Below are 55,371 nucleotides of genomic sequence, written 5' to 3'. Positions count from 1 at the left end.
AACACATTAAGCACTCCGCCTGGGGAGTACGGTCGCAGACTGAAACTCAAAGGAATTGACGGGGACCCTGGATAAGCAGTGGAGTATGTGGTTTAATTCGAAGCAACGCGAAGAACCTTACCAGGTCTTGACATCCCTCTGACCGGTCTAGAGATAGACCTTTCCTTCGGGACAGAGGAGACAGGTGGTGCATGGTTGTCGTCAGCTCGTGTCGTGAGATGTTGGGTTAAGTCCCGCAACGAGCGCAACCCTTGGATTTAGTTGCCAGCACTTTGGGTGGGCACTCTAGATCGACTGCCGGTGACAAACCGGAGGAAGGCGGGGATGACGTCGAATCATCATGCCCCTTATGACCTGGGCTACACACGTACTACAATGGCCGGTACAACGGGCTGCGAAGTCGCGAGACGGAGCCAATCCTACCAAAGCCGGTCTCAGTTCGGATTGCAGGCTGCAACTCGCCTGCATGAAGTCGGAATTGCTAGTAATCGCGGATCAGCATGCCGCGGTGAATACGTTCCCGGGTCTTGTACACACCGCCCGTCACACCACGAGAGTTTACAACACCCGAAGCCGGTGGGGTAACCCGCAAGGGAGCCAGCCGTCGAAGGTGGGGTAGATGATTGGGGTGAAGTCGTAACAAGGTAGCCGTATCGGAAGGTGCGGCTGGATCACCTCCTTTCTAAGGAGCCCTTCGGGGCAATACGAAGTCCGTGGTTTTAACGCTCGAGTTCAGTTTTGAAGGAGAAATCCTTCATCGATACCGGTTTGGTGATAATGGCGGAAGGGTTCCACGCGTACCCATCTCGAACACGACCGTTAAGCCTTCCAGCGCCGATGGTACTTGGACCGCAGGGTCCTGGGAGAGTAGGACGTCGCCAAGCCGGTCTTGATTCCTTTATCGGAATGAAGATCAAGCCAGCGAGACTGGCCATAGAATGCGGGCCTTTAGCTCAGCTGGTTAGAGCGCACCCCTGATAAGGGTGAGGTCGGTGGTTCGAGTCCACTAAGGCCCACCACCAAGTTTCAATTGAATACTTCCCATGGGGACTTAGCTCAGCTGGGAGAGCACCTGCCTTGCACGCAGGGGGTCAACGGTTCGATCCCGTTAGTCTCCACCATCTTTACTTCTCCGCACAGCCTGCTTGTCAGATGGGCGGAGGAAGCAGAAAGTTTGCACCTTGAAAACCGGATAGCGAAACGAAATGCGCAAATTAGAAATTCTCATGCAATGCCTTGTGTGGTTTAGCCGACAGGTTAAGCTATTAAGGGCGCACGGAGGATGCCTAGGCGCCAGGAGCCTAAGAAGGACGCGGCGAACAGCGAAATTGCCTCGGGGAGCCGTAAGCGGGCTTTGATCCGGGGATGTCCGAATGGGGAAACCCGGCTGGGGTCATGCCCAGTCACCTATGAGTGAATACATAGCTCATAAGGAGGCACACCCAGGGAACTGAAACATCTAAGTACCTGGAGGAGAAGAAAACAAGAGTGATTCCGTCAGTAGCGGCGAGCGAAAGCGGATTAGCCCAAACCTGAGAGCTTGCTCTCAGGGGTTGTGGGACGTCTCACATGGAGTTACAAAGGGATAGGTTAGGCGAAGAGATCTGGAAAGGTCCGGCATAGAAGGTAAAAGCCCTGTAGCCGAAAGTCTATCCCCTCCGAGACGGATCCCGAGTACCGCGGGACACGAGAAACCCCGTGGGAATCCGGCAGGACCATCTGCCAAGGCTAAATACTCCCTGGCGACCGATAGTGAAGCAGTACCGTGAGGGAAAGGTGAAAAGCACCGCGGGAGCGGAGTGAAAAAGAACCTGAAACCGTGCGCTTACAAGAAGTCAGAGCCCGATCTAGGGGTGATGGCGTGCCTTTTGTAGAATGAACCGGCGAGTTACGTTTACGTGCGAGGTTAAGTCGGAGAGACGGAGCCGCAGCGAAAGCGAGTCTGAATAGGGCGCTTTAGTACGTAGTCGTAGACCCGAAACCGGGTGATCTACCCCTGTGCAGGGTGAAGGTGAGGTAACACTTACTGGAGGCCCGAACTCGTGAGCGTTGAAAAGCTCTGGGATGACGTGGGGGTAGGGGAGAAATTCCAATCGAACTCGGAGATAGCTGGTTCTCCCCGAAATAGCTTTAGGGCTAGCCTCGAGATTTAGCATCATGGAGGTAGAGCACTGATTGGGTGCGGGGCCCGCCAAGGGTTACCAAGTCCAGTCAAACTCCGAATGCCATGGATGTATGCTCGGGAGTCAGACGGCGAGTGCTAAGATCCGTCGTCAAGAGGGAAAGAGCCCAGATCATCAGCTAAGGTCCCCAAGTGTGTGTTAAGTGGGAAAGGATGTGGAGTTGCGAAGACAACCAGGATGTTGGCTTAGAAGCAGCCACCATTTAAAGAGTGCGTAATAGCTCACTGGTCGAGTGACTCTGCGCCGAAAATGTAACGGGGCTAAACACACCACCGAAGCTATGGCATGTACCTTAGGGTACTTGGGTAGGGGAGCGTTGAATGCGGGTTGAAGTCGGACCGAGAGGACCGGTGGACTGCATTCAAGTGAGAATGCCGGTATGAGTAACGAAAAGACAGGTGAGAATCCTGTCCGCCGAAAGCCTAAGGGTTCCTGAGGAAGGTTCGTCCGCTCAGGGTAAGTCGGGACCTAAGGCGAGGCCGAAAGGCGTAGTCGAAGGACAACAGGTTGAAATTCCTGTACCACCGTAATCCGTTATGAGCGATGGGGGGACGCAGGAGGGCAAGAACGCGAGCTGATGGAATAGCTCGTCCAAGCAGTGAGGGGTGTGTGTAGGCAAATCCGCACACTAATACCTTGAGCTGTGATGGGGAGGGAAAATTACAGTACCGAAGGTTCCGTGCTCACGCTGCCGAGAAAAGCCTCTAGCCAGGAGAAGGTGCCCGTACCGCAAACCGACACAGGTAGGCGAGAAGAGAATTCTAAGGCGCGCGGAAGAACTCTCGTTAAGGAACTCGGCAAAATGACCCCGTAACTTCGGGAGAAGGGGTGCCTCGGTAGGGTGAATAGCCCGAGGGGGCCGCAGTGAATAGGCCCAAGCGACTGTTTAGCAAAAACACAGGTCTGTGCGAAGCCGTAAGGCGAAGTATACGGGCTGACGCCTGCCCGGTGCTGGAAGGTTAAGGGGGAGCGGTTAGGGGCAACCCGAAGCTGTGAACCGAAGCCCCAGTAAACGGCGGCCGTAACTATAACGGTCCTAAGGTAGCGAAATTCCTTGTCAGGTAAATTCTGACCCGCACGAATGGCGTAACGACTTGGGCGCTGTCTCAACGAGAGATCCGGTGAAATTTTAGTACCTGTGAAGATGCAGGTTACCCGCGACGTGACGGAAAGACCCCATGGAGCTTTACTGTAGCTTGATATTGAACTTGGGTACGGTCTGTACAGGATAGGTGGGAGCCTTTGAAGCCTGAGCGCAAGCTTAGGTGGAGGCGCCGTTGGGATACCACCCTGATCGTATCTAGGTTCTAACCTGTCACCGTGAATCCGGTGAAGGGACCGTGTCAGGCGGACAGTTTGACTGGGGCGGTCGCCTCCTAAAGCGTAACGGAGGCGCCCCAAGGTTCCCTCAGAATGGTTGGAAATCATTCGAAGAGTGCAAAGGCATAAGGGAGCTTGACTGCGAGACCTACAAGTCGAGCAGGGACGAAAGTCGGGCTTAGTGATCCGGTGGTACCGAATGGAAGGGCCATCGCTCAACGGATAAAAGCTACCCTGGGGATAACAGGCTTATCTCCCCCAAGAGTCCACATCGACGGGGAGGTTTGGCACCTCGATGTCGGCTCATCGCATCCTGGGGCTGAAGTAGGTCCCAAGGGTTGGGCTGTTCGCCCATTAAAGCGGTACGCGAGCTGGGTTCAGAACGTCGTGAGACAGTTCGGTCCCTATCTGTCGCGGGCGTAGGAAATTTGAGAGGGGCTGTCCTTAGTACGAGAGGACCGGGATGGACGCACCGCTGGTGTACCAGTTGTTCCGCCAGGAGCATCGCTGGGTAGCCAAGTGCGGGAGGGATAAGCGCTGAAAGCATCTAAGCGCGAAGCCCGCCTCAAGATGAGATTTCCCAGTATGTAAGACCCCTTGGAGAACACGAGGTTGATAGGCTCGGGGTGTAAGCATGGCAACATGTGTAGCTGACGAGTACTAATCGGTCGAGGGCTTATCCTACGGTTTGCTTATCGAGCAGACCACGGCAAGCCGCACAGGCAAGAGAATTTCTAGCGCATCTTCGTTTCGCATCCGGTTTTCAGGGCGCAAGCTCTGTAAAGCTGCGTACTGGACAAGCTCCGGTCGCAAAGTGGCGTGGCGGCGTAGCTCAGCTGGCTAGAGCGTTCGGTTCATACCCGAAAGGTCGGGGGGTTCGATCCCCTCTGCCGCTACCATACCATTTATCCCATGGAGGCTTAGCTCAGCCGGGAGAGCATCTGCCTTACAAGCAGAGGGTCGGGGGGTTCGATCCCCTCAGCCTCCACCATCGATTTAACCACATGGAGCTGTGGTGTAGAGGCCTAACATGCCTGCCTGTCACGCAGGAGACCGCGGGTTCGAATCCCGTCAGCTCCGCCATTTTAAATGGCAATCTTTACGGCTCGGTAGCTCAGTTGGTAGAGCAGAGGACTGAAAATCCTCGTGTCGGCGGTTCGATTCCGTCCCGAGCCACCATTTATTTCCGGTATATGCAAGCCTTCAGGTGTGCAAGCTACCGGGGATCGGGTTCATAACGTGGAGGCTTAGCGAAGTGGCCAAACGCGGCAGACTGTAAATCTGCTCCCTCTGGGTTCGGTGGTTCGACTCCATCAGCCTCCACCAGTTTTCCCGAGCCATTAGCTCAGTTGGTAGAGCACCTGACTTTTAATCAGGGTGTCGAAGGTTCGAGTCCTTCATGGCTCACCATTTTTTCAATCGAAGCAGACGCGATGACGTCTGTTTTTTTGCATTTCAGCACCACGCTCCGATTTCATCCGAATGAACAAGCCGCCGAATAGGGAACGTTAAGCGCATCCCGATCCATCGGAGGCATCCAGCATGAGATATCCGTACGCGTTCGCTTTCGCCTTTTTGTGCGTTATGATCCTTGTTCCCTTTGTTCGAATGTTGGCTTTGAAGATCGGGTTCGTCGACCGGCCGAACGGACGAAAAATACATAAAGCGCCGATTCCCTTGAGCGGAGGCGTTGCCATCTATGCCGGTGCGGTGCTTACCTGCGCGATATTTGTCCAACATGCGGCTTTATTCAGGGCGATCGCGACAGGAGGAGCGCTCTTGGTGGCGATCGGGCTGGTCGACGACGCCTTCAAGTCGAAAGGAAAAGACTTTCCCGTATGGCCGCGCCTGATTCTCTATACCCTCGTATCGTATATCCCTTGCGCCTTCGGCATCGCGATTCAAGGCGTTTCGTCGCCTTCTTTCTCTTCGATGATTTTGTTTAGCGAGGGCTGGAGTATTTTGTTCACGATGCTCTGGGTGTTCGCGCTAATCAATATGATGAATTTTATCGATGGCGTGGACGGGCTGGCCTCGGGAATATCGGTGATCTCGGCATTGACGCTGTTCGTCGCTTCGCTCGTCGGCCATCAAGAGACGACTGCGCTCGCCGCATTGGCTATAGCAGGTTCTTGTCTCGCCTTTCTGACTTATAATTTTCATCCGGCCCGGATCTTCATGGGAGACGCGGGTGCGACCTTCCTGGGCTATATGCTGGCGGTAATCGCCATGGACGGTACGCTAAAAGGCGCGACATTCCTGTCGCTGCTCGTGCCGCTTCTCGCATTAGGCGTTCCCATTCTCGATACGGCAATTGTGTTCGCGAGGCGTCTGATTAAGGGCAAAGGGCTGCATCATGCTGACAACCTCCACACGCATCACAGCCTGATGAAATGGGGACTGTCCCAGGTTCAGACGGTCTCGTTTTTGTATCTCATCGCAGCCGTGTTCGCCTTGATGTCCGTCGTCGTGCTGCTCCTCCTTCGCTCCGGTTGACCGTCGCGCTTAGCCTCGTCTTGGCCCCGCCGCAAGTCGATGTGGTACAATGTGGCTAACGCCAGGCAAACAAGGGGCTCGCAGGATGAACAATACGAGGCTTCAACAGCTGCAGCAGTTGATGAACGGCTCTGTCGAGATCGATACCATGTCTAAAACGGAGTGGGTAAAAGCGGGAGGCGCCAAGCTGCCCGAGTCCGGGGATCAGTTGGAGCTGGATCAAGGGTTCACGCTCGTAACGAAGGTAGATAATCACCACCTGCAGGTTCTTCGGACGCAAGCGGAGCTGACCTTGCTAGAAAAGGAACTGTTGAGCTGGCTGGCCAAGCAGGGATCGATGTCGAAATCGGGTAGCGTCAGCGCTTCGGAAATGGAGCGTCAAGCCCGCAAGTTGGGCGAATGGCTGCAGCAGTCGATCGACGCCGGCGAGTGGCGCGCAGAAATTCCCGAGCGGTTCGAACTGCACCATCGGTTGTTCGACGGGATGATTCCTTTTTTTGCTGATGAGCGAACAAGCCGAAAATCGCGAGCCTTCTTATGTAGAATTAGAAAAAGTCCTCCGTTCTTATTTATCGGACGAAATGCTGCTCATCCCGCTCAGGGAGAGGGAATGGCTTATTCTGGGCACGGATCGGCTGCTTGCGGAGGTCGAGACCAACGAAGGCGATATGATCGAACGCGGCGAGACGAAGGAAGCGCTCGTCTCCTTGGCGACAGGACTGCATCAGATGATAACCGAGGAATGGGGCGGCGATTGCCATGTCGCGGTCGGAGAGCCGATCATTCCGACGGAAAGTCTAGTTTATGCGGTGGCGACGCTGCGGGAGACGATCAACCTCGGACGCAAGTTTCATATGGGCATGCAGGTGCATATGCCGTGGCTCGTTCACCTGGAGCGCCTGCTCAGCGGCATTCCCGAACCCGTGCGGTCGAGATTCATGGACGAGATGTCGGGCCGCCAGGATCTGTTCACGGACCCGGAGACGGTATCGACGCTCGACGCCTTTTTTGCGATGGACTGCAACGTGAGCGAGACGGCGAAACGCCTGTTCATCCACCGCAATACGCTCCTCTACAGGCTGGATAAGCTCAAGCAGGAAGCAGGCTTGGACGTCCGCTCCTTCAATGATGCCATATTGGTGCGTCTGCTGATGCTATTGTACAAAGTTACGAAAAGGAAATGAATTTTTTGTACGGATTGTGCATAGTCAGTCGTCACGGTCTAAGGTAAGATAAGAACGTACCTTAAACGAAGCGTTAGGGGGAACTTCCAATGGCAGGCGTACGTTTAGAGCATGTATACAAAAAATATCCGGGTTCCGACAAAGCATCGGTAACCGACTTTAATCTCGACATTGCTGACAAAGAATTCCTCGTGCTGGTCGGCCCGTCCGGCTGCGGCAAATCGACGACGCTGCGTATGATCGCAGGCCTCGAAGAAATCTCCGAAGGCAAGCTGTACATCGGCGATCGCGTCGTGAACGACGTTGCACCGAAGGACCGCGATATCGCGATGGTATTCCAGTCCTACGCGCTGTACCCGCACATGAACGTATATCAGAACATGGCATTCGGCCTTAAGCTCCGCAAGTTCCGCAAGGACGAGATCGACCGTCGCGTTCGCGAAGCCGCTCGCACGCTCGAGATCGAGCACCTGCTAGACCGCAAGCCGAAGGCGCTTTCCGGCGGTCAACGCCAACGTGTGGCCCTGGGCCGCGCAATCGTCCGTGAACCGCAAGTGTTCCTGATGGACGAACCGCTGTCGAACCTCGACGCCAAGCTGCGTACGCAGATGCGGGCGAACATCTCCAAGCTGATGAAGCGTCTTGAGACGACTTGCATCTACGTAACCCACGACCAGACGGAAGCCATGACGATGGGCGACCGCATCGTAGTTATGAAGGACGGCTTTATTCAACAAGCCGCTACGCCGGATGAGCTGTACAACCACCCGGTCAACCTGTTCGTAGCCGGCTTCATCGGCGCTCCGGCGATGAACTTCATCACGGGCCAACTGACTGAAGAAGGCGGCGCCGTTCGCTTCAAGGCGACGGGCATCAACGTGGCTATCCCTGCTGGCAAAGCGCAATTGCTGCGCGACAAAGGCTACATCGGCCGCGAGATCATCGTAGGCATTCGCCCTGAAGACCTGCACGAAGAGCCGGTATTCATCGAAGCGTCTCCGAACTCCGTCATCAGCGCGAGCATCGAAGTTTCCGAAAACCTCGGTCACGAAATGTTCCTGTACCTGAACGGCTTGGGCAAGGACAACGTCATCGCCCGCGTCGACGGCCGCTCCCAACTGCAAGAAGGCCAAAACGTTAAGCTGGCGATCGATATGAACAAGATTCATATCTTCGACAAGGACACCGAGCTCAACATCCTCGAAGCTTAATTAGCGGCTATTATAAATCATCATTATAAGAAGCCTGGCTTCCCAACCCGTGAGGGTTAGGCAGCCAGGCTTTTTTTTGTCGTTGATTAAATGCCTGCGCCGTCTGCGAATTGGAATGCTTCGCCGGATTCGAACTGATTGAGCACCTTTAAACGCAGCGCCTGAAAGTCAGGACTTGCCTTTTTCCGAGGATGAGAAAGCTCCACGGGGACAATCGCGCTGATCTCGCCGGGTCTGGGCTTTAAAATGACGACGCGATCGGCAAGGAAAATCGCTTCGTCGATGTCGTGGGTGACGAAGATCATCGTCGTCTTGTTGTTGCGCCAGACTTCGAGCAGCACCTCCTGCATATGCGCTCGCGTAAAGGCATCCAGCGCGCCGAAGGGCTCGTCAAGCAGCAAAATCTGAGGCTGCCTGAGCAGGGCGCGGGCAATGGAAACCCGCTGCGCCATCCCCCCTGACAGCTCGCGCGGATAAGCTTTCTCGAATCCTTTAAGCCGGACCAACTCGATTAATTCGTCGACTTTTCGACGTACGTCTTTATCATTCAGAGACAAATCGGAAGCGATGTTCTTCTCCACGGTCAGCCAAGGAAACAGTCGATGCTCCTGAAAAATAAAGCCTTTATCGATGCCGGGCTTGACGATCGGCGCGCCGTTCAGGCGGACATGTCCCGCATACTGCGTGTCGAGTCCCGCGACAATCCGGAGCAAGGTGCTCTTGCCGCATCCGCTAGGGCCAATAACCGTAATGAACTCCCCTTTATGAACGTCCAGGTCGACATTACTAAGTGCCGTCACGGTGCCCTTGGCGCCTACGAATTCCTTGCTAAGATTGGCGATTTCCAGTGAGACATTCCCCACGATTTGTGCCTCCTCCTGTGAAGAGTGACTATAGCTTATAAAAACGATAAGAATAATAAGTTAACCGTAACATCGGGGTGCTTACCCTGTCAATGAACGCATCGATAGATAATTCCTATTTTACAGCTAGGAATTAAAGTGTTTATAATCTGGTCAACAAAGACAAAACGATTTTCCAGTTGAAGAGGCAAGGAGGGAGCGTTGATGAGCAGTCGAATAGCGGAATCGCGGACGACGGGAGCACCCGGACGGTGGACGCAGGTTGGCCTGGGTCTCCTGCTTCCCGTGACCGTCATCGCGGTCTGGCAAGTGCTGGCCGAGTGGGGTTACCTGTCTGAGCTCATGTTTCCCGCGCCGACGGTCATTGCCGGTTCGTTCGCCGATCTGGCGGCATCGGGCGATTTGTGGACGAACTTCCGCATCAGCGCGGTTCGGGCGATATCGGGATTTCTGCTGGGAGGGGGGACTGGGGCTGGCATTCGGCGTCCTCGTCGGTCTGTTCCGAAAATCGGAGAAGCTGCTGGATCCGACGATTCAGATGATTCGCATGATTCCGAGCCTCGCCGTCGTGCCGCTGTTTATTCTCTGGTTCGGCATCGGGGAAGAGTCGAAGGTGCTGCTGATCGCCAAAGCCGCCTTTTTCCCGCTTTATATCAATTCGTTCATCGGAATTCGGCATGTGGACAACAAGCTGTTCGAAGTCAGCCGCGTCCTGGGGTTCAATCGCTTCAAACAGATCGTGCGCCTGGTGATCCCCGCGGCGATCCCGAATATTTTGCTCGGCGTCAGGCTGTCCCTCGGATTGGCTTGGCTGGGTCTGGTTGTCGCCGAACTGATCGCCTCTACCTCGGGCATCGGCTACATGATATCGGACGCGCGCCAGTTCGCGGACACGCCGGTCGTATTCGTCGGCATCTTCGTATTCGCGGTCGCCGGGCTCGTATCGGACACGGCCGTGAGGCTGTTGGAGCGCAGAATCGTGCAGTGGAAAGACACTTACAGCGGATGAGGGAGGGATGAGAGATGAGCGAAAGAGTCGAAGCGTGGATCGCGCCCGCAGGTAAGGCAAGAGAGAAGAAGCGGGCACGGAGCGCAGCCGTGAAAATACGCGCGGTGCTGGCGGATATCGCAACCGGGTGGCTCGTGCCGGTCGCCGCGATCGCCGTCTGGCAGTTGGCCGGCAGCCTGGGATGGATCTCTTCGGAATTCCTGCCGACGCCGGCTGCGATCGCGACGGCATTCGCGGATTTGGCAGCGAACGGCGGATTGCTCCATCACATGGGAGACAGCGTTCGCCGGGCGGCGATCGGATTCGCGTTCGGCGGCGGACTGGGGCTGGCGCTCGGCCTATTGACGGGGTTGTTCCGGCGGGCCGAGTACCTCCTCGATCCCAGCGCCCAGGTGCTGCGCCTCGTACCGCATTTGGCGATCGCGCCGCTGATTATTTTGTGGTTCGGGTTCGGGGAGATCTCCAAAGTGGTCATCATCGCCGCAGTTTCGTTTTTTCCGCTGTACGTCAACACCTTCCTGGGCATTCGCCAGGTGGACAACAAGCTGTTCGAGGTGTCGCGGACGCTCAGCTTCAGCCGGTTTAAACGCATCACAAGGCTGATTTTCCCGGCGGCGTCGCCGCAAATCCTGCTCGGCTTGCGAACCTCGCTCGCCGTCTCCTGGATCGGGCTGGTGGTGGCGGAGCTGATTGGCTCGACTTCGGGGATCGGCTTTCTGATCAATGAAGCCAAGCAGAACGGCCAGCCGGCAGTCATTTTCGTCGGCATCCTGATCTTCGCGGTCGTGGGCAAGCTGCTGGATTCGGCCGTTAAAGCGATCGAACGCCGGGCGCTGATTTGGCAAGACGGTTACAAGGGCTAAACAACAAAAACCGATCTAAGGAGGAACAAACATGACGAACGCAGCGGCAAGAGCTTCGGTCGAACGGATCACGGACGTACTGGTTATCGGGGGGCGGACCTGCAGGAACGTGGGCGGCGATATCGGCGGCTTCGAAGGGTGCGAAGGTGACGCTGGTCGATAAGGGATACTGCGGTTCCAGCGGCGCCACCGCGCCGTCGGGCACCGGCGTCTGGTACGTCGAGCCCGACCGGGAAAAGCGCGAAGAAGCGAAGGCCAGCCGCTATGCGATGGGCGGGCAACTGGCGGAACATCGCTGGATGGACCGCGTCCTCGACCGCACGTACGAGAATATGAACAAGCTGGGCAATCTCGGCTATCCGTTTCCCGTCGACGAAAACGGCAATCCGTACAAGCGAGGGCTGCAGGGACCGGAGTACATGCGGCTCATGAGGAAGCTCGTGCAGCGGGCGGGCGTCAAAATTCTGGATCACAGTCCGGTGCTGGAACTGTTAGCCGACGAGCACGGCGTAGGAGGCGCGGCGGGCGTGAATACGCAGACCGGCGAGACGTGGGAGATCCGGGCGGGCGCCGTAGTGGTAGCCACCGGCGGATGTGCCTTCCTGAGCCGCGCGCTCGGCTGCAACGTGCTCACGGGCGACGGGTATTTATTCGCAGCCGAGGCGGGAGCGGACTTGTCGGGGATGGAGTTCTCAAACGCCTACGCGATCTGCCCGACATTCTCCTCGGTCACGAAGACCGCGTACTACAGCTACGCCAGTTTCTACTATGAGGACGGGACGGTGGTCGAGGGCGCCGGCTCGAAAAAGGGCCGTTCGGTCATCGCGCGCAATCTGCTGGAGGGCAAGCAAGTATACGCGAGACTCGACCAGGCACCGGAAGACCTGAAGCCGCTGCTGCGCGTCGCCCAGACGAACTTCTTCCTGCCGTTCGACCGCAGGGGCATCGATCCGTTCAAGGACCTGTTCCCGGTCACGCTTCGGCTGGAGGGCACGGTGCGCGGAACAGGCGGCATCCGGATCGTCGACGACACGTGCGCGACGAGCGCGCCCGGCCTCTACGCAGCCGGAGATGCGGCGACGCGCGAGCTGATCTGCGGCGGCTTCACCGGCGGCGGCAGCCATAACGCGGCTTGGGCGATGTCCTCGGGCTCGTTTGCCGGGGAAGGCGCGGCAGCCTATGCGTTGAAGCTCGGCGAGACCGCTGGATCGCGCAATCTGAAAGGCCTATCCTCGCAAACGCTTAGAGAGCGCCAGGAAGCGGGCGCGACCGCGCGTTCGGAAGAATACGCGCGTGCCGTGCAGGACGAGGTGAAGCCGTACGACCGCAATTTGTTCCGCACGGAGAAAGGGCTCGGCGACTCGCTCGTCAGGCTCGACGATCTATGGCAGCGCCAGCGCGAAGCGGGAGTTGGCCGTACCGCCGAAGGCGTCAAGGCACGCGAAGCGGCCGCGATGACGGCGACAGCCCGGTGGATGTACCACTCGGCGCTGGCCCGCACGGAGACGCGCGGCATGCACAAGCGCGAGGATTTCCCGACGGGCGACGCTGGTCAGCATCATCGCCTCATCAGCGGCGGTCTTGATCAAATTTGGGTCAAAAAAGAAGAAGTGGCGAAGGAGCGTGTGTCGGTATGATCGAGATCGTCAGCGAATCCCGCTGCGTATCGTGCAATCAGTGCGTCTCCGTCTGCCCAACGAACGTGTTCGACCGCGGCGAGGACGGCATCCCCGTCATCGCGCGGCAGGACGACTGCCAGACCTGCTTCATGTGCGAGCTGTACTGCCCGGTCGACGCGCTCTATGTATCGCCGGATTCGGAGGGCGTGATGGGCGTCACCGAGGAGGAGCTGGAACGTCAGGGCCTGCTTGGCGGTTATCGGGAGAAAGTGGGCTGGGGCAAGGGACGCATCCCTGTCGCGAAGCATCAATTCATGTACCAGTTGTCCAGGAGAGCGGGATTCTAGGGAGGAGCAATCGGAGATGAAACAGAGACAAAGACGGATCAAGGGGGGCAGCCGGCGCAGATGGTCGCTCTTGCTGCTGGGGACAATCGTGGCGCTGACGCTCGCGCTGCAAGGCTGCGGGAACAAGAACGAAGAAGGAGCCGCTTCTTCGTCGGCTGCGTCGTCGCCGTCGGCAGCCGCTTCTACGGCAGCTGCGTCCACTGCGGCTGCATCGTCGCAGGCCGCTTCGACCGCAAGCGCGGAGCCGGAGCGCCATGTGCCGGAGGTTATCAATTACGGCTACATCGGCCTGAACGACCAGAATCAGACGACGGGCGCGGAAGGCTGGGGATTTTACAAAGGCATCATTCAAGAAGAGTTGAAAAAATACGGGGTCAAGGAAGTGAAGCTCGCGGGCTTCCCCAACGGACCGGACCAGACGGAATCGCTCATCAGCGGGAGGCTTGACTTCGGCAGTCTCGGCGATACGCCGGCGATCATCGCGCGGGCGGGCGGCGCAAAGACGCGTCTCATCACGCAGCCGGGTACCCGTACGATCGGCTATCTCATTGCCAAGAAGGACGGCCCCAAGACGCTGCAAGATCTGAAGGGCAAGACGATCGCCATTCAGAAGGGCTCCTTTATGCACCGCTATATCGTGGGGCTGCTCAAGGATGCGGGCGTCACCGACTATAAGCTCGTGCACATGCTGATCCCCGACGCCCAAGCCGCGCTGGCGGGCGGCAGCGTGGACGCGATGACCAATACGGGCGTTAACGCCCTGACTTCGCTGGCGAACGGGTATCCGCAGCTGGATATCTCGTCGGATCATCCCGAGCTGCTCGGGACGAGCGCGACGGTGGTGTCGGAGGCGTTTCTCGAGAAGTTCCCGGATTTCCCGAAAGTATGGAACGCTGCGCGCGAGAAGGCGCTGGCCGACTTGAAGCAGCATCCGGACGAGTACTACGAATATATCGCGGGCATTCAGAAGACAACGGTCGAGAACGTGAAGAAGCTGAGCCCGATCGAGGATATCAAGGACACGGCGTTCACGGACGACGGGCTTGCGCTGATCGAGGGAACGAAGAACTTCCTGGTCGAGGAGAAGATTGCGAAAAAGGACTTCAACATCGGCGATTGGGTGCTGAAGGCCGAATAAACGTTGATGGGAGGAACGCGAGTGAGCGAGCAGACGATCACGACCGCAGCTTTCCGGCTGCAGCTGGATAACGGCTTGTACATCCGCGGCGAAGTGAAGACGGCTGGCGAGGGCGCAAGCAGACCGGCCGTTCTCGTGAGCCACGGCTTCAGAGGACACAAGGATTGGGCGTTCTGGCCGGAGACGACGGACCGGCTCGCGGCCGAAGGTTTCTATACGGTGAGCTTCGATTACTCCCGCGTCGCTGCGCGGGAAGCGGGTGCGAGCGAGGCGCTGATCGCGGAGGCGAGCACGCTGTCGCGCGAGCTGGAGGAGCTGAAGATCGTGGCAAACGCGCTGCGTGTGGGAGAACTGCCGCTTGCCGAACAGGCCGATGCGTCGAGGCTGGGACTGATCGGGCATAGCCGGGCGGGCGGCGGCGCGATCTTGCACGCGGCGGAGCAGGGCGGCGTTCGGGCGCTGGTCGTCTGGAACGGCGGATCGTCGCCCGCGCGCGCCGGCGGAGAAGGAGGCCGCACGCTTCTCGAAGCGGCGCTGGACGATGATCAAGCGCGGCATGCAGATCGATTTGTCATCGAAAATCGATTGAACGAGGTGCGCGCGGAGGTCCTCATCGTGCAGGGCGGCGCGGACCGCGAGTCGCTGCTCGCGCAGAACCGGATATTCAAACAGAACGCGCCGCATTTTCAGTTCCACGATATCGAGCGGGCGGATCATACGTTTAACGCCGTGCATCCTTATGCAGGCACGACGCCCGAGCTGGAGGAAGCGCTGGCCGTGACCATCGGCTTTTTGCGAAGCCGATTGGAGCCATAACAGAAACGGGCGCACCGGCGATTCGTCGAAGGGTGCGGGAAAGCGGGGGGATGAGCGTGACGATCGAGTCGGCAACGACGCTGACGGCGGATGTGCTGGTGCTTGGCGGAGGACCCGCAGGCGCCTGGGCCGCCTGGAGCGCGGCAGCGGAAGGCGCAAGCGTCGTGCTGGCCGATAAAGGCTATGTCGGCACAAGCGGGGCCACCGCTCCCGGGGGGGACGACGCTTCTGGTCATCCCGCCTGTCGCGGAGCTGCGCGAACAGGCTGTCCAGGCGAGGCTCAAAGCCGGCGGCTACCTTTCCGAAAATGCCTGGATTCACCGCGTGCTCGACGAGGTCGAGATCCGTCTGAGGCTGCTCGAGGATTGGGGCTATCCGTTCCGCAAAGACGAGCGGGGCGAGACGCTGCGCACGCATTTGCACGGGCCGGAATATATGAAGCTGATGCGCCGCGCCGTGCGCAAGGCGGGCGTCCGGATCCTGGATCAGTCGCCCGCGCTGGAGCTGCTCGCGGACGAGCACGGCGTCGGCGGCGCCCGGGGCATCGACCGGTTGACCGGACGAACGTGGGAAGTCCGCGCGCATGCGGTCGTCGTCGCGACCGGCGGCTGCACCTTTTTGAGCAAAGGCTTGGGCTGCAACGTGCTCACCGGAGAAGGGCTGCTGATGTCGGCGGAAGCCGGCGCTGAGCTGTCCGGCATGGAGTTCAGCCGGCAGTATGCGCCCAGCTACGCGGACGGCAGCGTGACCCGCGGCCGCATGCTGGCCTGGTCGACGCTGTACGATGCGGCGGGAAGGCCTATTCACGCGGGGGGATCGCACCTTCGGCAGCTTACACAAACTGCTGCTGGAGGGGCCGGTCTACGCCTCCATCGACCTCGCGGATACGGATGAGAAGCGAAGGTTCCTGCGTCAGGCGCATCCGATCTTCTTCATGCCGCTCGAGCGGGCGGGCATCGATCCGTTCAAGGACAAGTTTCCGCTGACGCTGCGCTACGAAGGCACGATGCGAGGCACGGGCGGTCTGAGGTTGGCGGGAGAGGATTGCCGGACGACGGTGGCGGGTTTGTACGCGGCCGGCGATGCGGCATCGCGCGAACGCGTGATGGGCGCGGTCAGCGGCGGCGGCGCTTATAACGCGTCTTGGGCGATCTGCAGCGGATGCTGGTCGGGACGCGGCGCAGCTCGTCATGCGCTGGGAGCGGGGAAAAGCGGCGGTCCGGATCGCCGGGCGCTGAAGCCTGTCGGCCGGCACGGTCTTGAGGCCGGCCGGGAGACGGACGCGCCGATCGACACGACGGCGCTGGTCGGGGATATTCAGCGGGACGTTCTGCCGCTGAACATCAACTTTTACCGCAGCGAGTCGGGCGTCGCCGGTGCGCTGGGCCGGCTCGACGCGCTGCGTGAGGCGCTTGGCGGCAGCGTGCCCGGCACTGTGCAGGGCCGCGTACGTGCGCGAGAGGCGGCCGGCATGCTGACGGTCGCCCGCTGGATGTACACCGCCGCGCTGGCGCGCAAAGAGACGCGCGGGCTCGCGGCGCTCACCGAATATCCGGCGCTCGATCCGCGGCAGACGCATCGCCTGATCCTCTCCGGCATCGACGGGATCGCCGTCGGGACGGAGCGGGTGCCGCATGCGGAAGAACTCGGGCGGGCGGACGGCCAAGCGAAGGGAGAGGCATCATGATCGAACTCGTCAGCGCGGAGCGCTGCATCGGCTGTAAGCTGTGCGTGAAGGCTTGTCCGACGAACGTTTTCGATATGGACGAAGCCGCGAAGCTTCCCGTCATCGCCCGCCTCGAGGATTGCCAGACCTGCTTCATGTGCGAAGCGTATTGTCCGGCAGACGCGCTGTACGTGGCGCCCCAAGCCGAAGCCCGCGCGGAAGTCGACGAGATTGCATTAGCCGCGGCGGGTATGCTGGGCAGCTGGAGAAGGGAAATCGGTTGGTCCAAAGGGACGGATTCGACGATGGCGGAGCGGGATACGACGCCGTTCTTCGAAACGTTCACCGAGCGGTACCGGCAAGCTTGAGCCATACCGACAAGGATTATGCGAAAATCCCTTTCTTATAGGCAGAGAAAACTGAGCCAGCCTCTCATCGAGAGCGCTGGCTTTTGCATGCCGGGGCTTGCAGGCGGGTGCGCACTATGCCCGGGATTGCCCGCAAAGACGCGGTTTACATTGATTTCCGAGTCTTTTTTCGATACGATGAGAAAGATGAACAGAGCGTTGAAGGGAGCTGTACGATGGCTAAAAAAAGTAAAGGTATCCGAGCTCGTGCAGCAATTTCAACTCGAGGTCGTCGCCGGCTCGGAAGGCATGCGGCGCACGATCGTGACGGACGACTTGAACCGGCCGGGCTTGGAGATGGCCGGTTATTACGATTATTACCCGGCGGAGCGGACGCAGATTTTGGGCAAGACGGAGCTGGCTTTTCTCGAAAAGCTGACTTCTGACGAACGCTTGGAGCGGATGCGGCAGATTTGCGCCGAGGAGACGCCGTGCATTATTATCACGCGCGGACTCGAAGTGCCCGACGAGCTGATTCAAGTGGCGGAGGAACGCCACTTTCCGGTGCTTCGTTCGACGACCGCGACGACGACGCTGCTCAGCCGCATTACCAACTTCCTGGAAAAGAAGCTGGCGCCTACGACGACGATCCACGGCGTGCTCGTGGACGTCTACGGCATGGGGATGCTCATCACCGGCGGCAGCGGCATCGGCAAGAGCGAGACGGCGCTGGAATTGGTCAAACGCGGCCATCGTCTCGTCGCCGACGATGCGGTGGAGATCCGGCAGACGGCGGATAACTATCTGTACGGGAGCGCGCCGGAGCTGATCCAGCACCTGCTGGAGATCCGGGGACTCGGGATACTGAACGTCATGACGCTGTTCGGAGCGGGCGCCGTGCGGAACTCCAAGCAGATCGGGCTTGTCATCAAGCTTGAAAACTGGCAGCAAGACAAGCAATACGACCGGCTTGGACTGGACGAGGAGACGACGCGGATCATCGATACGGACGTGCCGCTCGTGACGGTCCCCGTTCGGCCCGGCCGCAACCTGGCGGTCATCCTGGAAGTGGCGGCCATGAACTTCCGCCTCAAGCGGATGGGCTACAACGCCGCGCTGCAGTTTACCAACAAGCTCACCGAAGCGATCGCCGACGAAGACAACGAATAAACCGCGCTCGCGGCCTCTCGGGCGATCGCGTTAGAGACGGAGGATAATCATGTTGCTGCCCATGCGGCTTGAATCGATTGCGTTTCACCTCGGCCCGATTCCCGTGCACTGGTACGGGCTTATCCTCGGCACGGGAGCCCTCGTCGGGCTTCTGCTCGCCATCTGGGAAGGCAAGCGCTTCGGCTTGTCGGCCGATTTCTTCCTGGACCTGATGCTTTATGGCGTGCCCTCGGCCATTATCGGCGCCAGGTTGTACTATGTTCTGTTCAAATGGAATTACTACAGCAAGCACCCAGGCGAGATCGTGCAGATCTGGAACGGGGGCATCGCCATTTACGGCGCGTTGATCGGCGCCTTCGTCTGCGGATTTTTCTACTTCCGCAGCAAGGGCTATACGTTCATGCGCATCGTCGACATCTGCGTGCCGTCGCTGCTGGCCGGGCAGATGATCGGACGCTGGGGCAACTTCGTCAACCAGGAAGCCTACGGCGGAGAAGTCACGGGTACATATCTGAGCAACGAGCTTCACCTGCCGGCCTTCATCGTCAAGCAGATGTACGTGGTGGACGCGAACGGAGCGGCAGCCTACCATCACCCGACCTTCCTGTACGAATCGTTGTGGAGTCTGGTCGGCCTCATCATCCTGTTCATTTTGCGCCGCCAGAAGTTTCTGCGCGTCGGAGAACTTTTCTTCTCCTACCTGATCTGGTATTCGGTCGGCCGCTTCTTTATCGAGGCGCTGCGCACGGACAGCCTGGCTTTCAAAGGGCCTGACTGGCTCGCTTCGCTGATCAACGGTTTATGGACGCCGATGAAGTGGATATTCGGGGAGCAGGGCTACCTCGATCCGTCTTACGGCAACGTGCGCAGCTCGCAGCTGCTCGCGCTGCTCCTCGTCATCGCGAGCATCGTGGCCATTATCGTGCGCCGGGTGATGAATCCCGACAGGACGCGGTATTTGGACCCGCTCGAGAGTAACAAGGCGGTCGAAGCTGACGTGGCCGACGCGTCCCTCGCCGAAGCGCCTGCGGCTGCCGGCCGGCCGGTCGAGGAGACCGTGCCGGATGCGGATTCGGCCGATACGGAAGAAGAGAGGAAGCCTGCAGATGAGTCACCATCAGACAGAAGGCAAGACAGCGACCCGGATTGATGCGGTGCTGTTCGATCTCGACGGCACGATCGTCGATACGAACGAACTGATCATCCAGTCTTTTCTCTATTGCCTGCAAGGCATTGTTCCGCCCGAATTCGGACGCGAGCAGATTATCCCGATCATGGGGCAGACGCTCCTCTCGCAGCTTCAGCAGTTTTCCGGGCGCGAGCAGGTGGACGATCTGATCGCAGGCTATCGCGAGTACAACTTCAAGCATCACGACGACATGGTGTCGCTGTTCCCGGGCGTGCTCGAGGTCGTGCCGCAGCTGAAGCAGGGCGGGCTCAAGCTGGGCATCGTCACGACGAAAATGCGGCTGACGACGGAGCGGGCGCTTAAACTGCTGGGACTGTACGAATATATGGATACGATCGTGACGCTGGACGACGTCGAGCATGCCAAGCCGCATCCGGAGCCGGTCCAGAAGGCGCTGCACGCGCTTGGCGTCGAGCCGGAGCGGGCGATCATGGTCGGCGACAGCACGGTCGATATCGGTTCGGCGCTGGCCGCCGGCGCGTATGCCGTCGGCGTCTCCTGGTCGCTTAAGGGCGAAGCGCCGCTTCGAGAGGCAGGCGCGCACCGCATCATTCACGATATGCGCGAGCTGCTGCCGCTTAGCGGGTTGGAGGGATAAGCCTTGCGGAAAGTCGAACGGTACCCGGTCGAAGGCCCCAACGCTTTATGGCAGGTGTATCGTACGGTATCCAGGCTGAAGGCGGTCAGGAATTTTGTCTTTATCCAGATCGCGCGATACTGCCCGGAGCTGTCGGTCAAGAACTGGATCTACCGGCGCGTGCTGGGCATGAAGGTGGGCAAGGAGACGTCGTTCGCGTTGATGGTCATGGTAGACGTCTTCTTCCCAGAACGAATTACGATCGGGGACAACAGCATCGTCGGCTACAACTCCACGCTGCTGACGCACGAATACCTCATTAAAGAATACAGGCTCGGCGATATCGTCATCGGCTCGCATGTGATGATCGGCGCCAACGTGACGATTCTGCCCGGCGTGACGATCGGCGACCATGCCGTCGTCGCGGCCGGATCGGTCGTGCACCGGGACGTGCCGGCTCACGTCAAGGTCGGCGGCAATCCGCTGCGCGAGCTCGGGAGAGGCGACGATTCTTCGGCGGAGAGGCAAGGCTGAATGCCTGCGCAAGAGAGGCATTGATGGAAGCAAGCATTGCGTTGGAAAGAGAACCGATGCAGCGCGCGGCGCAGGACAGGTCGGACGAGCCTGGATAGACGAGAACCGGGGTTGGCGAGCAGGATGGCCGTCGGTTCTTTTTTTGCTGTCGCTTGCAGGGGAGCCTACCGAAAGCCGTCCCTGGCTTGACGCTTGCGGGCGTTCGTGATAAAGTGAACATTAATCTTTACTTTGGCAGCATGGTAACATGGTATCGCTTTAACGCGTTGAAGTATTAGCGACTTCGGTCGCCTCATTTTATAGCGAGGTGTTTTCCTTGTCCAAACCCAAAGGCTTCGAGAAGCCGATCGGCGTCAAGGACTATCTGCCCCATGCGGTCGCGAAGCTGCGGCGTATCGAGCATGAGGTGCTGGCGTGCATGAGAGGCTGGGGCTACGAGCAGATCCTGACGCCTACGATCGAATATTACGATACGGTAGGCGTAGCGAGCGCGACCTCGGATCAGAAGCTGTTCAAACTGCTCAATCAGCGGGGAACGACCATCGTGCTCCGCTCCGATGTCACGGCGCCGATCGCGCGCGTCGCTTCTTCGTTGCTCAAGGACCATCCCTTCCCGTTGCGGCTCAGCTACCATGCGAACGTCTTCCGCGCCTTCGAGGAGGAGGCCGGACGCGAAGCGGAGTTTTTCCAGACCGGCGTCGAATTGATCGGCGATCCCTCTCCGGAGGCAGACGCTGAGGTGATCGCGCTCGCTATCGCTTCATTGAAGGCGGCGGGCGTGCCTTCGTTCAAGATCGCGGTCGGTCACGTCGGCTTTTTGAACGGCCTGTTCGGCGATACGCTGCCAGGTCGCGCGGAAGCGCAGGAGAGGCTGAAGGAATGCCTGCTGCAGCGCGATTATGTCGGCTACCGGACGGCGCTTGCGGAGCTGAGGCTTGAAGATTCGGTGCTTCGCGAGCTTGAAGGCTTGCTGCGGCTGCGCGGCGGACAGGAAGTTTGCGAGCGGGCATTGGAACTCCGCGTGAGCGACGGCGCGCGCGATGCAATCCGCCATCTGTGCGAGATGTGGGACGTATTGGGCGCATACGGCGTGCAGGATCATGTCCTGATCGATTTGACGATGATCGGCGACATTTCCTATTATACGGGCATGACGTTCGAGGGTTATGCGTCTCAGCTCGGATTCCCGGTGTGCAGCGGCGGGCGGTACGACAACCTGCTGGCGCAGTTCGGCAGGCCGGCGCCCGCGACGGGCTTCGCGCTCAAGACGACGCGCATGCTCGAGGTCGCCGAAGTCGGCCAGGAAGAACCGGTGCGCGCGTTGATCCGCTATTCGCCTAATCGCAGGCGCGAAGCGCTGGAGAAGGCGGCGGGCTTGCGGGCGGAAGGCCTTGCCGTCGTGACGGAGGGCATCGCGCAAACAGGAGACGGCCGGCGCGCGGCCGGTGGATCGGGAGCGGGCGACGCTCTTGCGTCGGCGCCATCGGGACGTTACGAGTACAAAGGCACCGTTTACGATCAAGTGTTCATGTTCGACGAGAAGGGAGGGGACCCGCAATGACGGACGGCGGCGCGGTATTGAAGGTCGCGATGCCCAAAGGGCGCATCTACAAGCAGGCGAGCAAGCTGTTCCGGCAGGCGGGGCTCCCGATTCCGGAGGATTTCGACGACTCCCGCCGGCTCATCATTCCGGTGCCGGAAGCGAATATGGAGTTTATTATGGCCAAGCCTGTCGATGTGCCGACCTACGTCGAATACGGCGTCGCGGACATCGGCATCGTCGGCAAGGACGTGCTGATGGAGGAGAACAAGGACGTCTACGAACTGCTCGACTTAGGCATCGCCAGATGCCGGATGTCGGTCATCGGGCTGCCGGACTGGGAGCCGGTCATTCATCCCCGGGTGGCGACGAAGTATCCGCGGGTGGCGTCCCAGTATTTCCGCGAGCGCGGCCAGCAGGTGGAGGTCATCAAGCTGAACGGCTCGATCGAGCTGGCGCCGCTCATCGGTCTGGCCGATCGGATCGTGGACATGGTCGAAACGGGCAAGACGCTCGAGGAGAACGGACTGGTCGAGAGGGAGACGCTGTTCCAGGTGACGAGCCGGCTGATCGCGAACCGCGTCAGCTACCGGATGCAGAACGCGGCCATCCAGTCGCTGTGCGACAGGCTGTCCGATACGCTGGCGGCAAAGGCCTAAGCTAAGGTTGTCGGCATGGGCTTCGGCTCGGAGGAAAAGGACAGGAAAAAGAAAAGGCGGGGGGAGAACGCATGTACAAAGGACCTGCGAGCGGCTTCAAGCTGGAGCGGGAGAGCGAATACGGCTCGCCGGAGCAAAACGCGGCGGTGGCCGAGATCGTATCGGCGGTCCGTTCCGAAGGAGATGCCGCGCTGCTGCGGTACACCGAGGCGTTCGATCGCGTGCGGCTGGATGCATCTCAATTGCGCGTGACGGAGGCGGAGATCCAATCCGCTTACGAACGCGTCGAGCCTGAATTTCTGGATGCGCTGCGCCGGGCGGCCGCGAACGTCACGGCGTTTCACGAAAAGCAGAAGCGCCAATCGTGGATCGACGTGCAACCGGACGGCACGATGCTCGGGATGTCGCTGCGCCCGCTCGCTCGCGTAGGCCTGTACGTGCCCGGGGGCAAAGCGGCCTACCCGTCGTCGGTGCTCATGAACGTGCTGCCCGCCAAGGTCGCGGGCGTACCGCAGATTGCCATGGTGACGCCGCCTGCGACCGGCGGGCGCGAAGGCATCGACCCGTACATTCTCGTGGCGGCCGCCGAGGCCGGCGTCACCGAGATGTACCGGGTCGGAGGCGCTCAAGCCGTGGCCGCGCTGGCGTACGGCACGGAGAGCATCCCGGCCGTGGACAAGATCTGCGGCCCTGGCAACATCTACGTGGCGCTGGCGAAGCGCGCCGTGTTCGGTGCCGTCGACATCGATAGTATCGCCGGGCCGAGCGAGATCGTCGTGCTGGCCGACGAGCGCGCGGATGCGCGCTTCGTCGCCGCCGACATGCTGTCGCAGGCGGAGCACGACGAGATGGCGTCGGCCATGCTCGTGACGCCGTCGGAGCGGCTCGCGCGCGAGGTCGAAGCGGAGCTCGCGCGGCAGGTAGCGACGCTCCCGCGCCGCGAGATTGCCGAGCGGTCGCTCGAGCAATACGGCGCGATCCTGACGGTCGCCGACCTCGCGGAGGGCATCGACGTCGTGAACAAGCTGGCGCCGGAGCACCTGGAGATCATGACCGAGGATCCGCTCGAGCTGCTCGGGCGCATCGAGAACGCGGGCGCGATCTTCCTCGGACCGTACAGTTCGGAGCCGGTCGGCGATTATTTCGCGGGACCGAACCACATCTTGCCTACGAACGGCACGGCCAGGTTCTCCTCGCCGCTGAATGTCGACGACTTCGTCAAAAAATCAAGCCTGATCCGGTACAGCCGCGAGGCGCTGCGTCGGGACGCGGCGGGCATCGCGTCGCTGGCGCGGCACGAAGGCTTGGAGGCACATGCGAGAGCGGTAGAAATTCGCTTCAAGGAAGGCGGAGATCAATAAATGGCACAGGACAACAACATCGCGAACATCGCGGCCGGAGCTAGAAGCGCCGAAGTCGCGCGCAAAACGAACGAAACGGACATCAAGCTGGCGTTCGGCGTGGACGGCACGGGCGACGTGAACTTAGAGACCGATGTTCCTTTTCTCAACCATATGCTCGATCTGTTCGCCAAGCACGGCCAGTTCGACCTGAAAGTCGAGGCGCGCGGGGACGTCGACATCGACGATCACCACACGGTGGAAGACATCGGCATCTGCCTCGGGCAGACGCTGCGGGAAGCGCTCGGCGACAAAGCCGGCATCAAGCGCTACGCCAGCGTATTCGTGCCGATGGACGAGGCGCTCGCGCAGGTCATCGTCGACGTGAGCAACCGCCCGCACTTCGAGTATCGCGCGGAATATCCTTCGCAGACGGTGGGCAGCTTCAGCACGGAGCTCGTGCATGAATTTCTGTGGAAGCTCGCGCTGGAGTCGCGTATCACGCTCCACGTCATCGTCCACTACGGCAAAAATACGCATCATATGATCGAGGCGGTGTTCAAGGCGCTGGGACGCGCGCTGGACGAAGCGACGCAGATCGATCCGCGCGTGAAGGGCGTGCCGTCGACGAAGGGAGTGCTGTAAGATGATCGCGATCGTCGACTACGGCATGGGCAACCTGCACAGCGTGAGCAAGGCGGTCGAGCGTCTCGGGCGCGAGGCGCTGGTCACGTCTTCGCGGGAAGAGATCCTCGCGGCGAAAGGCGTCATCCTGCCTGGCGTCGGCGCCTTCGGCGACGCGATGCGCAACCTGCGGGAGACCGGGCTGGACGCGGTCGTCCGCGAGTCGGCGGCCGCAGGACAGCCGCTGCTGGGCATTTGCCTCGGCATGCAACTGCTGTTCGCGGAGAGCGAGGAGCACGGTACGCACGAGGGGCTCGGCCTGCTGCCGGGCCGGGTCGTGAAGTTCCGCGGGGACTACAAGGTGCCGCATATGGGGTGGAACGAGCTGAACTTCGAGCAGCCGTCGCATCCGCTGTTCGAGGGGCTCGCGCCGGGGCACGTGTACTTCGTGCACTCGTTCCACGCGCTGCCGGAGCGGCGGGAGGACCTGCTGGCGACGACGGACTACCATCAGCCGGTGACGGCGATCGTCGGGCGGGACAACGTGAGCGGCATGCAGTTCCACCCGGAGAAAAGCGGCGATCTGGGCGTGGCGCTGCTGCGCAGGTTCGTGGAGATCGCGGAGGGCGCGAAAGCTTAGGGGCGCTGAAGATGCTTGATGCTGCAAAAGAGCTGCTGCAATAAGGCTTTCTGCAAGCGCGATTTGTACGGTTACAGTGATAACGGCAGAGGAAGTACTTGCTGTACGCGAGAAAAGTGTGGCTGCAGCGAATCAAGCGTGCTGTTATCGCTAAAAGCGTGGGTGCAGTGGCTGATCGTACATGAAAAAGGGCTGTAACCGCCAAAAGTGAGGTTGCAGCGCCTGAAGGTACATGGCGAGAGGCTGTAACCGCAAAAATGGTGCTACAGCGGTTCACCGTGCCGAGTCGTGCGCTGTAGCAGCAAATAGTGAGGTTGCAGTGGCTGATCGTGCGAGGTCGAGTGCTCGAACCGCAAATAGTGCGGCTGCAGGCTCTAGGAACGTCAATAAGTTGGAGGTCATCCCCTTGTCCAATTTCATCATCTACCCGGCCATCGACATCCGCGGCGGCAAAGCCGTCCGTCTGGTTCAGGGCGACTATAACCGCGAGACGGTATACAACGACGATCCGGTGTCCGCGGCCAAGGATTGGGAAGCGCAGGGCGGCGAATGGGTGCATCTCGTCGATCTGGACGGCGCCAAAGCCGGCCATCCGGTCAACGACGAGCTGATCGGCCGAATCGCGAGCGCCGTGCAGGTGCCCGTTCAAGTAGGCGGCGGCCTCCGGACCGAGGCGGACGTGGAGCGGCTGCTGTCGCTCGGCGTGTCCCGGGTCATCCTGGGAACGGCGGCGATCGAGGACCGCGCCTTCGTATCGAAGGTGCTGGCGAAGCACGGCGGCAAAGTGGCGATCGGCATCGACGCCCGGGACGGATTCGTGGCGACGCGAGGATGGCTCGAGACGTCGCAGGTGCGCGCGGAGGATCTGGCGAAAGAACTGGCGGCCGAGGGCGCCGAGACGTTCATTTTCACCGACATTTCCCGCGACGGCATGATGGGCGGACCGAACGTCGAAGCGATCGTGCGCCTGGCGCAAGTATCGGGCCGCACCGTCATCGCGTCGGGCGGCGTCAGCAAGCCGGAGGATCTGGCGAACCTGTCGAAGCACGCGGCGGACGGCGTCGGCGGCGCGATCGTCGGCAAAGCGCTCTACACGGGCAGCATCTCGCTGTCCGAGGCGGTCGCGGCTTACAAGTAACAAGAGCGGAAGGCCGCGCCGGACCGGTGACGGTCCGTCCGCATCCCCGGATTGAAGCGCGGCTCTCATCAAGCATCAAGCTGCATAACCGCAGCGTATCGCAAACGCATAGCGTTCGCCGGGCGACACGTCGACGGCGGTTGTTTTGCGGACTGGAGGCAAGCTTATGTTGGCAAAGCGCATCATTCCCTGCCTCGACGTCAAGGACGGGCGGGTCGTCAAAGGCGTGAACTTCGTTAACCTGCGGGACGCGGGGGATCCGGTCGAGCTGGCCGAGATCTACGATCGCGAAGGGGCCGACGAGCTGGTGTTTCTCGATATCTCGGCTTCGGTCGAAGGCCGAGCGACGATGGTCGACGTCGTGCGCAGGACGGCCGGCGAGATCACGATTCCGTTCACGGTAGGCGGCGGCATCTCCGCTGTCGAAGACATGAAGCGGCTGCTCCGCGCCGGCGCGGACAAGATCGGGATCAACACGGCGGCGATCCGCAATCCCGATCTCATCTCGGACGGCTCGCGCGTGTTCGGCGCCCAATGCATCGTCGTCGCCATCGACGCGAAGTACAACGCCGAATGGGGCGAATGGGAGATCTTCACGCACGGCGGACGCAATCCCACGGGCATCCGGGCGGTCGCCTGGGCGCAGGAAGCCGAACGGCGCGGCGCTGGCGAGCTGCTGCTGACGAGCATGGACGCCGACGGCACGAAGGACGGGTTCGACAACGCGCTGACGCGCGCGGTGTCCGACAGCGTCGGCATTCCCGTCATCGCCTCCGGCGGCGCGGGCAACGCCTCGCATTTCGCGGACGCCTTCTCGAAGGGGCACGCGGACGCGGCGCTCGCCGCGAGCATTTTCCACTATAAAGAAGTGACGATCCGCGAGGTCAAGGACGCCCTGCGGAGCCAAGGAGTGAACGTGAGATGAGCGAGACGCTGACGGATTCGATCAAGTGGGACGCGGACGGACTGGTCCCCGCGATCGTGCAGGACGCGGCCAGCAAGGAAGTCCTCATGATGGCCTATATGAACAAGGAATCCCTCGCCCTGACGCTGGGAAAAGGAGAGACGGTGTTCTGGAGCCGATCCCGGCAGGAGCTGTGGCATAAAGGCGCGACGAGCGGCAATACCCAAAAGGTCGTGTCGCTGCGCTACGATTGCGACGGCGACACGCTGCTGATCCAGGTCATCCCGAACGGCCCGGCCTGCCATACCGGCAGCTACAGCTGCTTCTACCGGGATGCGTCCGGGGAACTGCCGCAGGAATCGCTGCCCGCAGCCGATCGCTTCGCGCCGCTCTCCGAGCTGGAGTCGACGATCGCGAAACGGCATGCCGAACGGCCCGAGGGCTCGTATACGACTTACCTTTTCGACAAAGGCCTGGACAAGATTCTGAAGAAGATCGGCGAGGAGACCGCGGAGGTCATCATCGGCGCGAAAAACCACGACAAGGCGGAGACGCGCGCGGAAGCGGCCGATCTGATCTTCCATTTGATGGTGCTGCTGCGCGAGGAACAAATCCCGCTCGACGACGTGCTGCGCGAGCTGGAGTTCCGCCACCGCAAGCCGACCAAAAAAAGAACTGACCGCGCAGCCGCCGGTCTCCGGTCCCGCGAGGGACTTCGGGGGGCGGGCGGCTTGTCGTGCCGCGGCCGACGGCCACGATTCGACGAGCGCGGCTCGAAAAGTGACGAAAATGTGCCAATTAAAGTGAATTACCAGTCGAGATATGACACAGAACCCTTTGGCTATCCTACCGGCGTCATGTATAATAGAGGGGATAAATGCGGCGATGCCGCTAGTGAAAAATCTTGGAGGCGCACAATGTACAGCAGCAAGCTTCGTATTTTTTCCGGATCGTCGAATCCCGTGCTGGCGGAAAAGATCGCCGAGCAGCTCGGGCTGCCGCTAGGCAAGATTACGCTGTCTCGCTTCAAGAGCGGCGAAGTGTACGTGCACTACGAGGAGACCATCCGCAACTGCGACGTGTTCCTCGTGCAATCTTTGTCACATCCGATCAATGACTTCTTCGTAGAGCTGCTGATCATGATCGACGCGGCCAAGCGGGCATCGGCGCGTACGATCAACATTGTGCTCCCTTACTATGGATATGCCCGTCAAGAGCGCAAGGCCGCGCCGCGCGAGCCGATCTCGGCGAAGATGGTCGCGGACGTGCTGACGACGGTCGGCGCGACCCGGATCGTCACGATCGACCTGCACGCGCCGGCGATTCAAGGCTTCTTCAACATCCCGGTCGACCACTTGACAGCGCTGGACCTGATCAGCGATTACCTGCGGGCCAAGAATATCCGCAATCCGGTCATCGTCTCGCCGGATGCCGGACGAGCCTCCACGGCGGAGAAGCTGGCCAACCAGCTCGATTCTCCGTTCGCGATCATGATCAAAAAAGCGCCCCGCGCACAACGAATCGGTCATCACGCACGTTATCGGCGAAGTCGAGGGCTACACCCCGATCATCATCGAGGACATGATCGATACCGGGACGACGATCGTGAACGTCGTCGAGGGTCTCAAGGAGCGCGGTTCGGAGGACGTGTACGTCTGCGCGACGCATCCGCTTTTCTCCGGCAGCGCCCTGCAGAAGCTCGATCACCCGAGCATCCGCGAGGTCGTCGTCACCGACTCGATCCTGCTGCCGAACGACCGTTCCGACCGCTTCAAGGTGCTGTCCGTGGCGCCGATGCTGGCCGAAGCGACCCGGATCATTACCGAAGGCGGCTCGATCAGCACGCTGTTCAAGACGGCGGGCGTATAACCCTAAGCAAAGCATGCTAGGCGCGGCAACCTGCGCGATTTGCGCAGGAGCCGCGTTTTTATTTGCCCGGCGGCGGCCGATGGCCGAGGCAGAGACTGCACGATCTGCGCACGCCGGCGTACAAGCCGCGACACGCCCGGGCGGTCCTTTTTCATTTGATGGATGCCTTTGCTGTGTTATAATCGGTTTAACATGTGCCGGCCCGGCCGAGGACCGGCGGCTCGCCGCGAGCGGCAGCCAACGAATCGCGATGTCAGAAGCAAGACGATGCAAGACGATGCAAGACGAACAGACTATTATACGACCGGGGGGAGGTGCCTTGACGATGAATCCGCGCAAGCGAATGGTCGCCGGCCGCCGCACCAAAGTCATTCCGTTGTCGCTGGACGCGACGTTTTTCTTTGAGCGCGCCGTCCAGTCGCTGGATCGCTATCATTACGACAAGGCGCTGAAGTATTTCCGCCGTGCCGTCGAATACGAGCCGGAGAATCCGGTGAACCACTGCAACATGGCGGGAATCCTGTCCGAGATGGGACGCTACGAGGAGTCCAACGACATCCTGAGGTCGGTGCTGGAGCGCATCGATCCGGGCATGACGGAGTGCCATTATTATCTCGCGAACAACTATGCCAACATGGAGCTCTTCGAAGCGGCCGAGGAATCGCTCGTCACGTATCTGGAAAACGACCCCGACGGCCAGTTCCTCGACGAGGCGGACGAACTGCTCGACCTGCTGGTCTACGAACTGAAGCGTCCGACCAAGCTGTCCACGATCAAGGCCAAGGAGAGTCTCTACGAGCACGACAAAGCCCGGGAGCTGCTGGAAGCGGGACGTTTTTCCGAGGCGGTGCGCCTGCTGGAGGACATCCTGGTCCAGAAGCCGGACTTCCTCGCCGCGCGCAACAACCTGGGGCTCGCCTACTATTATATGGGCTTGTTCGACAAGTCCGTGCAGACGATCGGCGAAGTGCTGAAGGCGGAGCCCGGCAATTTGCACGCGCTCTGCAACCTGGCCATTTTTTATCAGCACGTGAACCGGCGCGAGGATCTCGCGTCGCTGCTCAGCCTGCTGAAGAAGACGATCCCGATTCATCCCGAGCACGTGTTCAAGCTGGGCACGACGATGGGGATCGTCGGCGAACATCGCGAGGCATATATTCACTTCACCCGCCTGCTCCGCAAGGGCGAGCTGTCGGGGGGAGCCGAGCTTGCATCACTTCGCGGCCGTCGCGTCGGCGAACATCGGCCGGTTCGACGAGGCCGAGCGTCATTGGCTGCAGGCGAGGCGTCTCGACGCGTCGCCGGCCGTCGCTGATTTCTATTTGGGCAAATTGGCTAAGGTAAGACAGGGAGAAGCGAGTCCGCCGACCCAGTACCACTACCATATGCCTTTCGACGAGCAGTTCCGCGAGTGGGAAAAGCACCCCGAACGGATCTCCGAGACGCTGAAGAAGGATCCGCTCGTGCGCTCTTCGTTTTTCTGGGCGCTGCGCCACGGCGATCGCCGGACGAAGATGCAGGTCATTCAGGCGCTCGGGCTGGTCGCCGACGAAGAAGTCATCGAGGCGCTGAAGGCATTTCTCGTCGACGCGGAGGAAGAGGACGACCTGAAGCGCGTCGCCGTGCTGGTGCTGCGCTCGATCGGCGTCGAGGATGCGCTCGCGGTCGTCTTCGACGGCAGGTCGCTCATGCTCGACGCGCGTCGCAGGTCCGCCAGGCTGCCGGTCTGGGACAGCGACTGGCAGGGCGTGCTGGAGCAGGCGATGGAGCGGATGGCCGGAAGGTACGACGTCGTTCAGCAGCATGACATGATGACGCTGTGGGTCGACTATCTCTCGCGCGTCTATCCCGACGTGCCCAAGCTTCGCAATTCGGCAGGATGGGCTGCCGCGCTCGAATATTGGACGGCGAAAATGCATCGCAAGAGCATTACATACGCCGAGCTGATGGACGTATACGGCGCCTCGCAGGGGAGCATCAGCCGCTATGCGGGACGGATCGACGAGGCTTGCGGCATTCGCGAAAAGCTGAAGCTGACGAATCGCGCGTTTCAGGATCGTTCTTAGTCAAGAACCGATCCATACTATCTCAGGAATAGGCCGAGGAGGACCAGGACGCATGACTATCTATAAGAGCATCGTAATCGGAACAGGACCGGCGGGCCTCACGGCCGCCATCTATTTGGCGCGCGCGAACATGAACCCGCTGGTCATCGAAGGCCCGGAGCCGGGCGGACAACTGACCACGACGACCGAGGTCGAGAACTTCCCAGGCTTCCCCGAAGGCATCATGGGACCCGACCTGATGGCGAACATGCGCAAGCAAGCGGAGCGCTTCGGCGCGCAGTTCCGCACGGGCTGGATCAATTCGGTCGAGCTCGGCGAGCGGCCGTTCACGCTCAATCTTGAAGGCGGCGAGACGCTGCAGGCCGAGAGCCTCATCATCTCCACCGGCGCTTCGGCCAAGTACCTGGGCATCGCCGGCGAGAAGGACAACGTCGGACGCGGCGTCAGTACCTGCGCGACCTGCGACGGGTTCTTCTTCCGCAACAAGAAGATCATCGTCGTCGGCGGCGGCGACTCCGCGATGGAGGAAGCGAACTTCCTGACGCGCTTCGCCTCGGAGCTGACGCTGGTTCACCGCCGCGAAGAGCTGCGCGCTTCAAAGATCATGCAGGATCGCGCACGCGAGAACCCGAAGATCGATTGGGGGCTCGACAAGACGCCGCTCGAGGTCGTCGCAGGTCCGCTGGGCGTCACCGGCCTGAAGGTCCGCGACAACAAGACGGGCGAAGAAGAAGTGCTGGCCACGGACGGCGTCTTCGTCGCCATCGGCCATACGCCCAACACGAAGTTCCTCGGCGGGCAGGTCGAGACCGACGAAAACGGCTATATCGTGACGAAGCCGGGCTCCTCCGAGACCAACATTCCGGGCGTATTCGCCTGCGGCGACGTGCAGGACACGAAGTACCGCCAGGCGATCACCGCCGCGGGCAGCGGCTGCATGGCCGCGCTCGATTGCGAGAAGTATCTCGAGGGCAGCATGATTCACGATTGGAGCCAGACGCTGGGCTGATCGGCAGACTGGGTCGCGCCGGCCGCGGGGCCGGCGCTTCTCGCTTGATGACTTATCCAATACTTTCAAGAGGTGTCTAACACTATGTCTCAATCGCTATACGTTGGCGTCGACCTGGGCGGCACGACGATCAAGATCGGTCTTTGCAACCACCTCGGCGAGCTTCTGCGCACCTACGAAGGACCGACCGAGACCGAGCTCGGCACCGACCGCATTTTGGACAATATCGCGGCTTACGTCCATTCGCTCGTGCCTCCCGGCACGCCGGAGTGGGAACAGGTTCACGGCATCGGCATCGGGATCGCCGGCTTCCTCGACATTCCGGGCGGCATCATCAAGTTCTCCGCCAACCTGCCTTTCCGGCAAGTGCCGGTCCGGCATATCATGGAGGAGAAGCTCGGCAAGCCGGTCAAGATCAACAACGACGCCAACGTAGCCGCGTTGGGCGAAGTATGGGGCGGCGCCGGCCGCGGCGTGCACAACTGCGTGTGCTATACGCTCGGCACGGGCGTGGGCGGCGGCATCATCGTGAACGGCCGGCTGATCGAGGGCTTCAATGGCATGGCGGGCGAGCTGGGCCATATTTCCATCGTGCCTGACCTTGAAGCGATCCAGTGCGGCTGCGGCCAGATGGGATGCCTCGAGACGGTATCCTCGGCGACAGGCATCATCCGGATGGCGAACGACGCCGTCGCGCGCGGCGACCGCACTTCGCTGTCCCTGGTCGACAAGATCATGGCGAAGGACGTGTTCGACGCCGCCAAGGCGGGGGACGAAGTGTCCCAGCGCATCGTCGCGAGGGCGGCCTTCTATCTGGGCAAGTCCATGGCGGCGCTCGCCGTTATCGTTAACCCGCAGCGGTTTATTATCGGCGGCGGGGTGAGCAAGGCCGGCGAGTATCTGTTCGAGCAAATCCGCGAGACATTCGAGAAGTTTTCGACGGACTCGGCCAAGGAAGGCGTAGATATCGTTCCTGCAGAGCTCGGCAACAATGCGGGCGTCGTCGGCGCGGCCGGACTTTTCTTATACGCTTAATTCGCATGAGAGGCGCCTGCTTGTCCGGTCAACGGCGGTCAGGCGCTTCGCATGTGGCAGGGGGGGGATGCACGTGGACACTACGAACACGACGGTATCAAGACCGACGCTCGTCATCATCACGGGAATGTCGGGCGCGGGCAAGACGATCGCGGTGCAGAGCATGGAGGACCTCGGCTTTTTTTTGCGTCGACAATCTGCCGCCGGTGCTGATCCCGAAGTTTGCCGAACTCATCGATCAATCCCAAGGCCGCATCGGCAAAGTCGCGCTCGTCATCGACCTCCGGGGCCGGGAGTTTTTCACGGCGCTGTCCGAGTCGCTGAACTATATTCGCGAGCATTATACGCTGCACTACGAGATCCTGTTTCTCGACGCGACCGACTCCGCGCTCGTCCAGCGCTACAAGGAGACCCGTCGTCGGCATCCGCTCGCGCCCGAAGGCTTGCCGCTCGAAGGCATTCATGCCGAGCGGAAGCTGCTGGAGGATCTGAAGGGCTGGGCGACGCAGGTCATCGACACGAGCAGCATCAAGCCTGCCCAGCTTAAAGACAAGATCATCTCCCGATTTACCGAGGAGGGGCGCAATTCGCTCGCCGTCAACGTCACGTCGTTCGGCTTCAAGTACGGCGTGCCGATCGACGCCGACCTGATTTTCGACGTCCGCTTTTTGCCGAATCCGCACTACGTGGAAAATCTGCGTCCCAAGACGGGGCAGGACGCCGAAGTTTACGACTACGTCATGAAGTGGCCGGAGACGCAGACGTTCCTGGCGAAGCTGCTTGACATGCTGCAGTACCTCATCCCGCTGTACCACAAAGAAGGCAAGAGCCAGGTGGTCATCGGCATCGGCTGTACCGGAGGCAAGCACCGCTCCGTCGCGCTCGCCGAATATCTCGGCCGCATGCTGAGCGCCGGCGAGACCGAAGCGGTCCGCGTCAGCCACCGCGACGCGGAGAGAGACCGTCATGGCTAAGCCGGGGCAGGGCGCCAGGAAGCCCCGCATCGTCGTCATCGGCGGCGGCACGGGACTGTCCGTCATGCTGCGGGGGCTCAAGCAAAAACCGCTCGATATTACCGCGATCGTCACGGTCGCCGACGACGGGGGCAGCTCGGGAATTCTGCGCTCGGAGCTGCAGATGCCGCCGCCGGGCGATATCCGCAACGTGCTCACCGCGCTGGCGGATACCGAGCCGCTCCTGGCCGATATGCTGTCCTACCGCTTCATGGGCGGCGCGGGATTGGCCGGTCATAGCTTGGGCAATCTGATATTGGCGGCAATGACCGACATCTCCGGCGACTTCGTCGCGGGGGTGAGAGAGCTGAGCCGCGTGCTCGCCGTGCGCGGACGCGTGCTTCCGGCCGCCAACCTGGCGATTCTCCTGAAGGCCGAGATGGAGGACGGCAGCATCGTCGAGGGCGAGTCGCAGATCCCGAAGTCGGGGCTTGCGATCCGGCGGGTGTTCATCGAGCCGGCCGACGTCGAGCCCCTCGAGGAGGCCGTCGAGGCGATCGAGGAGGCGGACGCCATTCTGATCGGTCCGGGCAGCCTGTACACGAGCATTATGCCCAACCTGCTCGTGCCCAAGCTGGCGGAGGCGATCCTGAACTCGGACGCCGTGAAGATTTTCGTATGCAACGTCATGACGCAGCCGGGCGAGACCGACAATTATTCGGTAGGGGACCATCTCGACGCGATCCATGCGCACATCGGGCATCATTTATTCGATTATGTCATCGTGAACAACGGGGAGATTCCCCCGCAGGTGCACAGCATGTACGCGGAGCAAGGCTCGGCGGCCGTCCATCTGGACCTGGACGAGGTGGAGCGGCGCGGTTACAAGGTGATCGCCGACCGCCTGGTGCTGTTCCGAACCTATCTGCGCCATGACGCCGCCAAGCTGAGCGAGCATATCTACCAGCTGGTGGAGGACTGGATGCTGAGGAAGGAGTGAAGGCGACGTGTCGTTCGCCGCTCAGACCAAAAAAAGAATTGACGCTCGTGGAGTCCGAAGGCTGCTGCGATATCGCCGAGCTGTCGGCGCTGATCCGGATGAACGGCGCGGTGTCGCTGACCAACAAGCGGATCGTGCTGGACATCTCGACGGAAAACGCAGCCATTGCCCGGCGTATTTATACCCTGATGAAGCGGCACTATCCCGTTCCGACCGAGCTGCTCGTACGCAAAAAGATGCGGCTCAAGAAAAACAACGTCTATATCGTTCGCGTGCCTGCAGGCGTCGAGCAGCTGCTCGGAGAACTAAAAATCGCGAGCGCCGGATTCCAGTTCAACTCGGATATCGACAAAGATCTCGTGCGGAAGCCATGCTGCAAAAAGGCCTACCTGCGCGGCGCGTTCCTCGCGGGCGGGTCCGTGAACAATCCGGAAGGCTCGTCTTACCATCTGGAGATCGCCTCGATGTACGAAGAGCACTGCAAAGCGCTCGTGGATCTCGCGAACAAGTTTCACCTGAACGCCAGGTTCATCGAACGCAAAAAAGGGCTTCATCCTGTACATCAAGGAAGGCGAGAAGATCATCGAGTTCCTCAGCATCATCGGCGCGCATCAGGCCCTGTTCAAGTTCGAGGACGTTCGCATCATGCGGGACATGCGCAATTCGGTCAACCGGATCGTCAACTGCGAGACCGCGAACCTGAACAAGACGATCGGCGCCGCCGTCCGTCAGATCGACAACATCAAGCTGCTGCAAAAGGAAGTCGGGCTTGAGAACATGCCCGACAAGCTGCGCGAGGTCGCGGAGATCCGGCTTATGCATCCCGACATGAACCTGAAGGAAGTCGGCGACATGCTGAAGGGGCAGGTCAGCAAGTCCGGCGTCAATCACCGGCTTCGCAAGATCGACGAATGGGCTGAAAAAATACGGGGCGGGGCTTTATAAGCCTGTGGCACAACCAAGCGCTCTAATGCTATAATAGATAACAAACCATGTGCGGTGGGTCCCGTGTACCGGGATGAGAACAAAGACAGGGGGATTCGTTCCATGACGAGACAGCCGGTTGTTGTTCGGCTTAAGACGGGGCTTCACGCCAGACCGGCGGCCTTATTCGTGCAAGAAGCCAATAAATTCTCCTCGGACGTATTCGTGGAGAAGGAAGACAAGCGCGTAAACGCGAAGAGCATCATGGGTATCATGAGTCTGGCGATCAGCTCGGGCACCGAAGTATCCATCAGTGCCGAAGGTTCGGACGCAGAGCAAGCTGTAACCGCTTTAGTCCAACTGGTCAGCAAGGAAGAGCTGGAGAACCAATAATAAGCAGATGCGCGAGCTCCCGGACGGGGGCTTTTTGCTTTTTCGGACTATTTTATGGTTGACCTGCAACCTTTTGCCTATAATAGCCGTTGAGTAGACAAACCTGAATATGGAGGCGTCTATAATGGGTAAAAGGACCGTGCAAGTCGCATTGTTGGCCGCTACGATGGTAGCCGCGGGATGGTTCGGAGCGACGAAGCTGGGAGCGGATCAAGCGATGGCGGAGACGACAGGCGCCGTGCAGGCGGCGAGCATTCAGAACGCGGTAACGGTGGGGGCGGAAGGCTCGATCAAGGTGGAGCCGGACGTGGCGTACCTGAGCTTCGGCGTGGACGCGCGGGGAAAGACGGCGCAGGAAGCCCAGCAGGCTTCGGCGGCGAAGTTCGCTGCAGTCGAGAAGGCGCTGTACGAGACGTACAAGATCGATAAGAAGGACGTCCAGACGACGAATTTCGGCGTTCAGCCGGAGTACAACTACACGGAAAAAGAAGGCCAGGTGCTGAAAGGCTACCTCGCGACCCATTCGGTGCGCGTCGCGTACCGCGATCTCGCGGGCATCGGCAAGCTGCTGGACGCAGTCTCCGCGGCAGGCGCGAACCGGGTGGACGGCGTGCAGTTCGGCACGGAGAAGCAGGACCAATACGAGCTTGAAGCGCTGAAAAAGGCGATGACCAATGCCGGCGCGAAAGCCTCGGTGCTCGCGACGTCGGCTAGCCGCACGCTGGGCCCGGTCATCAACATCGTGCAGGGCAGCGCGGCGAACGTGCCGATCGTGACGGCCACGTTCGATCAGGTGAAGGCGGCCGCGTCATCCGCCGCAGGCTTCTCGTCCTCCGTGCAGAGCGGGCAGATCGAGATCTCGGCGAGCGTGACCGTGCAGTACCAGCTGAAATAACAAGCGTCCGCGCGACGCGGACAGAGCCGCTCTCCGGTTGGAGGGCGGCTTTTTTAGCGCTGGCGGGGGAGGGGCGATGAACTGAGGGACCAGGCATAGGAGCAGAAGGGTCGGTACGGGGATGAGGGGGATGGCGGAAAAACCGGCTTGCGGCGGCGTGAACTCGTGCATGTGGCGGGGGGGGGGGGATTGACTCTCCCCTTGGAGGAGGCCGTACGATCGGAATATCCCATAGGAGGTGTCCGCATGAAATACACGGTCAAGGAAATGTCGGCGTTGTCGAAGGTGACGATCAAGACGCTGCACCACTATCACAAGATCGGTCTGCTCGTGCCGGTCGAGGTCAGCGAAGCCGGGTACCGGCTGTACGGCAAGAAGGAGATCGAGCGGCTGCAGGAGATTTTGTTCTATCGGGAGCTGGAGTTCCCGCTGGAGGAAATCAAGCGTTTGCTGGATGGGGCGCCGGACCGTCTGCGTATCTTGGAGAGTCAGCGCGAGCTTATTCGGGAGAGACAGCGGCGCATGGAACGTTTGTCCGTCACGCTGGAGGCTTCGATCGACGCGGAGCGGGAGGGCGCTTCTCAGCCGGCAGCGGAGTTGTTCAGCGGATTCGGTACGGCGGAAGAATGGGAAGCCGCGCTGGCGGAACAGCGCAGGCATCTGAAGGAAACGTACGACGTCGAGCTGCCCGGCGCGAATGCGATCGACCCCGTGCAGATGAATCGCCAGGCGGCAGAGGCTGCGCGATTTATGGAAGAGATGGCGCGGGCGCTTCGCGAGGGTCGAGCGCATGACGACGAAGAAGCGCATGCCCGGATTGAACGTCACCTGGCGGCACGCGCGGCAGAGGGTCATCCTGCCAGCCCGGACGACTTAGCGGGACAGTCCCGCTTTTTCATCGGCGACGTCTTCCACCGGGGCATGCTGGAGTCGATGCAGACCGGTCTATCCTATTATCTCTGCCTCGCCACGGAGTCCTACGCCGAAGTTTGTCGCCGGGCGCCATGAAAAAGCCTCCTCTATCGCCGGAAAATCGACGGTGGAGGAGGCTTTTGCGATGAATGCATTAGGCTTTGAGGCGGTGCTCGAGATTACGCAGCTCGATGGCATCCTCTAACAGCTCGATGAATTCGTTGGACAAATTCATTTTTTTCGCTTCGCGATAAACTTCGAGCAGATGCTCGTCCTTCAGCGGGCGGAGCAGCGAGGCTTTATCCTTAAGCGTGCGTGCGGTCATATGGCTTGAATCATCGTTAAAGGAGTGAGACGGCGGAATCGGGTTTTCAGGCATATGACGCGGCACCAAGTGCAAGGAGTGATAAGATTGGTTCATCGTAAATCTCCTTTCCGGCTTGCTGTCCAATTCCTATTCCATAGCAATATATGGGGGGAAATGGCACGACTAGTGATTATAGAATAACATGCTCATGCGAGTACGAAGAGGGGGGCACTCGAGTTGTTAAATTTCCCTTGACGAAATATGAAATCTGTGTTAATCATTCTTGCTTGGCAGGGACAGATATCGGCCTACTCTTGCTTACCCAATGGAACCGCCGTTACAAGCAAAAAAGAAGCAACGTTACAGGAACGACGAAGCCGGCCGGGCGTGCTGTAGGCGAGAAAGGCGCGGTTACAGAAACAGGATGAGGCTGTATGTGAAGCGTAGGGGCCGTCAGAGCGATCTTTCCCGACGGTTTTTCTTGCAGCGAAAGGTCGTCTGCCATAGCAAAAGCCCCCGTCCATCGCCGAATGGGGCGGACGGGGGGCTTTTGAGAATGGAACGCGCCGTGCAGGGGGGCTGTTAGATCTTCTCGATAACCTTGTCGACGAGACCGTACTCTCTTGCCGTCTCGGCTTCCATGAAGTTGTCGCGGTCGGTGTCCTTCTCGATGCGCTCAAGCGGCTGGCCCGTGCGCTCGGAGAGAATGCGGTTCAGCTTGTCGCGAAGCTTCAGGATGCGGCGTGCGCGAATCTCGATGTCGCTCGCTTGTCCTTCGGCGCCGCCGAGCGGCTGGTGGATCATCACTTCGGCGTTCGGCAGCGCGAAGCGCTTGCCTTTGGCGCCTGCGGCGAGCAGGAACGCGCCCATGGAGGCGGCCATGCCGACGCAGATCGTGGAGACGTCCGGCTTGATGTACTGCATCGTATCGAAGATCGCCATGCCGGCGGTGATGGACCCGCCCGGGCTGTTGATGTATAAGTGGATGTCTTTCTCCGGATCTTCGGCCGCGAGGAAAAGCATCTGCGCGATGATGGAGTTGGCGACCACATCGTTGACCTGGGTGCCCAGGAAGATGATGCGGTCCTTGAGCAGACGGGAATAGATGTCGTATGCCCGCTCTCCTCGATTAGTCTGTTCGACGACCATAGGGACAAAGCTCATTGCGTGATCCCTCCTCGGGGGTGTGAATAGTGGTGTGGCGGTCCTGGCTCCGACGTCTCCCGGAAAGGCGCGGGTCGACCGTGAATCCATTCTAATGGATCATGAACCCAATGTCAAAGAAAGTCAAACATAGGTCAAATAAAAAGCGTCCGTATGGTACGGACGCGTCTGCTGCATCATAAGTGTCGGCAAAACTGCCTATTAGATCGAATATGGCGCGCCCGTAGGGAATCGAACCCCAATCTCAGGCTCCGGAGGCCTGCGTCATATCCGTTGGACCACGGGCGCATGTCGATAACAGCAAGATTCATTATAGGCGATAGGGTGGGGAAAAGCAAGGGCTTCGAAAAGGTTTCGATTGGGGTAAAAAAGGGTACGAGCTCTTCTCCTGTCTATATGTTCGCGCGGCGCTGCCTGCGGCCGATATTGGGCTTGCAACGCGGCGGGTAATCCGATAGAATAAAACCAGGAAGTGGGACTTAAAATGTCACAGCGGGACGTAATCGGTCCCGCACCGTGATTCCCCGTCGCATTCCGGCCATATTTATCCGGCATTTAAGGGAGAGACGGTAGAGGATGCGGAACATTCTTGAAATGCAGAAAAAGCTCGTGCCCGACATCATGCAGGTGCTGCAAAAGCGCTACGACATTTTGCGCCGCATCGGGGTTACGGGCACGGGCGGCAGGCGGACGCTGGCGGCCAGTCTCGACCTGACGGAGCGGACGCTGCGCGCGGAGCTCGACCTGCTGAGGTCCCAGGGGCTCGTCGAGGCGGGAACGACCGGCGTCAGCTTGACCGACCGGGGACGCCGCCTGCTGGACGAGATGGAGCCGATGGTCAGGGAGCTGTTCGGCCTGTCGGACCTGGAGGCGGCGCTTCGCAAGCGGTTCGGCCTCAAGCAGGCGGTCGTCGTCCCCGGCGACTCCGACGTCTCCGAAGAAGCCAAGCGCGAGCTGGGACGCGCCGGCAGCAAGGTGCTGCGCCGCGTCATCGGTCCCGGCGACGTCGTCGCCGTCATGGGCGGCACGACGATGGCGCGCATGGCCTCGCAGTTCTCGGTGCCCTCGCCGCTGCGCGACAACTGGTTCGTGCCGGCGCGCGGCGGCCTCGGCGAGAGCGTGGACTATCAGGCCAACACGATCGCTTCGGAGCTCGCCAAGCGGACGGGCGCGCGGTACCGGATGCTGCACGTGCCGGATCATCTGAGCGAGGACGCCTACCAGACGATCATGCAGGAGCCGAACGTGCGGGAGGTCGTGGACATGATCCGCAGCGCGCGTATCGTCGTTCACGGCATCGGGGACGCTAGCGCCATGGCCCGCCGGCGCAAGCTCGATGCGGGCACCGTGCAGGAGATTTTGCGCGACGGCGCGCTCGCCGAGGCGTTCGGTTACTACTTCGACCGGGAGGGCGCCGTCGTGCATCGCATGGCGACCGCCGGGCTCCGCCTCGAAGACATCGAGGCGGCCGAATCGGTCATCGGCATCGCCGGCGGCCGCAGCAAGGGCGAGGCGATCGCCGCGGTGATGCGCTTCGGCCACGACGACGTGCTCGTCACCGACGAGGCGGCCGCCGAAGAAGCGCTGAAGCATGCCGGCGTCTGACGCTGACGCCGGCACCCCAAGGACCGGGACGCAGCGCCCGGTCCGGCAGAACGAGTGGTCTCGGCGCTCCGTGCGCCTGACATAGATCAAATCTTATTTTCAAAACCCAAGGAGGAACTATCAATGACGGTCAAAATCGGTATCAACGGCTTCGGTCGCATCGGTCGCAACGTATTCCGCGCTTCGCTCAACAACCCTGAGGTAGAAGTGGTCGCCATCAACGACCTGACGGACGTTAACACGCTGAAGCACCTGCTCAAATACGACACGACGCACGGCAAGCTGAACGCGACGGTCGAAGCGGGCGAGGGCGCGCTGATCGTAAACGGCAAGACCATCAAGGTATTCGCGGAGCGCGATCCGGGCAACCTGCCGTGGGCATCCGTCGGCGCCGAGATCGTCGTTGAATCCACGGGTATCTTCACGGCGAAGGAAAAAGCCGAGCTTCACCTGAAGGGCGGCGCGAAGAAGGTCATCATCTCCGCTCCGGCTACGAACGAAGACATTACGATCGTTATGGGCGTCAACGAAGACAAGTACGATCCGTCCGCGCACACGATCCTTTCCAACGCTTCTTGCACCACGAACTGCCTGGCGCCTTTCGCTAAGGTTATCAACGACCAATTCGGCATCGTCAAGGGCATGATGACGACGATCCACTCCTATACGAACGACCAAAGCGTACTCGATCTGCCGCACAAGGACCTGCGCCGCGCGCGCGCCGCTGCAGAGAACATCATTCCGTCCACGACGGGCGCTGCGAAGGCCGTATCGCTGGTACTGCCTGAGCTGAAGGGCAAGCTGAACGGCATGTCGTTCCGCGTACCTACGCCTAACGTATCCGTTACCGACCTCGTAGCCGAAGTTAAGGGCAACGTTACGGTCGACGAAGTCAACGCTGCGCTGAAGGCTGCCGCAGAAGGCCCGCTGAAGGGCATCCTGAACTACTCCGACGAGCCGCTCGTATCGAGCGACTACAACGGCGACCCGGCTTCCTCCACGATCGACGCGCTGTCCACGATGGTCGTCGAAGGCAACATGGTGAAGGTCGTTTCCTGGTACGACAACGAGTGGGGCTACTCCAACCGCGTCGTGGACCTGGCTGCCTTCGTCGCCTCCAAGGGCCTGTAAGACTTACTCTATAGAAGAATGAAGACGGCAAAGAGGAGACGCGAGCGCTCCTCTTTCCGTCCGTACGGGCATTACCAGAATTCGGAGGGAGAGTCAGCCTAATGAACAAGAAGAGTGTCCGCGACGTGAACGTTTCCGGACTGAAGGTATTCGTCCGCGTCGACTTCAACGTCCCTGTCGAAAACGGCGCGATCACCGACGACACGCGCATCCGCGAAACGCTGCCTACGATCAAGTACCTGATCGAAAACGGCGCAAAGGTTATCCTGGCGAGCCACTTTGGCCGTCCGAAGGGCGAAGTCGTAGAAGAACTGCGCCTGACGCCTGTCGCCGCACGTCTGTCCGAGCTGCTCGGCAAGCCGGTTGTCAAGGCTGACGAAGCCGTAGGCGCTGACGTTCAAGCCAAGGTCGACGCGCTGCAAAACGGCGACGTGCTGCTGCTTGAAAACGTCCGTTTCTACCCGGGCGAAGAAAAGAACGATCCCGAGCTCGCGAAGCAATTCGCGGCGCTGGCCGATCTGTTCGTCAACGACGCGTTCGGCGCCGCTCACCGCGCGCACGCGTCCACCGAAGGCATCGCGCACCATCTGCCGGCCGTATCCGGTCTTCTGATGGAGAAGGAGCTCGACGTGCTGGGCAAGGCGCTTAACGATCCGGACCGCCCGTTCACGGCGATCGTCGGCGGCTCCAAGGTCAAGGACAAGATCGACGTCATCGACAAGATGATCGAGATCGCCGACAACATCATCATCGGCGGCGGCATCTCCTACACCTTCTTCAAGTCCCAAGGCTACGAGATCGGCCAATCGCTGCTCGACGAGTCCAAGCTGGAGAAGGTTAAGGAATTCGTCGAAAAGGCGAAGCAGCTCGGCAAGAAGCTGTACCTGCCGGTCGACCTCGTCATCTCCGACGACTTCAAGTCCGACAAGAACATCGAGATCGTGAACATCGACGGCATCCGTCCCGACTGGGAAGGCGTCGACATTGGACCGAAGACCCGCGAGATCTACGCGGACGTCATCAAGAACTCCAAGCTGGTCGTGTGGAACGGGCCGATGGGCGTCTTCGAAGTCGAAGGCTTCTCGAACGGCACGCGCGCGGTCGCGCAGGCTTGCGCGGACACTTCCGCGTACACCGTCATCGGCGGCGGCGACTCGGCTGCTGCGGCTGAGAAGTTTAAGCTGGCAGACAAGATGGACCATATCTCCACCGGCGGCGGCGCGTCGCTCGAATTCATGGAGGGCAAGGCGCTTCCGGGTGTCGTAGCCCTTAACGACAAGTGAGGGTGAACCCATGAGCAGAACTCCGATCATCGCAGGCAACTGGAAAATGTTCAAGACCGTCTCCGAAGCGACTGCATTCGTGTCCGAAGTAAAGGGCAAAGCGGAAGTCGCCGGCGTCGAGACCGTCGTCTGCGCGCCGTTCACGGCGCTGCCGGCGCTCGTCGAGGCGGTTAAAGGCACGTCGATCAAGGTCGGCGCGCAAAATATGCACTTCGAAGACAACGGCGCCTTCACCGGCGAGATCAGCGGCGTCTTCCTGAAGGATCTGGGCGTCGACTACGTCATCATCGGTCACTCCGAGCGCCGGCAGTACTTCGCCGAGACAGACGAGACGGTGAACAAGAAGACGCATGCGGCGTTCAAGCACGGCCTGACCCCGATCGTCTGCGTCGGCGAGAAGCTCGAGGAGCGCGAAGCCGGCAAGACCGACGAAGTCAACCGCGTACAGACGACGGCTGCGCTGGCCGGCCTGACTGCCGAGCAAGCGGCTGAGGTCGTCATCGCTTACGAGCCGATCTGGGCGATCGGCACGGGCAAATCTTCGACGGCGACGGATGCCAACGACGCGATCAAGGCGATTCGCGGCGTCGTTGAAGGACTCTTCGGCGCTGAAGTCGCCGCGAAGGTCCGCATTCAATACGGCGGCAGCGTCAAGCCGAACAATGTCGCCGAGTACATGGGCGAATCCGATATCGACGGCGCGCTCGTCGGCGGCGCCAGCCTGGAGCCGGCTTCCTTCATCGCCCTGGTCGAGGGGGGCGAAGTAAGATGGCCGCACCCAAGCCGGTCGCGCTCATCATTCTGGACGGCTTCGGCCTTCGCGAGGAGACGCACGGCAACGCCGTGGCTCAAGCGAACAAGCCGAACTTCGACCGTTTGTGGGCGACTTACCCGCATACGCAATTAACCGCTCAAGGCGAGGCCGTCGGCCTCCCCCGAGGGCCAAATGGGCAACTCCGAGGTCGGACACCTGAACATCGGCGCGGGCCGTATCGTGTATCAGGACCTGACCCGAATCACCAAGTCGATTCGGGACGGAGATTTCTTCGACAACGAGACGCTGCGGGGCGCCGTGAACCATGCCAAGACGAACGGCAAAAAGCTGCATCTGTACGGCCTTCTGTCGGATGGCGGCGTGCACAGCCATATCGCGCATCTGTTCGCGCTGCTTGAACTGGCGAAGCGCGAAGGCCTGAACGACGTATATATTCATGCGTTCCTGGACGGACGCGACGTGGCGCCGGACAGCGCGGTCGGCTATCTGACCCAGCTGCAGGCGAAGATCGAAGAGCTCGGCGTCGGCAAGATCGCCACCGTGCAAGGACGCTACTACGCGATGGACCGCGACAAGCGGTGGGATCGCGTCGAGAAGTCCTACCGCGCGATGGTGTACGGCGACGGACCGACGGCTGTCGATCCGATCCAGGCGGTCAGGACTTCTTACGAGGCGTCGGTGTACGACGAATTCGTGCTGCCGACCGTCATCGTGGGCGCGGACGGCAAGCCCGTCGGCCTGGTCGAGTCGGAAGACGCGGTCGTGTTCTTCAACTTCCGCCCGGACCGCGCGATCCAGCTGTCCAACGTATTCACGAACGACGACTTCCGCGGCTTCGAACGCGGCGAAGGACGTCCGGTCGGCCTGTACTTCGTCTGCTTGACGCTGTTCAGCGAAACGGTCGGCGGCTACGTCGCGTACAAGCCCAAAGAGCTCGACAACACGCTGGGCGAGGTGCTCGTGCAGCAGGGCAAGACGCAGCTGCGCATCGCCGAGACCGAGAAGTATCCGCACGTCACGTTCTTCTTCAGCGGCGGACGCGATCTGCAACTGCCGGGCGAGACGCGGGTGCTGATCAACTCGCCGAAGGTCGCCACGTACGACCTTCAGCCGGAGATGAGCGCTTACGAGGTCGCGGACGCGGCGGTGAAGGAGATCGAGTCGGAGAAGCATGACGCGATCATCCTGAACTTCGCGAACCCGGACATGGTCGGCCACTCCGGCATGCTGGAGCCGACGATCAAGGCCGTCGAAGCGACGGACGCGTGCCTCGGCCGCGTCGTCGACGCCATCCTCGCCAAGGGCGGCGTCGCCGTCATCATCGCGGACCACGGCAACGCCGACATGGTCATCGACGATGCGGGCCGCCCGTTCACGGCGCACACGACCAACCCGGTTCCGTGCATCGTGACGAAGCACGGCGCGACGGTGCGCGACGGCGGCATGCTGGCTGACGTGGCCCCGACGCTGCTGACGCTGCTCGAGCTGCCGCAGCCGGCCGAGATGACCGGCCGCACGCTGCTCGCGCCGCTCGGCGAGTAAAACCGTGCGGAAGGCGGCGAGCTTACGGCCGCCTCCGCGCCTGCTGCCGGTTGCTTCCGCGCCTGCTGTTGGCCGCCTTCGCGCCTGCTGCCAGTTGCTTCCGCGCCTGCTGTTGGCCGCCTCCGCGCCTGCTGCCGGTTGCCTCCGCGTTCGCTGCCGTCCGCGGCGACGCAGCCTGGATACCGTGCGCTGTGGATTCGCAGTCGCGAAGGCCCTCGCTGTCGCCGAAATAACGGCATATCAGCAGCTATTTTTCTCCGGCTCTTGGGTTGAGACGAAAATAAGTGCTAAAATGCAGTTATTCCATGTAAAATGGGCGCAATCGGCACAAATATGCGGAAATAACTGCTTTTGAGCAGCTATTCGCCGCAGTCCGGTGGATCTGGCCGAAATAACTGCTTTTGGACAGTTATTCGCAGAAAGCGAAGCTGACAAGCGGTGCGGAGCACGGTGTCTCGCCCGTGCGCTTCGAGGGACACTTGCGCTCGCTCGTGCACTTCGCAAGACACTTGCGCGGCGCGCTCTGGCACCTCGCCGGGCGCGCCCGGCTGTGCCGGATGCGGCGCCGCCGCACAATCGCAATACAAATCACAAACCTTACAAGGAGTGTTCACTCAAATGACGATTATCTCTGACGTCTATGCACGCGAAGTACTGGACTCCCGCGGCAACCCGACGGTTGAAGTAGAAGTTCGCCTGGAATCCGGCGCGTTCGGCAGCGCCATCGTACCGTCCGGCGCATCCACCGGCGCTTACGAAGCCGTTGAGCTTCGCGACGGCGACAAGGACCGCTACCTCGGCAAGGGTGTCGAGAAGGCCGTCGACAACGTCAACTCCATCATCGCGCCTGAGATCATCGGCTACGACGCGCTTGACCAAGTCGCGATCGACCGCAAGATGATCGAGCTCGACGGCACCCCGAACAAGGCGAAGCTGGGCGCCAACGCGATCCTGGCCGTCTCCATCGCCGTCGCGCGCGCTGCCGCAGACGCGCTGGACCTGCCGATCTACGCTTACCTCGGCGGCTTCAACTCCAAGACGCTGCCCGTGCCGATGATGAACATCGTCAACGGCGGCGCGCACGCCGACAACAACGTCGACGTGCAAGAGTTCATGGTGCTGCCGGTCGGCGCGCCTACGTTCAAGGAAGCGCTCCGCACGGGCGCCGAGATCTTCCACTCCCTGAAGAGCGTACTCAAGTCGAAGGGCCTGAACACGGCTGTCGGCGACGAAGGCGGCTTCGCGCCGAACTTCGGCTCCAACGAAGAAGCGCTGTCCACGATCATCGAAGCCATTGAAAAAGCCGGCTACAAGCCGGGCGTCGACGTATTCCTGGGCATGGACGTCGCTTCCACCGAGTTCTACAAGGACGGCAAGTACCACCTCGAGGGCGAAGGCAAGTCCTACACGTCCGCAGAGTTCGTCGACCTGCTCGCCAGCTGGGTTGACAAGTACCCGCTGATCACGATCGAAGACGGCTGCTCCGAAGACGACTGGGAAGGCTGGAAGCTGCTGACCGAGAAGCTGGGCGACAAGATCCAACTCGTCGGCGACGACCTGTTCGTCACCAACACCGAGCGCCTGTCGACGGGCATCGAGCAAGGCATCGGCAACTCGATCCTCGTTAAGGTCAACCAAATCGGCTCCCTGACCGAAACGTTCGAAGCGATCGAAATGGCGAAGACCGCCGGCTACACGGCCGTCATCTCCCACCGCTCCGGCGAGTCCGAAGACAGCACGATCGCCGACATCGCGGTCGCGACCAACGCCGGCCAGATCAAGACGGGCGCGCCGTCCCGTACGGACCGCGTCGCGAAGTACAACCAGCTGCTTCGCATCGAAGATCGTCTCGCAGGCTCCGCCGTATACGCGGGCAAGAAGGCGTTCTACAACCTGAAGAACTTCAAGTAAGCCCGGCTTAGCCCGCCGCGGCTGCCCCCAAATGAATAGCATGACCGGACGATCCCCGGGGAACGCTGCCTTTACGGCCGTTTCTCGGGGATCGCCTCGTTTTCATGCTATAATGAAGCCGTTCATCCAGACGGCGGGGGGAGCTTTAGAAGTGAGAATCAAGAAGGTTTACCGGAACTATTTTCAGAACAATCTGTTCGTGAAAGTCATTCTCGTGTTTACCGTGATCGTCAATCTGACGATCATTGCGTTTTCTTATTTTTTGTTCCACTTCAGCTCGGCCTCCATCGTGCGAAGCCAGCTGAACGACCAGCGCGAGGCGATGGACCGGGTCAACCTTTACATGGAAGCGAAGTACGATTGGGTCCAGAACGTCGTGCAGGACGTCTACAGGAACAACCTGCTGGCGGATAACGTGTCTTACCTGCTGCGGCATTCTTATCAACAATACATTCAATATACGCTCGGCGAAAATTACGCCAACGGCAGCGCCAGCGCGGCCAATGCGCTCGAATACTTCGGGAACAAGCTCGGCACCGACTCCGACATCCGCAACCTGATTCTGTACAGCGCCGACCAGCAGCTCATGTACGTTTACAAATACGCCGGAAACCCGAAGCTGTACCAGACGAACGCCGCCCGCTCCTTCATTCCGGACATTATGTCGCTCGAGGGTCCCAATGCTTCGATACCGAACGTGTGGATCCGCAAGGCGATCGGGCAGTGGGATACGCGTCTCTACGCGATGCGGAGCCAGATCAACGACAAAAGCACGCTCAAAAACGTGGGGCAGCTGATGGTGTACTTCGACTCCGAGATGGTCCGGCAGGCGCTGGTGCGCGTCTCCTCGCCTTTCAAAGGCACGATCCTCGTCCTGACCCCGGACGGCAGCGTCATGTTCGACTCGTCCGGCAAGTACTACGGGCAAGCCTATCCGTACATGGATCAGATCAACGCTTCCCAGGATACCGGCAATACCGGAGAGCCGGCTTATATCTCGCGACTGACGCAAAACGCCGCGGGCTACACGGTCGTCGGCATCGCCCCGAAGCGTGAGATCGCGCAGGCATATGCCGGGCTGAAACGGGCGATCGTGCTCATCGGCGCCGTCTGCATCGCGTTCGCGGTCCTGATCCCGTCCCTGCTCATCGTCAACATCGCGAAGCGGACCAACAAGATCGTGCGCTTCATGAAGAAGGTCGAGGGCGGCGATCTGAGCGTTCGCCTGCAGGACGCCCGGGAGGACGAGCTCGGGCAGATCTCCCAGAGCTTCAACGAGATGGTGGAGGAGCTGAACCGGACGATCGACCGGGAATACAAGTCGGAGATCAAGCTCAAGCAGACCGAGCTGGCCGCGCTCCAGGCACGGGTCAATCCGCATTTCCTTTACAACACGCTGGAAGTGATCCGGATGCGGGCGATGTCCCAAGGGGCGAGCGACGTCGGCGAGATGATCTACAGCTTGGCCGCGTTGTTCCGCAACTCGGTCCGGGCGGGCCCGGACTGCACGCTCGGCGAGGAGCTGGAGACGTGCCGGCTGTATCTTGAGCTTTTCCGCATCCGGTTCAAGGACCGCATCTCGTATTCGATCGACTGCTCGCCTGCGTACGCTTCGGTCTCGATTCCGAAGATGCTGCTGCAGCCGATCGTGGAAAACTATATCGTGCACGGCATGGAAAACGACCGCACCGACAACCGTATCGCTATCGAGGTCGGCACGGCGGAGGGCATGCTGCGGATCCGGGTGTCCAACAACGGCAAGCCGATCGACCCCGATCGGCTCCGGCAGATTCGGGCCGAGCTCGACTATCCGGAGCAGCGCGAGAGCTCGTTCGGGCTGCGGAGCGTGCACGAGCGGCTGAAGCTTATGTACGGGCCCGAATACGGCATCGAGATCGAGAGCGAGCCCGGCAAGGGGACCCAGGTCGCCATCGCGATTCCGCTGGCGGATTAAGCGGCTAGGACCGAAGGACCGAAGGAGGACGACGCGACAATGTACAACGTATTTATCGTGGACGACGAACCGTTCATCATCGAAGGCCTCATCGATTCGATCGATTGGCCGGACTTCGGTCTGGAGGTGGTCGGCAGCGCCGAGAACGGAGAGGAAGCGCTCCGCCGCATCGGGCAGACGCCCGTCGATCTGCTCATTACCGACATCTCGATGCCCCGGATGAACGGCCTGGACCTGATCCGCGCCGCCCGCCAGAGCCGCCCGGACCTGAAGGCGATCATCCTGAGCGGCTTCAACGAATTCGATTACCTGAAGGAAGGCATGCGCCTCGGCATCGAGAACTACCTGCTCAAGCCGATCAACGTCAAGGAGCTGCACGATACGCTCAGCAACGCCGTCGAGAAGCTGAACAGCACAGGCGCGAACGCGCTGCTGTCGCCGTACGACGTCCAGATCATGAAGGACAACACGCTGTACCGGTGGATCTGCAGCCGGATCTCGGAGGCCGAGTTCAACGAGCGCGCAGCCCTGCTCGGCATAACGCTGACGGAGCCGTACGGCGTCATCGCTCTGGCGAGGCTCCCGTCCGCCGGGGCAGAGGCGCAGGAAGAGACGTTCGAGCGCGTCGTCCGCGCGTTCGAGGGGGGAGCGCCTCCGCGTATCCGTTTCGCGATATGGACGGAGACATCGTCATCGTAGCCGGTCTTCCGTCCGAAGAGGAAGCGGGCAAGCAGGAGCTGGCGCGCCTCCTATTGCCGATGCTCGAGAAAGGCAGCCCGGGCGAAGCGGCGAGGCTCTCGCTCGGCGGCGTGCATCCGCTTCGGACGGACATCGCGGCCAGCTATCGCGAGGCGAAGAAGGCGCAGGAGTATTTTATGATCTATCCCGAGCGCGAATGGATAGACTATGCGGTGACGGAGCCGTTCAAGGAAGCGGAGCCGTCCGAGTTCCCGATCGATTGGGAGGCTTGCCGCAAGCTGCTCGTCGCCAGAGACAAGGAAGGCCTGGCTGCGGCCGTCGAAGCCGATCTCGAGCGGCTAAGGCGCCGGGAAGGCGTCACGCCGTCCTATCTGCACGAAGTGGCGGTGGAGCTGATCGTCCGCTTCAAGATGGAGCTGAAGGCCATCAAGCACTCGGACGAGACGGAGATGTTCTCGCAGGGCTTTGCCCAGGCGAACGCAGCTTCCGATTATACGGAGCTCGCCAGGGCGCTGCGGTCCGTCGCGGAGCGCTGCGTCGATTCGTTGGTGAAGGACAGCCGTAGCCCGGTCGTGCTGCAGGTGCTCGAGGAGATCCACCGTCACTACGCGGACGAATTGTCCTTGAAGCAGCTCGGCGCGCGATACCACATCCATCCGGTATACCTGGGGCAGCTGTTCCAGAAGGAGACGGGCGAGAGCTTCACCGAGTATATCAACAAATACCGGATCGAGCAGGCCAAGAAGCTGCTGAAGTCCTCTACGTTAAAAGTGCACGATATCGCTCGTCAGGCGGGCTATTGGGAGACGGGGTACTTTTACAAGCAATTCAAGAAGTACGTCGGCATCTCTCCGACCGAATTCAAAGGCCTGCATTGACGCACAATGAGCCAATATGAGCCTCCGGACTGCCAGCCGCGCAGTCCTTTCTTTATTTTGAACATGATTTATTAGGTTTGTGTTCTATTTGAAACTGCTTTCATGAATTAAAGTTGAATTGTTGCTTGAGGGAATCAGAAATAAGGGAGGGCACTAGAAACATGAGTAAAATGACTAAGAAAACCGGCCTGACGGCCGCGGCTGCCGTCACCGCGCTATCGCTCGCGCTCAGCGCGTGCGGCGGCAACGAGGCGAAATCGGACGGCGCTTCATCGGAAAAACCGGTCGAGCTGATCTGGTACACGATCGGCACGCCGCAGAAGGACGTCGACACCGTCATGGCGGAAGTCAGCAAGTACACCCAAGAGAAAATCAACGCCACGATCAAAATGAAAATGATCGACTGGGGCGACTATACGCAAAAGATGCAGGTGCTGGTCGCTTCGGGCGAACCGATGGACATCATGTTCACCTCGGCAGGCGGCTTCGACTACGTGCAGAACGCGCGTAAGGGTGCGTTCCTCGAGCTCGACGAGCTGCTGGACAAGTACGGCCAAGGCATCAAGGACACGATCGATCCGGGCTTCCTGAGCGGATCCAAGGTCGACGGCCACAACTACGGCATCCCGGCGAACAAGGAGCTCCCGCAGCTCGAAGTATGGCGCTTCAACCAGAACCTCGTCGACAAGTACAAGCTGGAAACGACCGGCGTCCGCACGCTGGACAGCCTCGCGCCGCTGCTGAAGACGATCAAGGCGCAGGATCCGTCGATCACGCCGTTCGCGATGGACAAGAACTACGTGCCGTACGTGCCTTACGACTATCTCGTGACGAACATGCCGATGGCCGTCAAGCTCGACGGTACGGACCTGAAGGTCGTCGACATCCTCGAGACGGACGAGATGAAGCAAGCGCTGAACACGATGCACAAATACTACCAAGCGGGCTACGTCGCGCCTGAAGCCGCGACGACCGGCTCGACGCAAGACCTGATGACTTCCGGCAAATGGCTGCTCGACCGCGCGCAAACCCAGCCGCTCGCGGAGACCTCCTGGTCGGCTTCCAACGGCTATCCGATCACTTCGACGCCTGCGAGCGACGCCGTGATCACGAACACGTCGGTGCAAGGCTCGATCATGGCGATCTCCGCCAACTCCGAGCATCCGGAGAAGGCGATGGAATTCCTGAACCTGCTCAATACCGATCCGGTCCTCCGCAACATGGTCGACTCGGGCATCGAAGGCACGCACTACGAGAAGATCGACGACAAGCACATGAAGAACCTCGACGCTTCCCAGAACTACAACATGCCGTCGTACTCGCTGGGCAACAACATGCTGCTGTACCTGAACGAGAACGATCCGGACGACAAGTGGGAGCAGTTCAAGAAGTTCAACGCGGAAGGCAAGCCTTCCCCGATCCTGGGCTTCAACTTCGACAGCACGAAGGTATCCACCGAGATGACGGCCATCCAGAACGTCAAAGAGCAATTCTGGGCATCTCTCATGACCGGCACGGTCGACCCGGCGACATACCTGCCGAAGGCGATCGAGCAGTTCAAGGCCGCCGGCCTCGACAAGGTCATCGCCGAAGCGCAAACCCAGCTGGACGCTTGGGTCGCGGCCAACAAAACCAAATAATCGCAACTTAAATCGCAAGATCGGGCGGGTGAGCAATTCGCCCGATCTTTCGTTATTTTTTGCCGTATTCACAAATGACCATAGGAGGGATTGGCGAACATGGTCGGATCATTCTTCCGCTCGTTCAACCGCAACAAGGTTATGCTGCTCATGGTGCTCCCGGGCGCCATCTGGTTCCTTTTCTTTTCCTACCTGCCCCTGGTGGGCACGATCGCCGCGTTCAAGCAATACCGCTTCAGCCGCCACGGCTTCTGGTACAGTCTCGTCCACAGCAAAAACGTCGGATGGGCCAATTTCAAGTTTCTCTTCAGCACGGACGCCGCGTGGTCGATCACTCGCAACACGCTGCTTTACAATATCGCGTTTATCGTTCTCGGCCTCGTATTCTCCGTCGCCCTGGCCATTCTGCTGTCGGAGCTGGCGAACAAGAAGCTGGCCAAGCTATATCAGACCGGCATGTTCCTCCCGTACTTCCTGTCGTGGGTCATCGTCGGTTACTTCGCGTTCAGCTTCCTGAGCATGGACCGCGGCCTGCTGAACCATACGCTCGAATACTTCGGCATGGACCGTATGCAATGGTACAACGACCCGAAGGTCTGGCCTTATATTCTGGTGCTGGTCTATTTGTGGAAATCGATCGGCTACAGCAGCGTCGTCTACCTGGCCTCCATCCTCGGCATCGACCGTTCGCTGTACGAAGCCGCGATGATCGACGGCGCCAGCAAGATGCAGCAAGTGCGCAACATCACGCTGCCGATGCTCAAGCCGATCATCATCATCATGACGCTGCTCGCCGTGGGCAAGATCTTCTATGCCGACTTCGGCCTCTTCTATCAGGTGCCGCGAGATTCGGGCACGCTATACTCCGTGACGAACGTTATCGACACATACGTATACCGGGGCCTCAAGACGACCGGCGAGATCGGCATGAGCACCGCCGCGGGCCTGTATCAATCCGTCGTCGGCTTCGTGCTCGTCATGGTGTCCAACTATGTCGTGCGCAAGGTCGACAAGGACAGCGCGCTGTTCTAAATTCCTGAATCGAGAGGAGGGCATATCCGGTGCCCAACGTGATGAAAAAGAAACGCAACTTCCACCAGGCATCGCCGGGCTGGAACATCGTGTTCAACCTGATCGCCGGCATATTCGCTTTTCTGTGCGTGTTTCCGTTCGTGTTCGTCGTCATCATCTCCTTCACCGAGGAGAAGACGCTGGCGACGGACGGGTATCGCGTCATTCCCAAGGCCTGGAGCCTGGACGCTTATCAATATATATTCAAAACCGGCGATACGCTGCTGCGCTCCTACGGGGTCACGATCCTCGTGACGGTCATCGGTACGGTCGTCAGCTTGCTGCTGATCTCGCTGTATGCTTACGCGGTATCGCGCCGCAGCTTCGCGTACCGCCGCTTTTTCTCCCTGTTCGCGATCTTCACGATGCTGTTCAGCGGCGGCATGATTCCGACTTATATCGTCGTGACGCAGCTGCTCGGCCTGAAGGACAGCATCTGGGCGCTCATCCTGCCGCTCGCCCTCAATGCCTTCTATATCATGATCCTGCGGACGTTTTACATCACCGGCATTCCCGACGCGATCATCGAGTCCGGCAAGATCGACGGCGCCGGCGAATTCCGCATCTTCTCCACCATCGTGCTGCCGCTGTCGCTGCCCGGCCTCGCTACGATCGGCCTGTTCAGTACGCTGGGCTACTGGAACGACTGGTTTAACGCGCTGCTGTACATCGACGATCCGAACAAGGTGCCGCTGCAGGCGATGCTGATGCGAATCGAATCGAGCATGCAGTTCATCCAGCAAAATTCGGCGAACGGCTCCATCAGCCTCGAGGTGCTGCAGTCGATGCCGCAGGATACGGCCCGTATGGCCATGGTCGTGCTGGCGACGGTGCCGATTATTTTCGCTTATCCGTTTTTCCAGCGTTACTTCGTTCAGGGCCTGACGGTCGGGGGCGTAAAAGAATAAGCGGGATTTGCGTACGAGAATTCGCTTTGCGTAAGTAATAAGCAGGATTTAAAGAACGAGCGGGATGTGA

At 60.3% G+C, this 55,371-nt stretch carries 38 protein-coding genes, 9 tRNA genes, 3 rRNA genes and 10 pseudogenes; 56 read left to right on the top strand and 4 right to left on the bottom strand.

What is annotated here, in order from left to right; genetic code table 11:
- The 14 genes from OMP38_RS20960 to OMP38_RS20895 form a co-directional block, all read left to right on the top strand.
- Positions 1-682, top strand: a 16S ribosomal RNA gene (locus OMP38_RS20960); the annotation flags it as partial.
- An 85-nt stretch (positions 683-767) separates the two neighbouring features.
- Positions 768-884, top strand: a 5S ribosomal RNA gene (gene rrf, locus OMP38_RS20955).
- 58 nt (positions 885-942) lie between these two features.
- Positions 943-1,019: transfer RNA gene (locus OMP38_RS20950), tRNA-Ile, on the top strand.
- 26 nt (positions 1,020-1,045) lie between these two features.
- Positions 1,046-1,121 (top strand) — tRNA-Ala (locus OMP38_RS20945).
- 134 nt (positions 1,122-1,255) lie between these two features.
- Positions 1,256-4,187, top strand: a 23S ribosomal RNA gene (locus tag OMP38_RS20940).
- Between the two features lie 137 nt (positions 4,188-4,324).
- A tRNA-Met gene (locus OMP38_RS20935) sits at positions 4,325-4,402 on the top strand.
- Positions 4,403-4,417: 15 nt separating this feature from the next.
- A tRNA-Val gene (locus tag OMP38_RS20930) sits at positions 4,418-4,494 on the top strand.
- Positions 4,495-4,509: 15 nt separating this feature from the next.
- Positions 4,510-4,586 (top strand) — tRNA-Asp (locus OMP38_RS20925).
- A gap of 20 nt (positions 4,587-4,606) precedes the next feature.
- A tRNA-Phe gene (locus tag OMP38_RS20920) sits at positions 4,607-4,682 on the top strand.
- Between the two features lie 62 nt (positions 4,683-4,744).
- A tRNA-Tyr gene (locus OMP38_RS20915) sits at positions 4,745-4,829 on the top strand.
- Between the two features lie 8 nt (positions 4,830-4,837).
- Positions 4,838-4,913, top strand: a tRNA-Lys gene (locus OMP38_RS20910).
- Between the two features lie 132 nt (positions 4,914-5,045).
- The gene (locus tag OMP38_RS20905) at positions 5,046-5,999 is read left to right on the top strand and encodes an MraY family glycosyltransferase (protein WP_338130560.1); all 954 of its coding nucleotides are present in this window, start codon (positions 5,046-5,048) and stop codon (positions 5,997-5,999) included.
- A 503-nt stretch (positions 6,000-6,502) separates the two neighbouring features.
- Entirely contained in the window at positions 6,503-7,183 is a 681-nt protein-coding gene (locus tag OMP38_RS20900; protein ID WP_277566892.1) for a PucR family transcriptional regulator, read from the top strand.
- An 89-nt stretch (positions 7,184-7,272) separates the two neighbouring features.
- Positions 7,273-8,394, top strand: coding sequence for an ABC transporter ATP-binding protein (locus OMP38_RS20895; protein WP_277566780.1), 1,122 nt, complete (start codon positions 7,273-7,275; stop codon positions 8,392-8,394).
- An 86-nt stretch (positions 8,395-8,480) separates the two neighbouring features.
- Here OMP38_RS20895 and OMP38_RS20890 read toward each other — a convergent pair whose 3' ends face one another.
- Complete coding sequence (locus OMP38_RS20890) at positions 8,481-9,257, bottom strand: ABC transporter ATP-binding protein (RefSeq protein ID WP_277566779.1); 777 nt, start codon at positions 9,255-9,257, stop codon at positions 8,481-8,483.
- 204 nt (positions 9,258-9,461) lie between these two features.
- On the opposite strand from OMP38_RS20890, the pseudogene OMP38_RS20885 reads away from it, so the two are divergent.
- The 30 genes and pseudogenes from OMP38_RS20885 (at position 9,462) to OMP38_RS20735 (ending at position 38,529) form a co-directional block, all read left to right on the top strand.
- A pseudogene (locus tag OMP38_RS20885) lies at positions 9,462-10,266 on the top strand (ABC transporter permease).
- Positions 10,267-10,280: 14 nt separating this feature from the next.
- On the top strand, positions 10,281-11,129 hold the full coding sequence (locus tag OMP38_RS20880; RefSeq protein WP_277566778.1) for an ABC transporter permease: 849 nt from the start codon (positions 10,281-10,283) through the stop codon (positions 11,127-11,129).
- Between the two features lie 31 nt (positions 11,130-11,160).
- Positions 11,161-12,766, top strand: a pseudogene (locus OMP38_RS20875) (FAD-dependent oxidoreductase).
- The gene (locus OMP38_RS20870; RefSeq protein WP_277566777.1) at positions 12,763-13,095 is read left to right on the top strand and encodes a 4Fe-4S dicluster domain-containing protein; all 333 of its coding nucleotides are present in this window, start codon (positions 12,763-12,765) and stop codon (positions 13,093-13,095) included. Before OMP38_RS20875 ends, OMP38_RS20870 begins: the two are co-directional and overlap by 4 nt.
- 16 nt (positions 13,096-13,111) lie before the next feature.
- The gene (locus OMP38_RS20865; RefSeq protein WP_277566776.1) at positions 13,112-14,233 is read left to right on the top strand and encodes an ABC transporter substrate-binding protein; all 1,122 of its coding nucleotides are present in this window, start codon (positions 13,112-13,114) and stop codon (positions 14,231-14,233) included.
- A 21-nt stretch (positions 14,234-14,254) separates the two neighbouring features.
- Positions 14,255-15,049 (top strand): alpha/beta hydrolase family protein, encoded by a 795-nt coding sequence (locus OMP38_RS20860; RefSeq protein ID WP_277566775.1) that lies wholly within the window; start codon positions 14,255-14,257, stop codon positions 15,047-15,049.
- Positions 15,050-15,099: 50 nt separating this feature from the next.
- Positions 15,100-16,736, top strand: a pseudogene (locus OMP38_RS36100) (FAD-dependent oxidoreductase).
- The gene (locus tag OMP38_RS20845; RefSeq protein WP_277566772.1) at positions 16,733-17,083 is read left to right on the top strand and encodes a 4Fe-4S dicluster domain-containing protein; all 351 of its coding nucleotides are present in this window, start codon (positions 16,733-16,735) and stop codon (positions 17,081-17,083) included. The pseudogene OMP38_RS36100 and the gene OMP38_RS20845 overlap by 4 nt, the downstream one beginning before the upstream one ends.
- 186 nt (positions 17,084-17,269) lie before the next feature.
- Positions 17,270-18,232, top strand: coding sequence for an HPr(Ser) kinase/phosphatase (gene hprK / locus OMP38_RS20840; protein WP_277566771.1), 963 nt, complete (start codon positions 17,270-17,272; stop codon positions 18,230-18,232).
- Between the two features lie 49 nt (positions 18,233-18,281).
- Positions 18,282-19,382, top strand: coding sequence for a prolipoprotein diacylglyceryl transferase (gene lgt / locus OMP38_RS20835; protein WP_277566770.1), 1,101 nt, complete (start codon positions 18,282-18,284; stop codon positions 19,380-19,382).
- The gene (ppaX, locus tag OMP38_RS20830; protein WP_277566769.1) at positions 19,339-20,019 is read left to right on the top strand and encodes a pyrophosphatase PpaX; all 681 of its coding nucleotides are present in this window, start codon (positions 19,339-19,341) and stop codon (positions 20,017-20,019) included. The genes lgt and ppaX overlap by 44 nt, the downstream gene beginning before the upstream one ends.
- Positions 20,020-20,022: 3 nt before the next feature.
- Positions 20,023-20,532 (top strand): acyltransferase, encoded by a 510-nt coding sequence (locus OMP38_RS20825; protein WP_277566768.1) that lies wholly within the window; start codon positions 20,023-20,025, stop codon positions 20,530-20,532.
- Between the two features lie 316 nt (positions 20,533-20,848).
- Positions 20,849-22,093 (top strand): ATP phosphoribosyltransferase regulatory subunit, encoded by a 1,245-nt coding sequence (locus tag OMP38_RS20820; protein ID WP_277566767.1) that lies wholly within the window; start codon positions 20,849-20,851, stop codon positions 22,091-22,093.
- Complete coding sequence (hisG, locus tag OMP38_RS20815; protein WP_277566766.1) at positions 22,090-22,731, top strand: ATP phosphoribosyltransferase; 642 nt, start codon at positions 22,090-22,092, stop codon at positions 22,729-22,731. Before OMP38_RS20820 ends, hisG begins: the two co-directional genes overlap by 4 nt.
- Before the next feature lie 71 nt (positions 22,732-22,802).
- On the top strand, positions 22,803-24,092 hold the full coding sequence (hisD, locus tag OMP38_RS20810; protein ID WP_277566765.1) for a histidinol dehydrogenase: 1,290 nt from the start codon (positions 22,803-22,805) through the stop codon (positions 24,090-24,092).
- Positions 24,093-24,716: an imidazoleglycerol-phosphate dehydratase HisB gene (gene hisB, locus OMP38_RS20805; protein ID WP_277566764.1), complete on the top strand. Its 624-nt coding sequence runs from the start codon at positions 24,093-24,095 to the stop codon at positions 24,714-24,716.
- A gap of 1 nt (position 24,717) precedes the next feature.
- Entirely contained in the window at positions 24,718-25,335 is a 618-nt protein-coding gene (gene hisH / locus OMP38_RS20800; RefSeq protein ID WP_277566763.1) for an imidazole glycerol phosphate synthase subunit HisH, read from the top strand.
- A gap of 406 nt (positions 25,336-25,741) precedes the next feature.
- On the top strand, positions 25,742-26,473 hold the full coding sequence (gene hisA, locus OMP38_RS20795; protein ID WP_277566762.1) for a 1-(5-phosphoribosyl)-5-[(5-phosphoribosylamino)methylideneamino]imidazole-4-carboxamide isomerase: 732 nt from the start codon (positions 25,742-25,744) through the stop codon (positions 26,471-26,473).
- Positions 26,474-26,639: 166 nt separating this feature from the next.
- Positions 26,640-27,398, top strand: a complete 759-nt coding sequence (hisF, locus tag OMP38_RS20790; RefSeq protein WP_277566761.1) for an imidazole glycerol phosphate synthase subunit HisF — start codon at positions 26,640-26,642, stop codon at positions 27,396-27,398.
- Positions 27,395-28,045, top strand: a pseudogene (hisIE, locus tag OMP38_RS20785) (bifunctional phosphoribosyl-AMP cyclohydrolase/phosphoribosyl-ATP diphosphatase HisIE); the annotation flags it as partial. The gene hisF and the pseudogene hisIE, both read left to right, overlap by 4 nt.
- A 249-nt stretch (positions 28,046-28,294) precedes the next feature.
- Positions 28,295-29,246, top strand: a pseudogene (locus OMP38_RS20780) (ribose-phosphate diphosphokinase).
- 325 nt (positions 29,247-29,571) lie between these two features.
- Positions 29,572-31,312, top strand: a pseudogene (locus OMP38_RS20775) (tetratricopeptide repeat protein).
- Positions 31,313-31,370: 58 nt separating this feature from the next.
- On the top strand, positions 31,371-32,321 hold the full coding sequence (gene trxB / locus OMP38_RS20770) for a thioredoxin-disulfide reductase (RefSeq protein ID WP_277566891.1): 951 nt from the start codon (positions 31,371-31,373) through the stop codon (positions 32,319-32,321).
- 84 nt (positions 32,322-32,405) lie between these two features.
- Positions 32,406-33,356 (top strand): ROK family glucokinase, encoded by a 951-nt coding sequence (locus OMP38_RS20765; RefSeq protein ID WP_277566760.1) that lies wholly within the window; start codon positions 32,406-32,408, stop codon positions 33,354-33,356.
- A gap of 67 nt (positions 33,357-33,423) precedes the next feature.
- A pseudogene (gene rapZ / locus OMP38_RS20760) lies at positions 33,424-34,330 on the top strand (RNase adapter RapZ).
- A complete protein-coding gene (locus OMP38_RS20755) occupies positions 34,323-35,309 on the top strand; it encodes a gluconeogenesis factor YvcK family protein (protein WP_277566759.1) in 987 nt (328 codons plus the stop codon). The pseudogene rapZ and the gene OMP38_RS20755 overlap by 8 nt, the downstream one beginning before the upstream one ends.
- A 7-nt stretch (positions 35,310-35,316) precedes the next feature.
- Positions 35,317-36,254: pseudogene (gene whiA / locus OMP38_RS20750) on the top strand (DNA-binding protein WhiA).
- Positions 36,255-36,356: 102 nt separating this feature from the next.
- Positions 36,357-36,626 (top strand): HPr family phosphocarrier protein, encoded by a 270-nt coding sequence (locus OMP38_RS20745; RefSeq protein WP_090117078.1) that lies wholly within the window; start codon positions 36,357-36,359, stop codon positions 36,624-36,626.
- A gap of 124 nt (positions 36,627-36,750) precedes the next feature.
- Positions 36,751-37,521 carry an SIMPL domain-containing protein gene (locus tag OMP38_RS20740; protein WP_277566758.1) on the top strand — a complete coding sequence of 257 codons (771 nt, stop codon included), beginning with the start codon at positions 36,751-36,753 and terminating at the stop codon, positions 37,519-37,521.
- A 246-nt stretch (positions 37,522-37,767) separates the two neighbouring features.
- Positions 37,768-38,529: a MerR family transcriptional regulator gene (locus tag OMP38_RS20735; protein WP_277566757.1), complete on the top strand. Its 762-nt coding sequence runs from the start codon at positions 37,768-37,770 to the stop codon at positions 38,527-38,529.
- Positions 38,530-38,587: 58 nt separating this feature from the next.
- Here the strand turns inward: OMP38_RS20735 and sda are convergent, their stop codons facing one another.
- The 3 genes from sda to OMP38_RS20720 form a co-directional block, all read right to left on the bottom strand.
- The gene (gene sda / locus OMP38_RS20730; RefSeq protein WP_277566756.1) at positions 38,588-38,854 is read right to left on the bottom strand and encodes a sporulation histidine kinase inhibitor Sda; all 267 of its coding nucleotides are present in this window, start codon (positions 38,852-38,854) and stop codon (positions 38,588-38,590) included.
- Positions 38,855-39,322: 468 nt separating this feature from the next.
- A complete protein-coding gene (clpP, locus tag OMP38_RS20725) occupies positions 39,323-39,904 on the bottom strand; it encodes an ATP-dependent Clp endopeptidase proteolytic subunit ClpP (RefSeq protein ID WP_217595871.1) in 582 nt (193 codons plus the stop codon).
- Positions 39,905-40,117: 213 nt separating this feature from the next.
- Positions 40,118-40,192 (bottom strand) — tRNA-Arg (locus OMP38_RS20720).
- Positions 40,193-40,480: 288 nt separating this feature from the next.
- Here OMP38_RS20720 and OMP38_RS20715 point away from each other — a divergent pair.
- The 12 genes and pseudogenes from OMP38_RS20715 to OMP38_RS20660 all read left to right on the top strand — a co-directional run bounded on the left by OMP38_RS20715 (position 40,481) and on the right by OMP38_RS20660 (position 55,301).
- Positions 40,481-41,509: a sugar-binding transcriptional regulator gene (locus tag OMP38_RS20715; RefSeq protein WP_277566755.1), complete on the top strand. Its 1,029-nt coding sequence runs from the start codon at positions 40,481-40,483 to the stop codon at positions 41,507-41,509.
- Between the two features lie 123 nt (positions 41,510-41,632).
- Positions 41,633-42,640, top strand: coding sequence for a type I glyceraldehyde-3-phosphate dehydrogenase (gene gap / locus OMP38_RS20710; RefSeq protein WP_090117071.1), 1,008 nt, complete (start codon positions 41,633-41,635; stop codon positions 42,638-42,640).
- 101 nt (positions 42,641-42,741) lie between these two features.
- Entirely contained in the window at positions 42,742-43,923 is a 1,182-nt protein-coding gene (locus OMP38_RS20705) for a phosphoglycerate kinase (RefSeq protein ID WP_277566754.1), read from the top strand.
- 10 nt (positions 43,924-43,933) lie between these two features.
- Positions 43,934-44,686, top strand: a pseudogene (gene tpiA, locus OMP38_RS20700) (triose-phosphate isomerase); the annotation flags it as partial.
- A 5-nt stretch (positions 44,687-44,691) separates the two neighbouring features.
- Positions 44,692-46,240 (top strand): annotated as a pseudogene (gpmI, locus tag OMP38_RS20695) (2,3-bisphosphoglycerate-independent phosphoglycerate mutase).
- A 618-nt stretch (positions 46,241-46,858) separates the two neighbouring features.
- Positions 46,859-48,151 carry a phosphopyruvate hydratase gene (gene eno, locus OMP38_RS20690; protein ID WP_277566753.1) on the top strand — a complete coding sequence of 431 codons (1,293 nt, stop codon included), beginning with the start codon at positions 46,859-46,861 and terminating at the stop codon, positions 48,149-48,151.
- Between the two features lie 151 nt (positions 48,152-48,302).
- The gene (locus tag OMP38_RS20685) at positions 48,303-50,105 is read left to right on the top strand and encodes a sensor histidine kinase (RefSeq protein ID WP_277566752.1); all 1,803 of its coding nucleotides are present in this window, start codon (positions 48,303-48,305) and stop codon (positions 50,103-50,105) included.
- A gap of 39 nt (positions 50,106-50,144) precedes the next feature.
- Positions 50,145-50,804 (top strand): response regulator, encoded by a 660-nt coding sequence (locus OMP38_RS20680; RefSeq protein WP_277566751.1) that lies wholly within the window; start codon positions 50,145-50,147, stop codon positions 50,802-50,804.
- Positions 50,780-51,682 carry a helix-turn-helix domain-containing protein gene (locus OMP38_RS20675; RefSeq protein WP_277566750.1) on the top strand — a complete coding sequence of 301 codons (903 nt, stop codon included), beginning with the start codon at positions 50,780-50,782 and terminating at the stop codon, positions 51,680-51,682. The genes OMP38_RS20680 and OMP38_RS20675 overlap by 25 nt, the downstream gene beginning before the upstream one ends.
- Before the next feature lie 161 nt (positions 51,683-51,843).
- On the top strand, positions 51,844-53,322 hold the full coding sequence (locus OMP38_RS20670) for an ABC transporter substrate-binding protein (RefSeq protein WP_277566749.1): 1,479 nt from the start codon (positions 51,844-51,846) through the stop codon (positions 53,320-53,322).
- A gap of 99 nt (positions 53,323-53,421) precedes the next feature.
- Positions 53,422-54,354 carry an ABC transporter permease gene (locus OMP38_RS20665; RefSeq protein ID WP_277566748.1) on the top strand — a complete coding sequence of 311 codons (933 nt, stop codon included), beginning with the start codon at positions 53,422-53,424 and terminating at the stop codon, positions 54,352-54,354.
- Between the two features lie 41 nt (positions 54,355-54,395).
- A complete protein-coding gene (locus OMP38_RS20660) occupies positions 54,396-55,301 on the top strand; it encodes a carbohydrate ABC transporter permease (protein WP_277566890.1) in 906 nt (301 codons plus the stop codon).
- Positions 55,302-55,371: the final 70 nt, after the last annotated feature.

This window comes from Cohnella ginsengisoli (genome assembly GCF_029525555.1).
GTDB lineage: Bacteria > Bacillota > Bacilli > Paenibacillales > Paenibacillaceae > Cohnella > Cohnella ginsengisoli.
This window is presented reverse-complemented; position numbering and strand designations above follow the sequence as displayed.

Coding starts and splice junctions, on each gene's coding strand:
- OMP38_RS20905 (WP_338130560.1), top strand. CDS start 5,046: ATGAGATATCCGTACGCGTTCGCTTTCGCCTTTTTGTGCGTTATGATC.
- OMP38_RS20900 (WP_277566892.1), top strand. CDS start 6,503: ATGAGCGAACAAGCCGAAAATCGCGAGCCTTCTTATGTAGAATTAGAA.
- OMP38_RS20895 (WP_277566780.1), top strand. CDS start 7,273: ATGGCAGGCGTACGTTTAGAGCATGTATACAAAAAATATCCGGGTTCC.
- OMP38_RS20880 (WP_277566778.1), top strand. CDS start 10,281: ATGAGCGAAAGAGTCGAAGCGTGGATCGCGCCCGCAGGTAAGGCAAGA.
- OMP38_RS20870 (WP_277566777.1), top strand. CDS start 12,763: ATGATCGAGATCGTCAGCGAATCCCGCTGCGTATCGTGCAATCAGTGC.
- OMP38_RS20865 (WP_277566776.1), top strand. CDS start 13,112: ATGAAACAGAGACAAAGACGGATCAAGGGGGGCAGCCGGCGCAGATGG.
- OMP38_RS20845 (WP_277566772.1), top strand. CDS start 16,733: ATGATCGAACTCGTCAGCGCGGAGCGCTGCATCGGCTGTAAGCTGTGC.
- hprK (WP_277566771.1), top strand. CDS start 17,270: ATGAACAGAGCGTTGAAGGGAGCTGTACGATGGCTAAAAAAAGTAAAG.
- lgt (WP_277566770.1), top strand. CDS start 18,282: ATGTTGCTGCCCATGCGGCTTGAATCGATTGCGTTTCACCTCGGCCCG.
- ppaX (WP_277566769.1), top strand. CDS start 19,339: ATGAGTCACCATCAGACAGAAGGCAAGACAGCGACCCGGATTGATGCG.
- hisG (WP_277566766.1), top strand. CDS start 22,090: ATGACGGACGGCGGCGCGGTATTGAAGGTCGCGATGCCCAAAGGGCGC.
- hisD (WP_277566765.1), top strand. CDS start 22,803: ATGTACAAAGGACCTGCGAGCGGCTTCAAGCTGGAGCGGGAGAGCGAA.
- hisB (WP_277566764.1), top strand. CDS start 24,093: ATGGCACAGGACAACAACATCGCGAACATCGCGGCCGGAGCTAGAAGC.
- hisH (WP_277566763.1), top strand. CDS start 24,718: ATGATCGCGATCGTCGACTACGGCATGGGCAACCTGCACAGCGTGAGC.
- hisF (WP_277566761.1), top strand. CDS start 26,640: ATGTTGGCAAAGCGCATCATTCCCTGCCTCGACGTCAAGGACGGGCGG.
- OMP38_RS20765 (WP_277566760.1), top strand. CDS start 32,406: ATGTCTCAATCGCTATACGTTGGCGTCGACCTGGGCGGCACGACGATC.
- OMP38_RS20755 (WP_277566759.1), top strand. CDS start 34,323: ATGGCTAAGCCGGGGCAGGGCGCCAGGAAGCCCCGCATCGTCGTCATC.
- OMP38_RS20745 (WP_090117078.1), top strand. CDS start 36,357: ATGACGAGACAGCCGGTTGTTGTTCGGCTTAAGACGGGGCTTCACGCC.
- OMP38_RS20740 (WP_277566758.1), top strand. CDS start 36,751: ATGGGTAAAAGGACCGTGCAAGTCGCATTGTTGGCCGCTACGATGGTA.
- OMP38_RS20735 (WP_277566757.1), top strand. CDS start 37,768: ATGAAATACACGGTCAAGGAAATGTCGGCGTTGTCGAAGGTGACGATC.
- sda (WP_277566756.1), bottom strand. CDS start 38,854: ATGAACCAATCTTATCACTCCTTGCACTTGGTGCCGCGTCATATGCCT.
- clpP (WP_217595871.1), bottom strand. CDS start 39,904: ATGAGCTTTGTCCCTATGGTCGTCGAACAGACTAATCGAGGAGAGCGG.
- OMP38_RS20715 (WP_277566755.1), top strand. CDS start 40,481: ATGCGGAACATTCTTGAAATGCAGAAAAAGCTCGTGCCCGACATCATG.
- gap (WP_090117071.1), top strand. CDS start 41,633: ATGACGGTCAAAATCGGTATCAACGGCTTCGGTCGCATCGGTCGCAAC.
- OMP38_RS20705 (WP_277566754.1), top strand. CDS start 42,742: ATGAACAAGAAGAGTGTCCGCGACGTGAACGTTTCCGGACTGAAGGTA.
- eno (WP_277566753.1), top strand. CDS start 46,859: ATGACGATTATCTCTGACGTCTATGCACGCGAAGTACTGGACTCCCGC.
- OMP38_RS20680 (WP_277566751.1), top strand. CDS start 50,145: ATGTACAACGTATTTATCGTGGACGACGAACCGTTCATCATCGAAGGC.
- OMP38_RS20675 (WP_277566750.1), top strand. CDS start 50,780: ATGGACGGAGACATCGTCATCGTAGCCGGTCTTCCGTCCGAAGAGGAA.
- OMP38_RS20670 (WP_277566749.1), top strand. CDS start 51,844: ATGAGTAAAATGACTAAGAAAACCGGCCTGACGGCCGCGGCTGCCGTC.
- OMP38_RS20665 (WP_277566748.1), top strand. CDS start 53,422: ATGGTCGGATCATTCTTCCGCTCGTTCAACCGCAACAAGGTTATGCTG.
- OMP38_RS20660 (WP_277566890.1), top strand. CDS start 54,396: ATGAAAAAGAAACGCAACTTCCACCAGGCATCGCCGGGCTGGAACATC.